Consider the following 57,347-nt stretch of genomic DNA (forward strand, 5'->3'; position numbering starts at 1 on the left):
TGAGCAGGCAGCCGCCGATCACCGCGGCGATGATGTAGAGGAACTCGTTGCCCACGCCCTCACCGGACTGCACGGTGTCGAAGGCGAAGAGGTTGTGCATGCCCAGGATCCAGGCGCAGAACCCGACCGCCATGAACAGGCCGATCTTGGTCGCCTTGACCGGCACGCCCACGGCGCGGGCCGCGTTCGCGTCCCCGCCCACGGCGAAGATCCAGTTCCCGACGCGGGTCCGCATCAGCACCCAGGTGGCGACCGCGACGAGCAGGAACCAGTAGAACACGGTGATCTTGACCTCGACGCCGCCGATGCTCACCGAGGAGGCGAACACGGCCCGGGCCGAGGCGAAGCCGTCCATGGACGAGATCGAGGGAGAGGACACCGAGCCGCCGATCAACCGGGTCAGGCCCAGGTTCAGGCCGGTCAGCATCAGGAAGGTCGCCAGGGTCACGATGAAGGACGGGAGTTTGGTCTTGATCAGGATCCAGCCATTGATGAAGCCGATGGACAGCGAGACCACCAGGGCCAGGCCGACACCGACCCAGACGTTCGTGGTGAAGTACCAGCTGAACAGCGACGCCGTCAGCGCCGAGGAGATCACGGCGACGCCGGTGGAGAGGTCGAACTCCCCGCCGATCATCAGCAGCGACACCCCGACGGCCATGATCCCGATCGTGGAGGAGCCGTACAGGATGGTCGCCAGCGCGTTGGGCTGGGTGAACGTCGGGGACACCAACGCGAAGAAAATGAACAGGACGATCGCGCCCACCAGGGCACCGACCTCGGGACGTCCCAGCAGTTTCTGGAACGGACTACGCTTTGCGACGCGCTCATCGGGCGCCGGCGACTTTGTCTTTGTCTGGGTGAGGGTCATGATAATTCTCCTAGCTGCCGGGCCGGCCTAAGCCGGCCCGGCCAGCGGGCTGTTAGCGGATACCCTGCTGGACGTACTTGAGCACGTCGGAAATGTTGGACTTGTCGACGATCGTCGGGCCGGTGAGGACAGGCTGCCCGCCACCGATCTTGAAACCACCAAGCTTGTTCTGCCAGATGGCGTCAATGGATGAGTAGCCCTGCAGCCACGGCTGCTGGTCCACCGTGAACAGGACCTTGCCATCGTTGATCGCCTGCGCCAGCGCGGGGTTCAGGTCGAAGCTGGCCACCTTGATCGGGCTGCCGGCATCTGCCACGGCTTTGATAATGGTCAAAGTGATGGGGGCGCCGAGCCCGATGATCACGTCAGCATCCTTGCTGGCCTGGAGCTTCGCCGTCGCAGTGGACTGCACTGCCGTCATATCGGCCCCGTTGACATAAAGGATCTCAGTGCCGGGCACCTTCGTCTTCACGCCGGCGCAGCGCTGTTCGAGTTGCACCTGTCCCTGCGACTGGATCACGCAGATCGGGTGCTTGTACCCGTCCCCCGCCAACTTGGTGCCCACGGCTTCGCCAGCCAAGGTCTCGTTGGAGCCGAAGTGGGTAAACGCCCCCATCTGCGCGGAGACGTCCCCACCGGCGTTGAAGCTCACAAGCGGGATACCCGCGTCAGTGGCCTTCTTCAGCACGTCCTTCATGGCGCCTGGGTTGGCGATGGTGACAGCGATGCCGTCAACCTTCTGGTCAATGGCCTGCTGCACCAGCTGTACCTGACGCCCCGCGTCGGCATCACTCGTATAAAGAACCTCGACATTATCCTTCGCAGCTGCCGCCTCCGCGCCCTTGCGGACAATGTCCCAGAACGTGTCGCCAACCTCGGCATGGGTAATGAGGGCGACCTTGAGCCGGGGCGTCGAGACGGCCTGGCCGCCACCGCCGGCACTTGCCGTGTCTGCGGGCTTGCCGCCGCTGCTTGAACATGCCGCCAGCGCCAGAAGCGGGACGACGGCGAGAGCCGTTACGCCCCGCCGCCAAGTGAACTTTGCCACGAGAAATCTCCTTTGATTCGCGCCATTTCGGCCTTCGGTACGCTTCTGCCCCCTGCCGCGGCAGGAAGGGAAAACGGAGGCCAACTGTTTGTGAACGACTGTGATCCACCTCTCACGGTGGAACGTTCCAACTCTAGATCGGGAATATTCCCAATGTCAATGGAACGTTCCATCGAAGTGTGGTTTCATTCTTACAACACACTGACCGCTTCCGACGGCAGTCCCGGATTTGCTTCAAAGGAGAACAATGACCGACACCCCTGCTCCGGAACTTGTAGCGTCCTGCTGGACCAGCGCGGGCGCCGTGGCGCCGCTGCAAAGCCCCGAGACCAGTCCCGTGCCCATCGCCGAGCGGCTTGAGGCCATCGCATCGACGGGATGGTCTGGTTTTGGGCTCGCCCACGACGACCTGGCCGCCGCACGCGCAACACTGGGCTTTCCGGCCTTGCGGAGCCTCATCGACGACGCCGGCCTCCGCCATGTGGAAGTTGAGCTCCTCACCGACTGGTGGGACGAGAGCCTCACCCACCTGTGGCGGCCGCAATTCGACCTTCTCCTGGAGGCCGCCGAGACACTCGGGGCAAGGTTCATAAAGGTCGGAACGACCATCGGCAAGCCGCTGGATGACCTCAACTTCCTGGTCGAGCCCCTCCGTCGCTTGACGGCTGAAGCCGCGCTTCGGGGGACGCGCATTGCTCTGGAGCCCATGCCATTTTCGATGGTCGGATCAGTGCCGGCCGCGGCGGACCTCATGCGAAAAGTCGATATGCCCGGCTGCGGCCTGGTCGTTGACTACTGGCACGTATTCCGTGCCGGAACGTCCCTGGACGAGTTGTCGGCCAGCCTCGACGCAGCCCAGATTTTCGGGGTGGAACTCAACGACGCGGATGCGGACATCAGGGGTTCCCTGTTCGAAGACACCCGCGACAATCGCCGCCTCTGCGGACAAGGCGACCAGGATGTCGCAGGGTTCATCAAGACACTGACATCCATTGGCTTCAACGGTCCCTGGGGCGTGGAAATCCTGTCCGAGGAACATCGGGCACTTCCCGTTCGGGAAGCACTGCGGGCGGCGCATGAAACGGCACTCGCGTGCTTCCCGGCGGATCCCGCGCCAGCCGCCGGAAGTCCTTCCGAGAATGATGCGACAGCAGGCTAACGGGAAATGCTTGGGAGTCCTGCTAGGAGGAATTCCAGTGAAAAACAAGCTGCACCTGCAACTGGATTGGCTGCCCGTGGCAGGAGAGACTGTCGAAATTCGGATCAAAGATAAGATCGTAAGAACAGGCAGGGTCGACGGCGTGACTCCTGACAATCAAATCCTGTGGATAGCTGCCGACGGCGCCGAACCCCGGGCAATGTTCGAACGCTCCCACAACTATTCCGTATGGATTGAATACAGGTGGGAAACGGCGTCCACGGGGCGTCACGAAGCTGACGACGGGAAATGAGCCGTTCGCAATCGGCTCGCTCACCGAGGCGGCCGAGTCCCTGGCTCCGCGAAAGGATAGGCGCATGATTGCAACGGATCTCGACCCGATTGAAGTCATCGCCCTCGACATCGCACGGGCCGACATATTCCAGCACGTGCTAGGATCCCCCACACGACCGCATATACGTCGCACTCACTCAGGAGGTTCGCGGTGCCGGACACCACCTGCCACATGTCGATCTCACTGGACGGCTTTGTCGCCGGGCCGGACCAGAGCCGCGAGGACCCCCTGGGCAAGCGGGGGCTCGAGCTGCACCGCTGGCACATCGGCGACCCGCGAGCCAACCATGCCGACAAAGTCGCGAACGAGTGGCTCATGCGCCCGCGGGGCGCGTATGTAATGGGTCGGAACATGTTCGGCCCGGTCCGCGGGGATTGGGATGAGGAATGGACCGGGTGGTGGGGAGCCGAACCGCCGTACCACGCGCCGGTCTTCGTGCTGACCCATCACGAACATGATCCGATCCAGATGGACGGCGGGACGACCTTCTACTTCGTCACCGAGGGCTTCGACGCGGCCTACTCCGCAGCGCGCCAGGCGGCAGGGGACAACGGCGTGGACATCGCCGGTGGGGCCTCGACAGTCCGACAGGCACTGATCGCGGGTGTAATCGACGAGCTCACCCTCGACATCGCACCGGTCCTGCTCGGTTCAGGCGAGCGGATCTTCGACGGGGTTGAATCCTTCGGCTTCGAACCCGCCGAGGTGCTTCACTCACCGCTGGCCACCCACATCCGCTATCGCCGAGTCAGCTAACCCCGCGCTGCCAGCCTCCTGCGCAGCCGGACGGTCATTCACCCGGCTCGGGGTGGCAAGTGTTGAAGGCGAGACGGCCGGCGAACCAGCCCAGCGCGGTGGCGGGGTGGACTCCGGGCCCGACAACCAGAGAGGTACGCCGTGGGGTGCGGGAAGAAAATGAGCAGGGGCCGCAAAATATGGCTCAGCGTGCTGGCAGTAGCGGTTGCCTTTGTCACCGTCTTCTTCCTTTGGGCATCGTGGAAGAGCGATCAGATCGTCGCTGAGCTCAAGTCGATTGCGGACCGCCTCCAACCAGAGCCGGGATGGGAGAACCTGGATACCCAGCCTCCGGTGGGTGCTGCACTGTGCATCCCGCTTGATGGACCTTGCTCCCAGTACGCATACCGTTGGGACACTCACCGGAAGTACCGGGAGGGTGACCTGGAGAACTACATCCAGCAAGTAGGTTTGATCCCACAGGAGTACAAGCCATGCATACGGGAGCGGAGGATCAATTCAGGCGGACTGGACTGTCGGGGCATTGGAGTCATCGACGGCTGGGACGTACGCGTTACGATCACTGACTACGGTCAGGACGACGACACCAACATTGTGCAGATCGTGGTCAACAAGTACGGCTACTGATCCTGGCAGTGGAGTTTCCATATGGGTTCAATCCCACCGTGACCGCCACGTAGCAAGGCCCCTGTTTTCCTTTGTTTGCAAGGCAAATCAGGGGCCTTTTGTTTTGCTCTCCTAGGGGCGTGCCCACAATTTCCTGAGAGCCGGCACACGATGACGGCTGTTTGGAACCTAACGAGCGCACCAGAAAGCCCTGGACCGATTACCGGGGCCGGAGCTGTTCCTGGGTGCTTAGGAGTCGGTGACGCGGCTTTCACAATTCTGCAAAACCCAGTTCTGAGCCCGCCAGATGACGTTGTAGAGGTTGTACGGCGCCACGTCGTAAGTGTCCCAGGTCTGGCCTACGCGGGCAGTCCAGTCGGGGATTTTGCCGCAACAAATACGGTGCCCAAAAATGGCGAACAGGCGCGAAGCAATGGCGTGCTGAATCATGGAATGCCTTTCCATTGTCGCCGGCCCCCGAACGGGGCTAGCGTCTGCACGCGCTCATAACGTGCATCCTAGCGCGGCCAGGCGTGAGAGCGCCCCCAACGCTTCAAGGTCTGCCAGCTGTTCCGCCGTCGTCGTGCGCAACAGTCCGGCAGCGGAAGCACTAGCATCGGCGGGATGCGGACGTTCAATGGCGAGGGGCTCCGGGAGGGGAAGTCACGGCGGCGGGGCTTTTCAGGGACGCGAGTATGCCTTGGATCATGCCTTTCAGGAATCGCTGTCCCTGGCTGCTGGGGTGTTCGTGGTCGGGCCCCAGGAGTGGAGAGTTGGGCCCGGCTATCCAATGCTCCGTGATCGGATCAACAAACTCTGCGCCTGCGTCGAGGGCAACTGTCCTCTCCTGGTCACGGATTACATCAACATCCGCCTTCACCGGCTCAAAGGCCGTGAGGGGGCCGATGACGATCCTGGCCGCGTGGGGGGCCAGGGTTTTGCTTGTCGAAAGGGCGTCCGCGACGGCGGCTTTCAGGGCCGCCGGATCCTGGCCTGCATCGTTGTCCGAGCCAAAGAACACAACGATGTCTGTCGAGGCATTGAGCGTGGCGGCGATCTGCGACCCGAACGTCTCCCCTCCCTCTCCGGCGACAAGGTAGCCCGCACCGTTTTTTGCCGCGTTGATGATGTCCACCGGCTGCTGCCCGGACTGCAGCGCCTGGCCCAGTTGGCGCGGCCATGCTTCCTCCGGGGAGGTGCCGAACCCCGTGCTGAGGGAATCGCCGATGACCACCACGCGTTCCGGCGTCGTCCTCCGAGGGGTCTGGAATGGGGCCGGGGCGGGAGTGCTCTGCCGCGGGCTCGCTTGGGCCAAGCGGTGGTCGGCAGCCGGGGCGCAGGCAGCGAGAGCGCAGAAGACAGCCGACGCACCGAGTGCGGTCGCCAAGGTCGACCGGCGGTGGCGGCTAAGGGTCACTTCGGCTCCCAGGTAGCGTCTCCGGCATGTCGCTTTGCCATGGTATCCAGAATAGACACGGGTCGATTCGGTAGCTACCGAACGGCAAGGAACCCCTGTCAGTCGCACTGACAGGGGTTCCCCCTATTTGCGGCCCCGGCTCCGGCGAGCGCAGGCACCGCTCAGACCCCTCCGTCGAGTTGCTCCATTTCCAGGCACGCGTCCTCGTAGGAGACCTCGCCGTTGCGGAATGCTTGTTCGAGTTCCTTGGCTCTGCGTCGCGTGTAGGCGGTGCTGACTGTTCCGGTGATGCCGGCCTCGAGGTAGTCGAGACGGGAGTGGGCGGGCCGCTGCTCCCCGGCAGTCAGGTGCCGGCGGATCGACGTGAGGAACCAAGCGCCAGGATGCAGTAAACGCTGTGCATAGGCTCTGGGGTCGACTAGGTACATGTTTCCATGGTTCAACTCCCACCTGAGAAGACCATGAGTATCGTCTGGGTGATCGGGGCTGGCGGTGCTTTCCCGGAACCCGTCGCCACCCAACAGGAGGCCCTGCTTCCCCTTTTTTACAAGGGAAGCGGGGCTGCCCTGCTACTTAGCCGCGCACGATCACGACATCTAGGGTCCGCGGGCCGTGGACGCCTTCGACGCGTTCGAGTTCGATGTCGCTCGTGGCGCTGGGCCCGCTGATCCACGTCTGCGGACGGGTGGCGTCGAGCCGGCGCAGGGCCTCGGGCAGGATGGTCGTGATGTCACCGGCGCGGACCAGGCAGATATGCCGGTCCGGAACGAGGCTGATGACGCGGCGGCCCTGATCCGGACTTGCGTCCAGGACGATGGTGCCGGTTTCGGCGACCGCCACGGCGCTGCCGGTGACGACGGCGTCCACCCCGTCCAATTCCTCGACGCTCAGCCGGTGCCCCGGGGCGTCGGTGACGCGGCGGCCCGAACCGCCGTCGTGCGCGTCCGCCTCCGCGAACAGGGCCTCCGCGAGGCCGTGCGGGACGGCGTAGCGGCCGGTGCCCTCGAGCAGCGCGGCGAGCCGCTGCGGCACCGCGGCGGCATCCTCAACGAAGACGTTCGCCTTGTAATCCAGGAGACGGTCCGTGAGCAGTTCGATGAGCGCGTCCTCGCCCAGTTCGGAAGAGCGCCGGTAGTCGCGGGGCACCTCCGGGACGGCCGGGGCGTCCCGGAGGGCCGAGCGGATCCGGTCGAGTATTTCTGTGCGCGCGTTCACGGGTTCTCCTTCGGGCCGGCGGGCTCGGCCCCCGGGACGTCAGTACCGGCAGCCGCAGGGCCAGCCGGTGCCTGGTGTTCCTTGTTCCACCATTGCCGGAAGGACTGCCCCGGCGGTGCGGGAATGTCCCTGCTCTGGGTCCAGCCGGCGGCGATGCCCGGCAGCTTGGTGATCTTCTTATCCGGGCCGGCGGCGATCCGGCCCAGGGGCAGCGCCTTCTCGACCAGACCGAGGTTCTTGCCGGAGTACAGCGCCCAGGAGGCGGCCTTCATGCCGAGGTCCATCTGGCTGGGCAGTTTCTTCTTGCCGCGTTTGCTGTCCACGTCCTCGCCGCGCAGGTGCACCAGGATGTCCGGGATGTTGATCTTCACCGGGCAGGCGTCGTAGCAGGCCCCGCACAGGGACGAGGCGTAGGGCAGGGAGTTGTTTTCCTCCGCCGTGATCCCGGTCAGCAGCGGGGACAGGATCGCGCCGATCGGTCCCGGGTAGGTGGATCCGTAGGCGTGCCCGCCGGTGCGTTCGTAGACGGGGCAGACGTTCATGCAGGCGCTGCAGCGGATGCAGTGCAGGGCGGAGCGGCCCATTTCGTCGGCCAGGGCGGCGCTGCGTCCGTTGTCCAGCAGGACGAGGTGGACGTTCTGCGGCCCGTCGTCGGGCGTGACGCCGGTCCACAGCGAGGTGTAGGGGTTCATCCGCTCGCCGGTGGAGGACCGCGGGAGCAGCTGCATGAACACTTCGAGGTCTTCCCAGGCCGGCAGCAGCTTCTCCACGCCCATGACGGTGATAAGGGTTTCCGGGAGTGTCAGGCACATGCGCCCGTTGCCTTCGGATTCAACGACGGCGAGCGTGCCGGAGTCCGCGAGGGCGAAGTTCGCGCCGGACACGGCCACCTTGGCGCTGAGGAATTTGCGCCGCAGGTGGGCCCGGGCGGCCGCGGCGAGGCGGGCCGGTTCGTTGGTCAGTTCCGGGTCAACACCCTCCATTTCGCGCAGGAAGATGTCCCGGACCTGGGTGCGGTTCTTGTGGATGGCCGGGACCAGGATGTGGCTGGGCTTGTCGTGGTCCAGCTGGACGATGAGCTCGGCGAGGTCGGTCTCGAACGCCGCGATCCCCTGTTCCTCAAGGTACTCGTTGAGGCCGATTTCCTGGGTGGCCATGGACTTGACCTTGACTACCTCGTCGGCGCCCTGCTCCCGGATGAGGGAGGCGACAATGCGGTTGGCTTCGCCGGCGTCGCGGGCCCAGTGGATGGTCCCGCCGCGGGCGGTGAAGTTCGCCTCGAATTGTTCGAGCAGCTCCGGCAGCCGGGCCATGACGGATTCCTTGACCGCCCGGCCGGCGTCGCGCAGCTCCTCCCAGTCGGGGAGTTCGGACACGACGGCCAGCCGCTTGTCCCGGATGGTCCGGGTGGCGTGGCCGAGGTTTGCCCGCAGCTGGGTGTTGCCGAGTTCGCGGTGCGCGGCTTTGGGGAAGGGCTCGTGTTCGTGCAGGTTGCCGATGCCGAAGACCGGCAGGGACGGCATCCCCAGGAATGTGCCGCTCATCGTGCGGTCCTTCCGGTGGTGAGGCGGACGTCGCCGGTGACGGCGGCGGGATCCTCGAAAGTGCTGGCCAGGATCTCGGCGAAGTGCATCGTGGTGACGCCGCTGCCCTGCCGGGACAGTCCACCGCCGATATGCATCAGGCACGACGCGTCACCCCCGGCGCAAAGGTCGGCGCCAGTGCCGCAAATGTTGGCGGTCTTGTCCGCGAGCATCGCCGAGGACACGTCCGCGTTCTTCATCGAGAAGGTGCCGCCGAAGCCGCAGCATTGCTCGGCCTCGGGCAGTTCGGCCAGCTCGATGCCGCCGACCGAGCGCAACAGGTCCAGCTGCCGGTCGCCGAGCCGGAGCAGCCGCATGCCGTGGCAGCTGGGGTGGTACGTGATCCGGTGCGGGAAGTAGGAGCCCAGCTGCGCCGCGGCGTCGGTGACGCCCAGGACATCCACCAGGAGCTGGGAGAGCTCGTAGGTTTTGTGTCCGACGGCGGCCGCCCGGGCTTCCAGCCCGGCGTCCCCGCAGCGGCGGGCGACCATGGGGTGCTGGTGCTTCACGGAGGCGGCGCAGGAGCCGGACGGCGCGACGGCGACGTCGTACTCATCCGCCTCGAAGGCCTTCACGTGGTTGGCGACGACCGGCAGCGCCTCCTTGAAGTAGCCGCTATTGACGTGCATCTGCCCGCAGCATGCCTGCCCGCCGGGGAAGATGACCTCATGGCCGAGGCGCTCCAGGATAGACACGGTGGCGCGCGCCGTGCTCGGGTACATGGCGTCCACGATGCACGTGGCAAACAATGCGATCCTCACAGGACACCTCCGCTGGTCATGGGGCTAGGGGCCGGACGGCGCGCCGGCACATATTCCGAGGGGTGCTGGGAGGCACGCACCACGGCGCGCAGCTCCCCCAACCCGCCACTGACCACGCCGGCGGCGCGGGCCTGGACCAGGACGTTGCCCAGCGCCGTGGCTTCCACGGGGCCGGCGATCACGCGCTTGCCGGTGGCGTCGGCGGTGAGCTGGCACAGGAGCCGGTTCTGGGAACCGCCGCCCACAACGTGCACGACGTCGGTGCTCACGTCCGCGAGCCGCTCGGCGTCGGCGATGGTCCGGGCGTAGCCGACGGCGAGGCTGTCCAGGATGCAGCGCACGATGTGCGCCGGATGCTCCGGGAGGACCGCGCCGGTGTTGCGGACCGCCGCCCGGATGCGTTCGGGCATGTTGTCGGGGGCGATGAAGTAGGGGTCGTCGGCGTTGATGAGCGGGCCGCCGACGGGCAGAGCTGCGGCGGCGTCGAGCAGTTCGGCCAGTTCCGGCCGGTAGCCCTCTCCTGCCCAGGTGCGTTGGCACTCGCTGAGCAGCCAGAGGCCGCCGACGTTGCGCAGGTAGCGGATGGTGCCGTCCACGCCGCGTTCGTTGGTGAAGTTCGCGGCCCGGCTGGCCTCGGTCAGGACCGGGTGGGACAGCTCGACGCCGACCAGGGACCACGTGCCCGAGGAGATGTAGGCGAATTTCTCCTCATCGCCTCCGGCGCCTGCGGGCACGGCGGCGACGGCCGAGGCGGTGTCGTGCGAGCCGACGGCCACCACTGCGGTGCTTTCGGGCAGGCCCAGACGGTCCGCGATGTCCTTTGTGAGGGTGCCGACCTTCTCGCCGGGCTGGATGAGCGGCGGGAACAGTCCGGCGGGCAGGCCCAGGGCGGACAGGAATTCCGTGGCCCACTCCCCCGCGACGGCGTCGAAGAGGCCGGTGGTGGAAGCGTTGGTGGCCTCGATGCGGCGCCGGCCCGTCAGCAGGAACCCGATGAGGTCCGGGATGAGCAGCGCCTGCAGCCCCTCCAGGTGAGTCTCCGTGGCGAGCTGGTAGATCGTGTTGAACGGCAGGAACTGCAGCCCCGTGGTGGCGTAGAGGCGGGCCGGGTCCAGGAGCTGGTGGCCCCGGGCGACGGCGGCACGGCGGCGGTCATCGCGGTAGCTGAAGGGCGCCGCGACGAGGTCGCCGGCGGCGTTGACCAGGCCGTAGTCCACGGCCCAGGTGTCGATCCCGATGCTGGCGATGCTCTCACCGCGGGCCGCGGCCGCCGTGGCGGCGGCCGCGAGCCCGGTGAGGACCTCGGCGAACAGGGCGTCGAATTCCCAGCGGAGACCGCCGTCGAGCTCCTTGACCCCGTTGGGGAAGCGGTGCACCGTCTCCAGTTCGGCCCTCGCCCCATCGGGACTGCCCGTGACCCGGCCCAGGATGACCCGGCCGGAGGAGGCGCCGATGTCGACGGCGGCGAAGACGCTGCCGGCGGAGACACTGCGGGCGGGCGCCGCACTGCTGTTCGTCACCACGAGTGCCGGGGCGGCGTTCGTCGCTGAGGGTTCCGTGCTCATCGCAGGAAGGCCGCGGCCACGCCGGCGTCGACGGGGATGTGGAGCCCGGTGGTGTGGGAGAGCTCGCTGCCGGTGAGTACGGAGGCGGCGTTGGCCACGTTTTCGGGCAGCACTTCGCGCTTGAGCAGGGTGCGCTGGGCGTAGTACTTGCCCAGCTCCTCTTCCTGCACCCCGTAGACGGCGGCGCGCTTGGCGCCCCAGCCGCCCGCGAAGATCCCGGAGCCGCGGACCACGCCGTCGGGGTTGATGCCGTTGACCCGGATCCCGTACTCGCCCAGTTCCGCAGCCAGGAGCCGGACCTGGTGGGCCTGGTCAGCCTTGGTGGCGGAGTAGGCGATGTTGTTCGGGCCGGCGAACACGGAGTTCTTGGAGGAGATGTAGATGATGTCCCCGCCCATTTCCTGGTCGATCATGACCTTCGCTGCGGCCTTAGCCACCAGGAACGAGCCCTTGGCCATGACGTTGTGCTGCAGGTCCCAGTCCTTCTCAGTGGTTTCCAGGAGCGGCTTGGAGATGGAGAGCCCGGCGTTGTTGACCACCAGGTCCAATCCGCCGAAGGCCAGGACGGCTTCCTGGATAGCTGCGGCGATCTGGGCTTCGTCGGTGACGTCGGCCTGGACGCCGATCGCGACGTCGGAGCCGCCCAGTTCAGCGGCCACAGCCCGGGCGTTGTCCAGGTTCAGATCCGCAATGACCACGCAGGCGCCGTCGGCGGCGAAGCGGGTGGCGATCGCCTTGCCAATGCCCGACGCCGCCCCGGTCACCAGGGCGATGCGGCCGACGTGGGATTTCGGCTTGGGCATCCGGGCCAGCTTGGCTTCTTCCAGGGCCCAGTATTCGATCCGGAATTTCTCGGATTCCTCGATCGGGGCGTAGCTGGAGACGGCCTCGGCGCCGCGCATGACGTTGATGGCGTTGAGGTAGAACTCCCCCGCCACCCGGGCGGTCTGCTTGTTCGCCCCGAAGGAGAACATGCCCACGCCGGGGACCAGCACGATCGCCGGGTCCGCGCCGCGCAGGGCGGGGCTGTCCGGGGTCGCATGGCGGTCGTAGTAGGCCTGGTAGTCCGCCCGGTAGGCGGTGTGGAGTTCCTTGAGCCGGGCCACGGAGTCCTCAATCGAGGCGTCCGCGGGCAGGTCCAGGACCAGGGGCTTGACCTTGGTGCGCAGGAAATGGTCCGGGCAGGAGGTGCCCAGGGCGCCGAGCCGCGGGTGCTCGGCGGCTTCGAGGAACTCCAGGACGGTGGGGGTGTCGCTGAAGTGCCCCAGCTGCGGCTTGTCGGTGGACGCGAGTCCGCGGATCACGGGGGCCAGGGCGGCAGCCTTGGCGCGGCGCTCGGTCTCCGGGAGGGCGGCGTAGCCGGGAAGCTTGGGCCCGAATGGTTCGTTTTTGCCGTGATCCTTGATGTACTGCTCGGCCTGCTCAATGATCCACAGCGAGTTGGCTTCGGCCTCTTCGCTGGTTGCGCCCCAGGCGGTGATGCCGTGGCCGCCGAGGATGGTGCCGACCGCGTGCGGGTTGGCGTCCTTGATCGCCGCGATGTCCAGGCCCAGCTGGAATCCGGGCCTGCGCCACGGCACCCAGGCCACCTTCTCGCCGAAGATCTCCTTGGTGAGGGCCTCGCCGTCGGTGGCCGTGGCAATGGCGATGCCGGAGTCCGGGTGCAGGTGGTCCACGTGCGCGGCGTCGACGAGGCCATGCATGGCGGTGTCGATCGACGGCGCGGCGCCGCCCTTGCCGTGCAGGCAGTAGTCGAACGCCGCCACCATTTCGTCTTCACGCTCGACGCCGGGGTACACGTTCTTGAGCGCCTGAAGCCGGTCCAGCCGCAGCACGGCAAGGCCTTCGGCCTTCAGCGTGCCCAGGTCCCCGCCGGAGCCCTTGACCCACAGGAGCTCGACGTCCTCGCCGGTCACGGGATCCTTCTCGGTGCCCTTTGCGGAGGTGTTGCCGCCGGCGAAGTTGGTGTTCCGCTTGTCCGCGCCGAGGCGGTTGGACCGGGAGATCAGCTCTTCAACAGTCTTGTTGTCAGTCATAACTCTTAGGCTCCCCATCCGGCTTGCTGGCCGCCGACGCGGTCCTCGTTGATTTTCTTCTGGTAGCCGCTGGCCTTGAAAGCGGCCATCGGGTCCGCGGGCAGGCCGCGGGACTCACGCCACTGCGCCAGCGCAGGACGGACATCGGTGTAGAAGGCATCGTTGAAGATGCCGTTGGCGGCCAGGACGTCTCCGCTGCGCTGAGCCTCGGCCAGGGCATCGGTATCGATCAGCAGGGCGCGGGCCGTCATTTCCTGGACGTTGAGCACCGAGCGGATCTGGCCCGGGATCTTTTCTTCCAGGTTGTGGCACTGGTCCAGCATCAAGGCCACGCCCGAATTCTCTCCTGCGGACTTGCCGAAGCCGCCGCCGCGGATGACCTCATGCATGATGCGGAACAGCTGGAAGGGATCGGCCGCGCCGACGATCAGGTCATCGTCCGCGTAGAAGCGGGAGTTGAAGTCGAAGGAGCCGAGCTTGCCCAGGCGCAGCAGCTGCATGACGATGAATTCGATGTTGGTGCCGGGAGCGTGGTGGCCGGTGTCGAGGCAGACGAAGGCCTTCTCGCCCAGGGCCAGGGTCTGGGCGTAGGAGGTGCCCCAGTCCGGGACGTCGGTGTGGTAAAAGGCCGGCTCGAAGAACTTGTACTCCAGCACCAGGCGCTGGTCCTCGCCCAGGCCGGCGTAGATTTCCTGCAGGGATTCGGCCAGGCGGTCCTGCCGGCCGCGCATGTCATCCTGGCCCGGGTAGTTGGTGCCGTCCGCGAGCCAGATCTTCAAATCCCGCGAACCCGTGGCGTGCATGATCTCCAGGCACTCAAGGTGGTGGTCGACGGCGCGGCGGCGGACCGCCGGGTTGGAAGAGGTCAGGGACCCGAACTTGTACTCATCGTCCTGGAAGGTGTTGGAGTTCACCGTGCCCAGGCCCACGCCCAGGTCCGCGGCATACTCCTTCAGGGCCGCATAGTCATCCACCTTGTCCCAGGGGATGTGCAGCGCGACCGTGGGTGCCAGGCCGGTGAGTTCGTGGACCTTCGCGGCGTCGGCCAGCTTCTCGTGGACGGTGCGCGGGGTGCCGGGGGTGCCGAACACCTTGAAGCGGGTGCCGGAGTTGCCGTAGGCCCAGGACGGGACCTCGATGGCGAGTTCCCCGAGGCGACCCAGGGCCGTTTCTATGGTGTTCATGATTGTTCCTTCTGCGGTTGGGGGTTGTCCTCAGCGGCGTTGGCCGCGGACAACTGGTCCTCAAGATTGAAAATTTCGGTGAGCTGGAGGAAGCCCTGGTCCGGCGCCTGTGCTTCGTCTTCGAACAGGGTTGCCATCTCGGCCTGCCAGCGTGCGTTCACCTCGGTGAGGGCCATGCGGGCGCGCACTGCGTCGAAGTCGTCGCACTCCACATACCCCACCAGCAGCCCGTCGTCGGCGAGGAACAGCGAGTAGTTGTTCCAGCCGGCCGCCTTGAGCTCCCGGAGCATCTCCGGCCAAACGGCGGCGTGACGGCGCCGGTATTCGGGTATCTGGCTGGGTTTGACCGAGGAGCGGAAGCACACCCTCATGAGGAATTCTCCTGATCTCGATTCTTGATCATGTAGTCGATTGAATCGATTCATTTCAACAATAGCATTGTGCGTGTTTGGTGAAGAAACTCCGGCGCTGATCATGACATCAGCGCCGGAGCGGGGTGCCTAGAAGTTGTACTGGTCCACGTTCGCGGCCGTGAAGACCGTGGGTTCGCCGAGCAGAACGGTCGAGTTGGGCCCGACCTTGAACTCACCCAGGGTGCCGGCCTTGAACGTCTGGCCTTCGGCGCCGGTGATCTGGCCGGAGGCGAGGGCCGCGCCGGCGTAGGCGGCGAGGTAGCCGAGCTTTTCGACATCCCACAGGGCGAACGACTTCATGGTGCCGTTCTTCAGGTACTCCTTGAGCTGGCTCGGGAAGCCGAGGCCCGTCAGCTGGACTTTGCCCTTGTACTCGGACCCGGAGAGGTACTGGGCGGCTGCGGCAATGCCGACAGTCGTGGGCGAGATGATGCCCTTGAGCGTCGGGTGGGCCTGCAGGAGCGCCTGGACTTCCTGCTGGGACTTCTGGGCGTTGTCATCGCCGTACGCGGTGGCGACGAGCTTGAGCTTGGCGTACTCGGGCTTCTCAAGTTCCTTCTTCATCAGCTCGATCCACGCGTTCTGGTTCGTGGCGTTGGCCGTGGCGGACAGAATGGCGATGTCCCCGCCGTCGGGACCGATGGCGTCGGAGATGAGCTTGATCTGGGTGGACGCGATGCCTTCAGCGGTGGCCTGGTTGATGTAGAGGTCGCGGCAGGAGGGGTCGGTGTCCGAGTCAAAGGTGACCACCTTCGCGCCGGCGCTGCGGGCCTCGTCCAGCGCCGAGCAGATGGCTTTGGGATCGTTGGCCGAGGTTGCGATGACGTTGGAGCCCTGCTGCGTGAGCGTGTTGATGTAGCTCACCTGGCTGGAGGCGCTGGCCTCCGAGGGGCCCACCTCGGAGAAGACGCCCTTGTACTCGTCCACCGCGGCCTTGCCGCCGCGGTCTGTGACCGTGAAGTAGGAGTTGTTCAGCTGCTTGGGCAGGAAGGCCACCTTCAGGCCTTCCTTGATCGGCGCATTCGGATCCGCTGCGGCGCTGGAAGATGCGGCCCCGCCGCCGGCGGTGCTGGAGGTGTTGGTGGTTCCACCGCAGGCGCTAAGCGCCAGCGCGACTCCCGTGGCGACGGCGATATAGGCCGGCGCGAGGCGACGCGATCCGGTCGTGGACATGAATTTCATAGTGGTGCCTTTCAACTGAACGTCGTTGTTGCTGTGGTGTGAACGGTGGTCAGGTCGTTGAAGCTTTGTGGGAGAGGGAACGGACCCAGGCGATGGCGTTAGGGGCGACGACGGCCAGGATCAGGAGGCCGCCGGTGAGCATGGACAGCGTGTCCTCGGGGACGCTCGCCAGCTGGAGCGCGTTGCGCAGGATAGCCAGAAGCCCGACTCCGGCGATGACGCCCGGAAGGGTGCCCTTGCCGCCAAAGATGGACACGCCGCCGAGCAGTACTGCCGCGATGACCGACAGTTCCAGGCCCGTGGCGTTATCACCGCGTGCGCTTCCGTATCGCAGGGTCCACCACACGCCGACCAGTGCCGCGACGGCGCCCGAGATGACGAAGAGCCAGAACTTGGTCCGCGCGACGCCGATTCCCGAGAAACGGGCGGCGTCCACGCTGTAGCCGATGGCGAACAGGGAGCGGCCGAAGCCGGTGAAGTGCAGGGCGACACCGAAGATGATGACCAGGAGGATGACCGGCAGAATCCAGACGGGGATGCCCGTGGTGCCGATCTTTGCCTGCAGGCCCGTGGTGATGGCCCGCGGGAAGCTGGTGACCGCCTGGTCCCCCAGGACAACGAAGGCAAGCCCGCGGTACAACGCCAAGGTACCGATGGTCACGGCCAGTGACGGCAGCCCGACCACGGAGACCAGGAAACCGTTCAGTGCCCCCGACACGGCGCCGAGGACAAGGCACAAGGGGACGATGGTTTCCATTGGCATCCCGGCGTTCCAGAGTGCTCCGAACACGCAACTGACGAAGCCTGCGATGCTGGCGACGGACAGGTCGATCTCGCCGGTGATAATGATCAGCGTCATCGGCAGCGCCAGGAGCAGGACCGGGATCACGTCGATGAGGAGGAACCCGACGTTGCGGGAGGTTGCGAAACCGCTCACGGTCAGGGAGGCGACGATGATGCTGGCCACGAGGGCCAGAATGATGGCGGTGTCCCAGCTGCGCAGGAAGCCGAAGCGGGGGGCGCGGCGGGTTTCTGCTGCCGGCGGTGCTGTATCAACCAGCATGTGAATCGTGTCCTCTCAGACGGCGCTCGGTGCGCAGGGCAAGGTATCGGTCCAGGACAATCGAGGCCAGGATCAGGACGCCGATCATGGCCCGCTGCCAGAACGGCGAGACGCCCAGGACCGGAAGGGCAGAGGTGATGGTGGTCAGGAGCACGGCGCCGAGGGCTGCCCCGTAGACCGTGCCGACACCGCCGGCGATGGCCACCCCGCCAACCACGGCCGCGGCCACGACGTTCAGTTCAAGGCCCTGGCCCGCCGTCGCGTCCAGGTTGCCGTACTTGGCTGCATAGATGACCCCGCCGAGTCCGGCGAGGGCGCCGGAGATTGCGAAGGCGGAGAAGACCTTCCGCCCGACCCGGATTCCGTACAGTCGGGCGGCCTGGACGTCTGATCCGATGGCGTAGAACTCGCGTCCGGAACGGAGGTTCTTCAGGTAGAGGCCGAAAGCCATGACGACCGCGAGCGCGATCAGGGCCAGGTAGGGGAATCCCAGCAGCGTGCCGGCACCGAGGGCCAGGAAGTCTGCCGGCAGGTCGGAGGGGCTGATCTGCTGGCCCTGGGCCCAGGCGAAGTCAACGCCGCGGAAGATGTACAAGGTTCCCAGGGTGACCACCAGGGCCGGCACCTTGGCCACCGCGATCAGTGCCCCGTTGATGGCCCCCAGCATGGCGCCGAGGGCGATGCCGATGACGAGCATGGCGATCACGGGAAGATCGGGCAGCGCTATGAAGATTTTTCCGGTCGCGAATGCTGTCAGTCCGAGCACTGAGCCGACCGACAAGTCCACGTTCTTCGTCACGATCACGATCGCCTGGCCGACGGCGAGGATCACCAGGATAGAGGAGTTCAGCAGCAGGTCTTTGATGCTCTGCGCGCTCAAGAATCGCGGGTTGGCCGCTACTGTGACGGCGATCAGGATGACCAGCGCGAGGAACACGCTGAATTCACGGGATCGGGTCAACGTCCCCAGCCAGGCCGTGGACGGCTGACGTTGCAGGGTTAGGGTGGTCACGCTGTTGTCTCCTTGGTTTTCGGGTCGACTCCCGTGGCGGCCGTCATGACCGATTCCTCCGTGGCGTCCTTACGGCTAAGTTCGGCGGTGATCCGTCCCTCGTGCATCACCAGTACGCGGTCTGACATGCCTAGGATCTCGGGCAGTTCCGAGGAGATCATGAGGACGGCAAGGCCCGTGCCCGCGAGCTCGGAGATGAGCCGGTGCACCTCGGACTTGGTGCCGACGTCGATTCCGCGGGTGGGTTCGTCGATGATCAGGATTCGCGGGCCGGTGGCCAGCCACTTGCCCAGGACGACCTTCTGCTGGTTGCCGCCTGAAAGAGTCGAGATCGGGGACATCGGGGACCCCGCCTTGATCTGCAGCTTCTTGGCCCATTCCTTTGTGGCCTGGGCCTCGGACTGATTGGTGAGGAGGCCGAAACGGCTCAGTTTCCGCCGGAGCGTCAGGGTGAGGTTCCGGCTCACGTTCAGCTCCATGACCAGGCCCTGCTTGCGCCGGTCCTCCGGCACGAACGCGAGCCCGGCGGCCATCGATGCCCGCGGGGACAAGGATTTGAGCGGCTCGTCGCGGACCAGGACTTCACCGGAGTCGTATTTGTCGATGCCGAAGACGGCCCGCGCCACCTCGGAACGCCCGGCGCCCACAAGGCCGCTGAGGCCGACGATTTCGCCGGCCCGCACGGTGAAGGAAATATCCGAGAACACGCCCTTGCGGCTGAGCCCCTTCACCTCGAGGGCGGTGGGCCCGATCGTCGTTTCCTGCTTCGGGAACAAGGACGCGACGTCGCGTCCGACCATCTGCCGGATCACGCCGTCGACGGTGAGTTCGGAGGCCGGGGCGGTGGCGACGTGCGCGCCGTCGCGCATCACGGTGATCCAGTCCGCCAGGGCAAAGACTTCCTCGAAGCGGTGGGAGATGAACATTACCGCGGCCCCCTGGGCCTGCAAGGTCCGGGTGACGGCGAAAAGCCGGTCAACTTCGACGCCGCTGAGCGCCGCCGTCGGTTCGTCCATGATCAGGACGCGCGCGTCGAGCGAAATGGCCTTGGCGATTTCGACCACCTGCTGGTCGGCAATCGAGAGACCCTGCGCGGCCCGGTCGGGATCGATCTTGACCCCCAGTTGCTCAAAAAGCTCCAGGGCCTGCTGACGCATCGCCTTCCGGTCGATCCTGCGCAGGGAGCGCAGCGGCTGCCGGCCCATGAAGATGTTCTCGGCGACAGTGAGATCCGGGAACATGGTCGGCTCCTGGTAGATGACGGCGATCCCTGCCTCGCGGGCATGGAGCGGATCGCGGAACGAGACCTCCTCGCCTTCCAGCAGAACCTGACCACGGTCCTGCTGGTGCAGTCCGGCGAGAGTCTTGACCAGAGTGGATTTGCCGGCGCCGTTTTCTCCGACCAGCGCGGTGACCTGACCCCGGTACAGGCTGAGGCTGGCGCCGCGCAGCGCGTGCACCGCGCCGAAGGACTTGTGGATATCCCGCAGTTCCAGAAGCGGAACATCTGCCGCCTCGGCCCTCCGGGTGCTCCGAACCGTGGCGTCCTGTGCTTCGGCCATGTCCGTTACTCCTTTGTAATGAATCGATTCATTTGTGAACCTACTCACACGTTAGGGCTTGTTTCCGCTGCGTGTCAACCAGCAAACATCCGGGCGGCCAATGTGAACGACGTAACATTGAAGGAGCGGATTGATTCGATTCAGTGATTGGGAGGTTCTTACGTGTCCAGCGGCCCGGGTGCAAAGCTGAAGGATGTCGCCGCGCTTGCGGGGGTTTCCGTCGGCACTGTTTCGAATGTCCTCAACCGGCCGGAGCAGGTCTCGGTCGACAAGAAGAGCCGCGTCCTGGCTGCCATCGACCAGCTGGGATTCGTGCGCAACGAATCGGCCCGGTCGCTGCGGTCCGGGTCCACCCGGAGCCTCGGCATGCTCGTACTGGACGTCCGGAACCCCTTCTTCACCGACGTGGCGCTGGGGGCCGAAAACGTCGCCGAAGACCACAAGCACTCCCTGATCCTGGCCAACAGCGCCGAGGACACGGGGCGGGAGTTGGCCTATCTGGACCTGTTCGAGCAGCAGCGCGTCCAGGGCGTCCTGATCACCCCGTTCGGCCAGGTTCTGGAGCGGCTCGAAACCATGCGTGCCCGGGGCATCCCCTCGGTGCTCGTTGACCGGCTCGCACGCACGGATCAGTTCTGCTCGGTTTCGGTGGACGACGTCGCCGGCGGCGCGACAGCCCTGACCCATCTCCTAAGCGTCGGTTCGGTGCGCCCGGCGTTCGTGGGCGGTCCCTTCACGCTGCAGCAGGTCGAGGACCGCTACCGCGGTGCCGCCGACGCGGCCGAAGCGGCTGGGGTATCGCTGCAATTGTTCGAAACGCCCGACCTGAAATTTGAGCGCGGGCGCCAGATCGGCGATCTCATCGGAAATCTTCAGCCCGACAAGCGGCCGGACGCCGTGTTTGCCGCCAACGACCAGCTGGCGCTCGGGCTCCTGCAGTCCTTCGCCGCCAACGGGCTCCGCGTGCCCGAGGACATCGCAATCGTGGGCTTCGACGACATCGACTTCGCGTCCCAATCGAGCATTCCGCTCAGCTCCATCAGCCAGCCGCGGCACCTGATCGGCGAGCGTGCCGCCCAGCTCCTTTTCGACGAAATCGACGACGAGAACGGTCACGTCCACAGCCAGGTGGTGTTCACGCCGGAACTCGTTGCCAGGCAGAGCACCCGGCGCCACACTCCGGCCATTACCCAGCATGGCTAAAGGGGACATCGTCGCCCCGAACGACGCACATCAGCCCGTTTGCGACGTACGCATGGAAGACAGCTAGCCGACGCTGGCCAATGCGTTTTCGTGCCGTTCCGCGGCTGCGTCAGATGCCCTGGGAATTCTAGCCAGCCAGAGGATCCCGATCAGGCATGAGGCCAGCGTCGTCAGGACAAGGAAGATGAACAGCGCCTGGGCCCCAGCCGCGATGATTTGCGGAGTGACGAGGGCAAAAGCCGCCGCTACGACGCGGGTAAAGGCGATGGTGATTCCTTGGGCGCTGCTGCGGTGCTTGGTGGGGAAAAGTTCCTGAGACCAGACCTTGAACATCGGTTCGCCCGCGATAGCGCCCCCGACGGAGTAGAGGACGCCCATGACAGCCAACGTCCATGTGCTCACGCCGAGTGTCGCGGGGATAATGAATGCTGCGATGGAAATGGAGGTTGCGACCGTGAATACGGGCATCCTCCAGCGCGTGTCAACGACCCTCATGGTGACAAGCATGCCGATGAAGCTGCAGCCGAAGCCGAGCAAACCGAAGGCGGAGGCTGTGGCGACGCTAGCCCCGGCGACGTTCGTGTAGAGGTATGTGCTGAACTGGCCATTGGTGTTTGCGGCCACGTTGGCGATCGCATAGAAGAGTCCCGTCGCGACGAGCGGACCCAGGTAGCGAGAGCCCACCAAATGCCGAAGGGAGCCGAGATCCACCTGTTCGGCAGAAGAATCAAGGCGCGCCTTCGTCCACTCCCGCGATTCAGGAAGGCCTGCCCGCAGCACTAGGACAATGAGTGCAACAACGAGCAGGTGGCCGTACATAATCCGTGCGCCGACCTCTCCCAGGTCACCGACAACAATTCCCAGGACCATGACTACCAGGACACCCGCCATCCACAGAACGTGGGAAAAGGTGACCATCTTGCCCTTCTTTCCGGGAGGGGCGCTCTCGGAAATCATGGCCATCGACACGGGAAGGTCCGCGCCGGCTGCGAAGCCCAGCAGAACAACTCCGGCGTACAACATGCCAGGGGCCGCCGCGACGACGAGGGAAAGTGCGCCGAGTGCAAAGACCCACATCGTCCATGTGAAGACCTTGCGCCGGCCAAACCGGTCACCCATCCGGCCACCCACCAGCGCGCCGGCTGCGATCATGACGGTCAACAGAGCGGAGAGTTGACCAATCTCCGCCGGCCCGAGATGGAACGTGCTTTGAAAAAGGACAAGTGCCGTGCCGGTCGTGACGATCGCCGCTGCGTCCAGGTAAGAGGCCATACCGGCGATGGTTGCCGTCCACCAGACTTGGCGGGACGAAAGGACCTCGGTTGAGCTAGTCATGGATTCTTCCTTGAATCTTCCAGTGGCGGGGGTGAAAAGGCAGAGACACCTACAGGCCTGAGCGATGGCGGACGCACGGCGTCAGTCCAGGTCCGGTCAGTCCGGGATGCAACGTGACGGTGAAGTCAGTACCCACAGAGTTGAAGCGCTTTAAATGTATCGATTCAACTGTAGAGACGACCCCGCACGGGAGTCAACAGCCTGCAGGTATTTGGCGCTAGTTAGCCAAACAGATGCGATGCGGGTGACGCTTGACACATCCACGACCGGGACTTCATACTCGAACTTGAAACGCTTCAATTCGGAGCACACTTCAAGGAGGAACTGTGGTTTCTGTACTGTCGCGGCCCAAGGCCCGCGCTATTGCCCCCGTCATCGCATCAGCGGGCGCGCTGGCTCTGCTGCTCAGCGGATGCGGCGCAGGCGGCGGATCATCCGCCCAGGGGTCGAAGGATTTCAGCTATCTGACCAACGTCGAGAACACCACCATCCGCGGCGAACTGGAGGCGCTGAGCAAGGATCAGTGCGCGGCAGAGAACAAGGCCGCACCCCTGAAGGTCGAGACCGTTCCCCAGACCAGCCTGGACCAGAAACTTCAACTGCTCGCCGGGCAGAACGCCCTGCCGGTCCAGTACGCGGCCGGCAACGCCCCCGCCCTGACGCAGGATCTGGACAAGTCCGGAAACGTCTTGGATTTCGAAAAGGCGCTCAAAGATTTGAACATTTCCGACGCCATCCTTCCGGGGGCGGCGGCCACCATCAAGTCCCTGTACGGCGGGAAGCTGAACGTTCTGCCCTACCAGTACAACGTGGAAGGCATCTGGTACAACAAGAAGCTCTTCGCCGACAACGGCATTACCGAGCCGAAGACCTGGGATGACTTCGTCGCCGCCGGTGAAAAGCTCAAGACCGCCGGCGTCACGCCGCTTGCCGCGTCCGGAAAGCAGGGGTGGCCGCTCACCCGCCTGGTCAGCGGATATCTGTTCAGCGACCTCGGTCCTGACGCCATGAAGAAGGTGGCCGACGGCCAGGCGAAACTTACTGACCCGGAATACGTCAAGGCAGCCCAGGCCGTTGCCGATCTCGGCGCCAAGGGCTACTTCGGCCAGGGTGTCGGCTCGATCGATTACGACACCGCGGCGTCGCAGTTCCTCAGCGGCAAGGCAGGCATGTTCTACATGGGCAGCTGGATTCTTTCGAACTTCGACGACAAGGCCCAGAACAAGATCGGCGAAGAGAACATCGGCTTCATGCCGTTCCCGAAAGTCAGTGGAGGCAAGGGCATCGATAACCAGTACGCCACCAACGTCGGCCTCCCCATGACGTTCAATGCAAAGACATACGACAGCAACGCCTCCGCATGGCTCAAGTGCATCGCCACCAACTACGGCAGCACGGCCCTCAAGGACAAGAACTCGATCTCCGGATTCAAACTGAACACCCCGGTGGACAACATCCCGCCGCTGGTCAAGTCCACCCAGGAAACGGTCAACAACACGAAGGAAAGCGTGCTGTGGTTCGAGGCGCTCTTCAGCACCAAGGCAACCACGACGAGCCAAACCAACGCGGCCGGCCTCGCGTCCGGCAGTATCACTCCGCAGAAGTTCATGGAACTCGTCCAGAACGATCTGAACTCGAAGTAGCCTGCACGGCCGGGGCCGGTGCACGCCGGCCCCGGCGGTCAGCCACTCAAATTCCGATGAAAGAAGCACCATGAACAACGTCCTGGGAGACAAAAAGGCCATCGCCGTCCTTCTCGGCCCGGCCTTACTGGTTTACACCGTCGCCATGCTGTTACCGGTATTCTGGTCCGCCGGCTACACCTTCCTTTCCGGCAACGCCATCACAGGCTTCACCTTCGCCGGACTCGCCAACTTCGAAAAGCTCTTCTCCGACCCCGCCGTCGGCGAGGCCCTCTGGTTCACGATCCGCTACGCCGTGGTCATCACCATCGGCCAGGTCCTGCTCGGATACATGTTGTCCCTGCTCTACGTCTTCGCCCTGAAGCGCGGATCCAGTCTGATCCGCACTCTGGTCTTCTTCCCGGTCGTGCTTCCCACGGTTGCGGTCGCTCTGCTGTTCCAGAAGATGTTCGAAATCGCCCCGCAAAACGGCCTGGTGAACTCAGCTCTGAACGCCGTGGGCATCGGCTCGATCGACTGGCTCGGCAACGGCAGCACAGCATTTTTGGTCATCGTCATCATGGACCTTTGGCGGTCCATGGGGTTCTACGCCGTCCTGCTCTACACCGGTCTGGTGGACATTCCCGATGACATCCTTGAATCGGCCCGCCTCGACGGCGCACGGGGGTTGCACCTGATCCGGCATATCATCCTGCCGTTGTCCCTGCCGGTTCTGCTCTCTTCGATCATCTTTAGCATCAACGGCACACTCAAGGTCTTCGACTCCATCGTGGCCCTGACCGACGGCGGGCCGGGCAGCGCGACAACTCCACTGACACTGCTCATGTTCCGCACCTCTTTTACCTACGGCGACTACGGCTACGGCAGCTCCATTGCGTTGCTGCTCACGATTCTGTGCCTGATTGTCACACTCTTCATTTTCCGCTCGTCCCGCCGCGACCTCACCAAGGACTGACCGACGATGACCGCAAATACCGCGGTGCCAACCCGCACCAGCCAAAAACCAACGGCCGCACCCCAACGGCCCCGCACGTCACCGGTCAAGTTCCTCAAACGCGTCCCGGTCCAGCTGTCGATTGCCATATTGCTCGTCGTCGAGATCTATCCGCTTATCTGGCTGTTCATGGGCTCCTTCAAGACCCAGGACGAGTTTCTCAACAGTCCGGTCTGGGCCATGCCGCAAAGTTTCAACTTCGACAACTACGTCGAGGCCTGGACGACCGGAAATATCGGCACGTACGTGGGGAACAGCCTCATCGCGACAATCCCGTCGCTGTTCCTGATCGTTCTGTTCGGCGTCGCCGCCGGGTTCGCTCTGGAGGTGCTCGTCTGGAAGGGCCGCGGCACGGTCCTTCTGGTCTTCCTGGCCGGAATCATGGTCCCCGGACAGATGATCCTGCTGCCGCTGTTTTCCGCATACTTCCAGGTGGGCCTGACCGGCACGCTCTGGCCGCTGATCATTACCTACACCGCAACCGGGCTGCCGCTGACCGTATTCATGATGGCCACCTATTTCCGCGCCGTGCCGCGGGAAGTTTTCGAAGCCGCTGCCCTGGACGGCGCCAGCATGATTCGGGCATTCTTCTCCATCGGCTTCCCCATGGTCCGCAACGCCGTGTTCACGGTTGCGCTGGTCCAGTTCTTCTTCATCTGGAATGACCTGCTCATCGCCCTGACGTTCACCAACAACGCGGACCTGAGCACCATCCAGGTCGGACTCCTGAACTTCACCGGAGAGTTCGGCGCCGTCCAGTACGGTCCCCTCTTCGCCGCCATCTGCATCAACGTTCTGGGAACCCTCGTGCTCTACCTCTTCCTCAACCAGCGCGTCATGAAGGGCCTCGCCGGCGGCGCCGTCAAAGGCTAGCTCACCACACCGACGCCACGCCCGCCCACTTCATCCGCCGCTAAACCTGAACTTCCCTCCCCACGATCACAGGAGATCCACACCATGCCACCGACCGTTATGCCCGTAGCCTTCGATCACCACCGCGAGGCCCTCGGCATTGGAGAAAGCCGCCCCCGCATCTCCTGGAAAACTTCGGGCGCACCGGGCTGGACCCAGACGGCATACCAGGTCGAAATCGCCCGGAACGGCGAAACTACCCTCAGCAGCCGTATCGCGTCGGAAGAGTCCGTCCTGGTGCCCTGGCCGGCCGCCCCCCTGCGCTCCGGGGAGGAAGTCTCCGTGCGGGTCCGCGTCTGGGGCCCACCGGAGGCCGGGGCAGCTGCCGGTGACGAGGAGCCCAGTGATTGGAGTGAGCCTGCCACTGTTGAGGCCGGTCTTCTGGAGCCAGAGGACTGGATCGCAACGGCCATCACTCCGGCGTGGGATGAAGACCCGGAATCGGACCGCCGGCCCCCGCTGCTCCGACGCGAGTTTTCTGTGCACTCCCCCATCGCCAAAGCCAGGCTCTATGTCACGGCCCACGGCCTGTTCGAAGTGGAAGTCAACGGCACGCGGGTGGGCACAGACATCCTCTCCCCCGGCTGGACCGTTTACGGTGAGAGGCTGCGCTACTACACCTACGACGTGACGGAACTGGTCCACGAAGGGGCCAACGCCGTCGGAAGCTGGCTGGCTGACGGCTGGTACCGCGGGCGTATCGGTTTCCACGACGGCTACCGCAACCTGTATGGCGACAAGGTGGCCCTGCTGGCACAGCTCCACATCACCCACGCGGACGGATCCGTCAGCGTGGTCGGGACCGACACGTCGTGGAAGGCCGGGTTTGGTCCCATCGGCTTCACCGGCCTCTATGAGGGCGAAAGCCATGACGCCCGGCAGCTGCCGGCCGGCTGGAGCCGGCCCGGGTTCGACGACGACGGCTGGAGCCCGGTGACAACCGTCCAACGTGATCCAGCCACGCTTGTTGCCCCGGATGGCCCTCCGGTCCGCTGCACCGAGGAAGTCCGCCCCGTCCGCGTATTCACCAGCCCGGCAGGCAAGACGCTCGTGGACTTTGGCCAGAATCTGGTGGGCCGGCTGCGGATCACCGTGCAGGGCAAGCCGGGCGACCAGGTCACCCTGCGCCATGCCGAAGTGCTGCAGGACGGGGAACTGTTCACGCGCCCGCTCCGCCGCGCCATATCCACCGATACGTACACGATTGCCGGCACGGAACCGGAGACCTGGGAGCCGCGCTTCACCATCCACGGCTTCCGCTACGCCGAAATCGACGGCTGGACCGGCGGCGACCTCAGCGAGAATATGGTGGCCCGCGTCTACCACACGGACATGGAACGTACCGGCTGGTTCGACAGCTCCAACCCGGACCTGAACCGCCTTCACGAAAACGTCCGCTGGAGCATGCGCGGCAACTTCGTGGACATCCCCACCGACTGCCCCCAACGCGACGAACGGCTCGGCTGGACCGGAGACATCCAGGTCTTCGCCCCCACGGCTTCGTTTCTTTACGACTGCTCCGGAATGCTGACCTCCTGGCTCAAAGACGTCGCCGTCGAACAGCTCCCCGACGGAACCATTCCCTGGTACGTCCCGGTCATCCCCGGCGGCGATGAGTGGACCCCCATCCGGCCCGGCGCCGTCTGGGGTGACGTGGCAGTCCTGACCCCCTGGACCATCTACCAGCGCTTCGGGGACACCCAGGTCCTTCGTGACCAGTACGACAGCGCCAAAGCGTGGGTGGACCTCATGGACGCCAAAGCGGGCGGCAGCCACTTGTGGAACACCGGCTTCCAGCTTGGCGACTGGCTTGACCCCACGGCCCCGCCCCACGACCCCACTGCAGCCAAAACGGACCCCTACCTGGTGGCCACGGCCTACTTCGCCTGGTCGGCCACCCACCTGGGGAGGATCGCCAGCGTCCTGGGCAAAGCATCGGACGAGCTGCACTACACCGAGCTCGGGCGGGCTGTCGCCAAGGCCTTCGCGGACGAATACGTCTACCCCAGCGGGGCCGTTGCCGGGGACGCGCAGACGGCCTACGCACTGGCCATCGTTTTCGATCTCTTCCCGAGTGAAGAGCAGAAACAGCTGGCCGGGCGGCGCTTGGCCGAGCTGGTGGCCGACGGCGGAAACAGGATTGCGACCGGATTCGCGGGCACGCCGGTCATCTCCGATGCGCTGACCGACGTGGGCGCGCTGGATACGGCTTACGATCTGCTCCTGGAGAAGGAATGCCCCTCCTGGCTCTACGCCGTCGAACAGGGCGGCACCACCATCTGGGAACGTTGGGATGCCATGCAGCCGGATGGCACCGTCAACCCGGGAAACATGACTTCCTTCAACCACTACGCGCTGGGCGCCGTGGCGGACTGGATGCACCGCGTGGTGGCCGGAATGTCCCCGCTGGAACCGGGATACCGCAGGATCCTCTTCAGGCCCCGGCCCGGCGGGCAGCTCACCCATGCTTCAGCGCGGCACGAAACACCGTACGGGACAGCCAGTATCTCCTGGACCCTGGATACCGGTGGATTGAACGTGCAGGTGGAGGTCCCGACCGGTTGCACAGCCCGTGTGGAGCTCCCCGGCCGGGCGCCGTTTGAGGTGGGCTCGGGAGCGTTCAGCTACGCCGTGGAGACGGTAGCGTAGGTCTCACGGCGGCGCCGGGGCGGACACCCGCCCCAGCGCCGTTCGGGGTTAAGCACCAACGGTTTGATCGTCGTTTGGGTTCAGCGGCCCAAGGTGCTGGCCCGGGCAAAAAGTGTGGGCTCCAGCATCAGGTTGCGGTGTACGTGCTCCCCGGGCTGGTTAACTTCCTCCAGGAGGAGCTTGGTGGCCACCCGGCCCATCTCGTGCCCCGGCTGGCCAATGGTGGACATCGGGATGGCGCCCTCGGTAGCGAACTGGTTGTTGTCGTACCCGATCACCGCGATATCCTGCGGCACCCGCAGCCCGTACGTTCCCGTGAGTTCATGAATGATGCCCGCGGCCAACTGGTCCGACGGCGCAATGATGCCGTCGGGCATCCTGCTGCGGCCCCGGCTGGCCAGATCCCCCGCAATTCGGCGCCCCTCCGGGCTGTTGAGGCTCCGGCCAAAAATCACCTCGAGAGAGACAGCCCCCCTGGTCTCCGAGGCGGCGCGCATGGCGCCCTTACGGCGGTCGTTGACAGCGTGCAGGCTATCTGGGCCGCCGGCGAACACCAGCCGCCGGCGGCCCAGATCAATGAGGTGCCGGGCCGCGAGATAACCGCCATGTTCCTCATCGACCAGCACGCTGCAGCAGTCCGTGCGGCCTCCGGCATAGTTGACCAGGACGATGTGGCGGCCATGGCGGCGCACCCGGTCCATGCCGTCCAACCCTGCATCCAGCGGAGCAAGGATGATCCCGGCGACGCGGGCCTCATCAAAAATGTCGAGATACCCATCCTGCTTCTGCAGGTCGACGTCGCTGTTCGCCAGCAGCAGCGAATAGCCGTCGTCGTGCGCGGCACTTTCCGCGCCGCGGGCAATGTCCACGAAGAGGGAGTTGCCAACGTCCGTCAGGACCAGACCAATCGTCCGACTGCTTCCAGCCGCCAGGGAACGCGCCGCAGAGTTACGGACAAAGCCCAGCTCATCAATCGCGGCCTGGACCCGCAACCGGGTCCTTTCCGCCACGATTTCGGGCTTGTTCAGGACATTGGACACAGTGCCCAGCGAGACCCGTGCCACGCGCGCCACGTCATTCATGCTCGGGGCAGAATCTACCCCTGCATCCGCGGTGCTTTCTCTCGGCACGTTCCCGCTGCTTCCTCTATAAGAACTGATCCTTCATTTTTTCATACCTTCGGGCCAACGCCTGACCGCCATGAGCGCGGCCGCTGTGGGTTGGCAACTCTGTCAGGGACACCGCCCACCCCATTGACCGGACGCACCCTTCTGGGTACGGTCACGTGCATCGATCCGCCCCGGCCGCTGCATCGCCTACGGCTGGCGAACATTTCGGGAGGCCCCCATGGGCAGCACAGACTATGAGTTCCGGACTGTCTGGCGGGTGGCTGGCACGCCGGAGGAGGTCGCGGCCGTCCTCGGCGACGCCACAGCGTTGCCACGCTGGTGGCCGTCCGTCTATGTCAGCGTCGAGCCAGTGGCCGCCGGTCCGGAACCCGGACCCGGCGTTCCCCGCCCCGTGCGCCTCCATACGAAGGGCTGGCTGCCTTACACGCTGCGGTGGACGCTCACGGTCACGGAGCCCGTCACCAGCCGCGGCTTCGCCCTCACCGCCGCCGGCGACCTCAACGGCACCGGCCGCTGGACCTTTGAGCCGGACGGCCCGGAAACGGTCATCACCTACGACTGGCGCGTCAGCGCCGCCAAGCCGCTGCTGCGGCGGCTGAGCTGGCTGCTCAAACCGGGTTTCGCCGCCAATCACCGCTGGGCGATGGCCCGCGGCGAGGAGAGCCTGGCCCTGGAGCTGCGCCGGCGCCGGGCCGCAGCGGGGATCGCCACCGGCGCAACGCACCCTGTTCCACCGCCGCCGCGGCCCACCTTCGCCTGGCTGCGGTGGCGGGGCTGAACCGGCCAGCAGCCAGCGCCGGCGCGCACCACCCTGATCCGCACGGGGACGGAGGGGTGCAGGTTGCACGGATACCTGTTGGGCGGCGTGCTCTGTACTGGCAACTTTTGGCTCACGGGCGGGTTTTAAAGGATTCCACCTTGGTGGGGTCGCGTTCAATGACCGGTTCCAGGATGTCATCGATTTTGGCCAGCAGTGCCGGGTCAAGTTTTACCCCGGCTGCGGTGACGGTGTCGATGAGCTGATCGGGGCGGGAAGCACCGACGATGGCTGCCGAGACGTTGGGGTTTTGCAGTACCCAGGCGACGGCGAGTGCGGCCATGGACAGGCCAGCGTCCGCGGCGAGCGGTTTGAGCTGCTGGACCCGGGTGAGGATGTTGTCGGTCAGGTAGCGGTTGTCGGACTTGAGTTCGCCATCATCGCCTGTGAAGCGGGATGCTGCCGGGGCAGCCTGGCCGGGGACGTATTTTCCGGTCAGGATGCCTTGGGCCATGGGTGACCAGCAAATCTGTCCCAGGCCCAGCTCCTCGCAGGTGGGGACGATTTCCTTTTCGATGACCCGCCAGAGCAGGGAGTACTGGGGCTGGTTGGAGATGAGGTGAATGCCCAGTTCCCGGGCGAGGGCGGCGCCGGCGCGGATTTCGTCCACGGTCCATTCGGAGACGCCGATGTAGTGGGCCTTTCCGGCCCGGACGATGTCGGCGAAGGCCTGCATGGTTTCTTCTAGCGGGGTGCCGTAGTCGTAGCGATGGGCCTGGTAGAGGTCCACGTAGTCGGTGCCCAGACGGGTCAGGGAGCCGTTGATGGATTCCATGATGTGTTTGCGGGACAGCCCGCGGTCGTTCCGGCCCTCGCCGGTGGGGAAGTAGACCTTGGTGAAGATCTCGACGCTTTCGCGCCGCACACCGACTAACGCCTCACCCAGCGTGTGCTCCGCGCGGGTGCCCGCGTAGGTGTCGGCGGTGTCGAAGGTGGTAATGCCCAGATCTAGGGCCTGCCGGACGCAGGCCGTGGCCGAGTCCTGGTCGATCTGCTCACCGTGGGTGACCCAGTTTCCATAGGCGAGTTCGCTGATGTACATGCCGGAGGAACCAAGTTTGCGGTATTCCATGCTCGTCGTGCCTTTCGGAGTCAGATCCTGCCGGCGGCTGCCGGGCCGGTGGCAGCGCGGGAGGATTCTGAAATGTCAAAAAATGGGGCTTGCTGCCCGGGCTAGGATGCGGGCTGCAGATGGGTCCGGAGTTCCTGTAGCGTCGGCGGATTTGCGCCCGGGCGCCGCACGGTGATGGCGGCAGCCATGGATGCTGTGCGTCCCAGCTGCTCCAGAACAGCGGGCGCGAGGCCGTCGGTCCCGCGGGTGAGGAGTCCCAGGATCAGGGCTGCCATGTACGAGTCGCCGGCGCCGATCGTGTCGGCGACCCCGGATTCTACTGATGGGATGTTCAGCCGCGTCGCAGCGGTGGCGAGCAGTGAACCCTGCGAGCCTTTGGTGATGACTGCCAGGCCGGCGCCCAGCCCGAGGAGGTGCGCGGCTGTGTCATCCAAGTCCTTCCGGGGGTAGAGCCATTGGGCGTCCTCATCGCTGAGTTTGACGACGTCGGTCAGGTGAACCAGGTCTTCGAAGATGGATTTGGCTTCGGCGTGGCTGCCGAGCAGCGCGGGCCTGATATTGGGGTCATAGGTGATCGTGCATTCGTGGCGGCACAGTTGCAGGAGTGCTTTGACCGCGTCCGCACCCGGCGCAAGGAAAGTGGCGATGGAACCGGTGTGAAGGACCTTCGGGACATAGGCGGGAGCGACCGGCTCCAGGGCCCAGGAAATGTCGAAGTCGTAGCTGGCGGACCCGTCCGTGGCGAGCGTTGCTGTCGCCGAGGCGGTTCGGCCCAGGGAGTATGAGCCGGGCAGGAGCGTCACGCCGGCACTGTGCAGGTGCCGTTCGATGGCGGCGCCGCGTTCGTCGTCGCCTATAGCCGTCAGCAGCCCGGTGTCGACGCCGAGCCGACCGAGCCCGTAAGCGACATTGGCGGGTGACCCGCCAGGGTATTCGCTTGTTCCCTCGGGCGAGGTGACGACGTCGATGAGCGCTTCGCCGACAACGACGACGTCCAGGAGCTGCCGGGACGGGCCGGCGGACTCGAGATGGTACATGTCATGTCTTTCTTCAGGTGGGGTGCTGCCGGGTTCGCGGCGAAGGAGGCGGCGCTCGTGCTGCCGGCCGTGTTCAGGCCGCGGCGGCCGTTGCCGCTTCGAGGGCGGGCTCGGGGCCGTTATGCGTATTGGGTGACAATCAGGTTATTTATGGTCGCTGTGCCCCCGACGGCGTAGAGCGAGACCTCGGTGCTGGTGGCGGCCGGGAAGATCAATTCGGTCAGGGTGACCTGGCCTCCCTGGGCGAAGACCTCGACGGAGCATCGGTCCACGTAGATGGTGAGTTCATAGGAACCGTCCGTCGCCCGGATCGGGGCGGTGTCGAGGGATGCGAAGGATTCGTGGAAGTCTGTTTGCCCGGATTCCCTGCGGTCGACGACGATGAGAGCTTCCGTGGGACGAATGCCGATGCGGGTTCCCTGCGCTCCATCGCCGCGGACAACCAGCCCGAATTCCTCGGCTGTTCCGGGTGTAACGGTGAGCTCGATGCGTTGGACGCTTCCGGCCGCGCCGTCCAAGACGTGCTGGCCGGGAGATATTTCAGCTGCCGCGAGGCTGAACGACGGCGTAGCCTCAAGGAACGAGGCGAGATCTCCCGCGGCCTGCTGCACCAGCCGCCAGCTCCCATCAACGCTCTGCAGGGACACTTCCCGGGCCAGGGACATGGGACTGCGCCACGGCGAGGTGGGGATCTCGTTGGCGTATTGCCAGTTGTTCATCCAGCCGATCATGAGCCGCCGGCCGTCGGGAACGTTGCTGAAGGAAACGGCGGCGTAGTAGTCGCGCCCCCAGTCGAGCCACTGGTACTCGCCGAGTCTGTCCGGGTCCTGCAGTCCTTCGGTGACCGTGGTGGCTGAGGTGAACGTGGTCCCGTCGAAGTCTCCGACGAAGTATTGCCCGGCGGAACCGTTGTTGGGGCCGCCGGGATTGAGGTTCACGGTCAGGACCCATTTGGGATTTTCCGGGTCACCGTCGACAGGCAGCGGGAAGAGGTCCGGGCATTCCCACACGCCGCCGGTTGCGTTGGCGGGGCCGAAGCTGCTTAACAGCTCCCAGTCCTTGAGATCGTGGGATTTGTAGAAGACGACTTCGAAGTCCGTAGCTTCCACGGCCACCATGACCCAGTGACTCCCGGCGTCGGACTCGTAGCGGAAGACCTTGGGGTCGCGGAAGTCGGCGGACCCCCGGTTCAGTACGGGATTGCCGGGGTGCTTGGTCCAGGTGTAGCCGCCGTCCAGGCTGTAGGCCAGGGACTGAGCCTGGATGCCGTGGTGTGCGGAGGCCGCCTTGTAGGCGCTGGTGTAAACGGCGACCAGCGGAGCCGTTGATCCAGTGCCGAATCCGCTGGAATTGTCACGGTCGAAGACGATGCTGCCGGAGAAGATGTCTTCTGTCTCGTCGCAGGCGATGGCGACAGGATGCTCGGTCCAGGTCAGCAGGTCCGTGGACGTGGCGTGACCCCAGGACATGTTTCCCCAGACGTTGTCCAGCGGATTGTTCTGGTAGTAGAGGTGGTAGACGCCCTCATGGTGGATCAGGCCGTTGGGATCGTTGAGCCAGGTATTCCGGGCTGCGTAGTGCAGGGCGGGCCGGAAAGTGTCGGCCGTCGTGGCGGTCACGGCAGTCATGAGGTTCGGATCTCGATTCTGTGCTGGTGCATGCGGGTTCGCGGGCGGCGGGGCAGGCCGGCGCGTGGTGTCCGGCCTGCCCCGTGGTCTCGGTGGCTAGGAGTTCTTCTTGTAGCGGTCGTAGGCCTGCTGGTAGACCTCGATCATCTTGTCGACACCGATGTTCTTGAGCTGGGTGACGTAGCCGTCCCACTCCTGCTCGATGCCTCCGGAGACGATCCACTTGGCCATGTTCTGCTTGACCAGGGAGGTGGTGTCGGTTTCAATGCTGCTGATCTGCTGGAGTTCGTCGGTGGACAGTGCCACCGGGGGGTAGCCGTCGTTGCCGGCGAAGGGCTTGTAGTTTTCGTTGACCGTCTTCTGGCGTTCCGCGGCGCGCGGTTCGGGAGCGACGACGGACTTGAAGCTCTCCGCCGTGTTGGCCTTCGGTCCGCCCGGGGCGACCTTCTGGCGGCGTTCACCTTCGCTGGTTCCGGCCGGCGCGGGGATCTGTACCAGCAGCCCGTTGGCATCCTTTTGCAGGGTTTCACCGATCGGTCCCCAGTTAGCCTGGGCGGACTGGATGGGGTCGTAGAGGTTATCGGCCCAGCGCATGGTCGCGGCGGGGTACTTGTCGGCCCGGGTGATGGCGAAGGCGCCGCGGGCGATTTCCTGGTTGTTGGACTGGCTGGCGATGCGCTTGCCGTCCACGCCCTGGAGCACGGGCACAAGGGCGTAGTCATTGGCGCGGTCTGCGCCGACCATCTCCGGAACTTCCCACCAGGCGAACGAGCCGAGGTTTTCCGTGGCGGCCTTGCCCTTGGCGAGGTAGGCCTTGTCGTCCTGGGAGAAGGATTCCGGATCGATCAGACCTTCTTGATACCACTGGTGCAGGGTCTGGATGGCTTTTTTGTAGCCGTCCTGCGTGGGGGTGAAGATGACCTTGTTGTCCTGCACGATGCGGTGATCCATGTTGTCCGGCACCCCGCCCAGGGCCGCGATCAGGTCAACGATGTCTCCGCACCAGGAGCCGGGCATGAAGCTCAGCGGGATGGTTTTGCCGGTCCCGGACGCGTCCTGGGTTTTGAACGCCAGAAGGGCGTCGTGGAATTCAGCGATGGTCTTGGGCATGGGGATGTTGAGCTTTTTCAGCCAGGCGGTATTGATGGCGATTTCGTTGGGGAACTGGACCAGGCCGAGCTCCTCAACGGACGGCAGGGAGTAGATGTGCCCGTCGGAGGAGGTGATGGCCGCCTTGATGTCCGGACGGGCTGCGAGCAGCTTGGCGAGATTGGGAGCGTTCTTCTCAATCAGGTTCTCCAGCGGGATCAGCGTGCCGCTGGCGGAGTACGTGGCGATCTCGGCATCCGTCAGGCCGGTGTTGAAGAACGCGTCGGGAAGGTCCCCGCTGGCCAGGATGAGGTTCTTCTTTTCCTGGAAGACCGTATCGGGCAGGTTCTGCCAGTCGATATGGATGTTGGTGTCCTTTTCCCAGTTCTTCACCACGGTCATGGTGTTGTAGTCCGGTGCCAGGGCCGTCTTGGTTCCCGAGAACTTCAGGGTCAGCTGCTTGCTGACGATCGGGAAGCCTGTTGCCTGGAACCCGAAGTCAGCGGAGGCGTCTTTGACCTCCGGAGAGCCGGACTGGCCGCCGGAACAGGCGGTGAACGTCATCGTTCCGGCCAGGAGGGCGCCAAGGACGGCATATTTGCGGCTGATTGCCATGGTCATTCCTATTCTGAGGTGTGGTTTTGCCGGCCCGTGGCGAGTGCCCCGGGGACGGGTGGTGCGCGGGGAAGGGTCCCTATTTCACGGCGCCGATCATGGCGCCCTTGGTGAAGTGCTTCTGCATGAATGGCAGGGCAATCATCAGCGGCAGGCTCGAGACGACGATCATGGCGTACTTGGTGAGCTCCGCGATCCTTTGCGCTGCCGCATAGGACTGGATGTCTCCCCCGGTGGTGCCGGTGGATGAAACATCGGATTGGATGAGGATGTTGCGCAGGACGAGCTGCAGCGGGTATTTGGAGTCATCGTTCAGGAAGATCAGGGCGTCGAAGAACGAGTTCCACTGGGCCACGACGTGGATCATGACCATGAGCATGATCAGGGGTTTGGACAGGGGCAGCACCATCTTGAAGAAGAACTTGAAGTCGGTGGCCCCATCCATCTGGGCGGCTTCACGCAGTTCGTTGGGGATGGTGTGTTCGAAGAAGGAGCGGGCGATAATCAGGTTCCAGACACCGACCGCGCCTGGGAGAACGACGGCCCAGACGGTGTTGAGCATGCCCAGGTCCCGGACGACCAGGTACTTGGTGATGAGTCCGCCGTCGAAGAACATGGTGATGACGAACAGGAGCATCAGGATTTTCCGGCCCGGCATGTCCTTGCGGGACAGCGCGTAGGCGCCGCAGAGGATCGTGGTGACACTGATAGCGGTGCCTAGGACGGTGTAGATGACGGTGTTCCCCAGGCCGTTCCAGATCCGGCTATCCGCGAAAATCCGCTGGTAGCCCTCAAGTGTCACGCCGGAGGGGAACAGCCAGACCTTGCCTTCGTAGATCGCGTTCGGATCGCTGACGGACGCAATGACAATGAAGTAGAGGGGGTAGACCACAGCCAGGATGGACAGCAGCAGGATGGCTGTGGCTGCGATGTTGAAGGCGCGGTCACCGTACCTGTCCCGCAACGTCGGCCTGGGCCGGGCCGGGCTGACGTTTCTGTTCGGGGTGTCGATGTTGACGGGGCTGGTTTTCAAAGACATCTCGGCATCACCACAGGGTCGCTTGGTTGGCCCGGCGCGCCACCGTATTGAAGAAGAGCAGCAGCGCCAGGTTGAGGACGGAGTTGAACAGGCCGATGGCGGCCGAATAGCTGAACTGCGCCTGCTGCAGACCCGCGTGGTAGACGTAGGTCTGGATGATCTCCGAGCTCGAGAGGTTCAGCGGCGTCTGCATCAGCAGCGCCTTCTCGAAACCGACATTCAGCAGGTTGCCGATGGCAAGGATGAACAGGATCGTTACCACCGGCATGATGCCCGGCAGATCGATATGCCGGATTCGCTGGAGCTTCGAGGCGCCGTCGACCTTCGCCGCGTCATGCAGCGCCGGATCAATGGCCGCCAGGGCCGCCAGATACACGATCATGGAGAACCCGGCGTTCTGCCAGACATCCGAGATGACGTAGATGGGACGGAACCACTCCGCCGAACCCATAAAGAAGATCGGCTCCCCGCCGGCCAGCTGGATCGCGTTGTTCACCAGCCCCGACCGCGGCGACAGGACCACGAACATGATGCCCACCACCACGACGGTGGAAATGAATGCAGGCGAATAGAGCACCGTCTGGGTGAACTTCTTGAACCTCTCGCTCTGGAGCTGATTGACCAGCAACGCCAGGATGATCGGGATCGGGAAGGCCACCAGCAGGCCCAGAACGGCAATCCACAGCGTGTTTCCGAGGACCTGGCCGAACTGGTACGAGTTCACGAACCTGATGAAGTGCGTCAGGCCCACCCACGGACTGTCGGTAAAACCCTCAGCAGGGTTGTAGTTCTTGAACGCGATCTGCACCCCGTACATCGGCCAGTACTTGAAGACCAGGATGTACACGAGGGCCGGAGCTAGTAATACGTATAACTGCCAGGCCCGGGAGATCCTTTTCAGGCGAAGCGAAAAAGAAATCCTTCGTTGCGGCAGCGGTGCCGCGGACGGACGCCCGCGTCGGGCCGGGATGGTTCGGCTCATGGCATCTCCTTAGGATGTGTCACTGAATTCCGTTCAATCAAAGGGCACTCCATCAGCTCGACCCCGCCATGGGGTTCCGCATCCTGGAGAATCAGTTCAACCGCACGCCTGCCCATGGCGACGAACGGCAGTTCAAAGGTGGTCAGGCCCGGACGAAGGTGCGGCGCCACGGTCGTCTGGTTGTCGAAACCCACAATCGAGACGTCCCCGGGGATCGACAGACGCAGGTCCGCGACCGCCTGATATGCGCCCCAGGCCGTCCGGTCGTTCGCACAGAAAATTGCGGTTGGCGGCTTGGCGGCCGTCATCAACTCCACCGCGTACCGGTAGCCGTCTTCCTCGCCGCCTCCTCCGAAGCGGACCAGCTCCGGATCCACATCCAGGCCCGCCTCCTCAAGGGCCACCGTGTAGCCCTCGTAACGGCCGACGGCGGCGGGAAGTCTGCTTTCGAGGGTTTCGATATTGATCAGCCCTATCCGGCGGTGCCCTGCATCGAGCAGCCGGCGCGTGGCGGCATAGCCACCCTTCACCTCGTCCGGGGCGACGCTCGGGAGGCGTCCGGCACGGTCCTGGGAGTTCAGGACCACCGACCGCACACCCGCCAGGGCTTCCGGGACGTCCAGGCGCCGGTGGTACATGGCAGCGTAGACGACTCCCGCGACCTTGTAGGAGAGCATGGTGTCCAAGGATGCTGCTTCAAGGTCCTTGTCTCCGCCGGTGTTCATTGTGAGCAGGAGGAGCCCGTGTTCCCATGCCCGCTCCTGCGCTCCCTCGATGATGGCGCCGGCAAAGGGAGTTGTGGCTACGGAATCGCCGATAAAACCGATCATGCCGGCCACGCCGTCGCGGAGAACCTTGGCGTGGGCGTTGGTGCGGTATCCCAGCCGGTCCACGGCGTCACGTACCCGCCTGCGGGTCTCTTCGGAAAAGCGCGAGCCAGAGGCCGAATTCAGAACCAAGGAGACGGTGGCCTGAGAGACACCGGCGGCGGCGGCGACATCATGCATCGTCGGTCCGGACTTTGGCCGCGATCCAGCCATGGGCACCTCCTCGGGCCAAGTAATTCGATCGGTTATTCGTATAACTCGTTGTGAACTGTATCGTGCATCACATCGGCCGTCAACATGGCCAATGAGGCGCCCGCCCATGTTCTCGATGTTGACGCCTGAGCATCCTCGAGTGCGACAGATTATTCCATTCCAGCTCGACGAGATCGTACTTGGTGCGAGCTTCTGCGGATTGGCCGCCTCAGCAGGCCCTGCATCGGACCCCTGCACTGGACTCCTGCACAACGAGACGGAGGTGTCTCATTCAGTTGACCATTGAGCCGACAAGCCATTCCACGGTTAGCTGGATCACATCAACGTTTCCCCGTGACCTTTCAGGAATCCTCATGACTTTGCAGAAGAACCGGCCCTCCGGCGGCCCCGTCCACTGGGACGACGTCGAGATCGGCGACGCCGTCCACCTCCGCCGGGGCGGCCGCATTGAGTACGCCGGACGCGTCGACAACCGCACCGCCGACGGCGCCGTCGTGTGGGTACTCTCCGACGGCGGACGCCGGCAGCTGTTCCATGTTGCCGACGGCTTCGAACTGATCGTTGCAGACCCCGAAGGAGCCCGTCATGCTGACAACTGAACGCCCCGCAACTCTGGTGCGCCAGCCGACCACCCTGTCCGGCACCGCAGCCGGGACGGACACCTGGGCTTCCGGCGCCGCCTCCTGCCCCGATGACTGCCACTACTGCTCGGGCCCCGAGACCGACTAGCCGCAGCGGCTTCCCTCCCCCGTACACTCCCGCACCTCCCCGGCGCCGGCCGCCCGGGCCCCTGAGCTCCCGCGCGCCGGTAGAATCTGGTAGGAAACCGCGAACCGCGACCCGCGATCAGCGACCCGTCAGGAGGCCTCCGTGCGACTACACCACGCCTGGGTTCCTTTCCATTCCCTCCGGGCTGCCCTCTTCGCCACCACCGCGGTGACGCTGGCAGCCTGTGCCCACGTCGTCTCCGGCGGCCAACTGCCCGGTTCCGGCATCCTGGTTGCCATCCTGGCCCTGACCGGACTGGCCTGCACGGTTGCCACCCGGCTCCATCTTGGGTTCCCGGCCGCGGCCGCCCTCCTGAGCGCCGGGCAGGTGGTCCTGCACGAGGCCTTCACCGCGTTCGGCGGATCCGTTGCGGGGACGCCGGCCGGCGAGCCAACCCACCACGGCCCGGCCGTCATCCCCGCTGGGACCCTCACCCATCTTCAGTCCCATGAGCTGGACTCCCCGCTGGCCCTGTTCATGCTGAGCGGCCACGCGCTGGCCACTCTTGCCTGTGCGCTGCTCCTGGCCAAGGGCGAAGACGCCCTGTGGGCCCTCGCCGCCTGGCTCCGGCCGCTAGTCCAGCTCCCGTCACCGGTGACGCCCGACGTCGGCCCCGCACCGATGCCGGCCGGCTGGCCGGCGGACTGTGCCCCGCTCCCCTGGCGGAACCTCCGGCCCGATAGCCGCCGGGGCCCGCCCGCCGCCGTCGTGCTTCCCTGACATCCCTCCGGCCGCGGCCGGAGCTGTCCCGCTCTGCTGTGCCCTTAACCGGCCTATTCCGATCCGGCCTGCGCTGCCGTGCGCTGCCCTGCGCTGATCGAATCCGCCCGTTCTGGGCCGTCTGTGCTGCCCCGTCCTGTCCTGGGCTGGGCTGATCCGCACAGCCATGAGCGGTACGAGCCGCCGCGTCCACCCCCACTTTCGCGCTGCCCCGAGCGCAGCGCGTCCGCCTGAAAGGCACCCTTACCTTGAAAACCACACTGCACGCCTCTGCCCTCCGCCGCACCCTCTCCGTCACGGCCGTGGCCGGCGGAACGGCGGCGCTGATGCTCGCCGGGCTTACGGCCGCGTCCGCGCACGTCGAAGCCACCCCGGACAAGACCGCCGCGAACTCGTACGCCCTGCTGACCTTCGGGATTCCGCACGGCTGCGATACGTCCGGGACCACCAAAATGACCATCACCCTGCCCGCCGAACTCAACGACGCCCAGCCCACGGTAAACCCGAACTGGACGGTGCAAAAGGTTACGGAGCAGCTGCCCGCGCCCAAGAAACTGGACAACGGGACGTCCATCACCAAGCGGACCAGCCAGATCGTCTACACGGCCAAGTCCCCGCTGGACCCGGAGCTGCGGGACACCCTGGTGCTCTCCGTGAAGCTGCCCGATACTCCGGGGAAGACCCTCTACTTCCCCACCCTGCAGACCTGCGAGCAGGGTCAGACCGACTGGTCGCAGAGCCCGCAGGAAGGCCAGGACGAGGAATCCCTCAAAACCCCGTCACCGTCAGTGACGGTCACCGACGCCGTCGCAGGCGCGGACGGCCATTCGGCCCACACTGCCAGCGTTGAGGCCGCCCCGGCAGCAACCCAGATGGCGTCCGTGGACGACGGCGGCGCGCAGGCCCGGAGCTGGGGCGCCCTGGCCGCCGGGCTCGGCGGCCTAGTGCTCGGCGGGGCAGCATTCATCCGAAGCCGCACCAAGAACGGCGGCAGCTCCGTGACCCAGAAGTAACGCGCAGCGCGGTTGACCTCGGTTGATGCCCGGAAATCACAATCCGGGCATCAATCGGGGCTCCGTCGCCGTGGCGTCGTTGACTAAGGCATCGGCGGGCATAAAGGTGGAGCCATGAGGTCTCAGCGAATGAATCATGCACTGCTTGTGACAACGGCTGCCGTCGCGGCCCTCCTGCTTAGCGGCTGCGGGGGCAGCGCGGCGCAGACCCAGTCGGCGACGTCACCGGCTACCGCGTCGGCCAGCCCGGCCAGCCTGCCCGCAGCCTCCGGTGCCGCAACGGACACCTCTGCCGCCCCGGCATCGCAGGCGGCCCAGTCCGGCCCCGCGCTGTGCAAGGCCGCGGGCCTGACGGCCACCACCGACTCTACCGGCGGCGGCGCGGCGGGCAGCGTCTACATGAAACTGATCGTGACCAACTCCGGCACCGAGCCGTGCCTGCTCAAGGGCTACGCGGGCGTCTCCCTCACGGCAGGGGCCGACGGCGAGCCGATCGGCGCCGCCGCCACCCGCGACGACTCCACGCCGGTCACCGATGTCCAGCTTGCCCCGGGCCAGGCCGGCGTCGCCACCCTGCGCTATACCCAGGCCGCCAACTACGGGGACTGCACCCGGACGCCCGCGGCAGGATTCCGGGTCTACCCGCCCGAGGACACCGCTTCCCTGTTCCTCCCGCAGCCGCTTGATGCCTGCAGCAACACCGAGATCAACCTGCTGACCATCGGGGCCTTTCAGCCGAAGTAGCCCCAGACGCCCCAGGACATTGCCCGGCCAATAGTGTCGGCCGGGTAGGGCATGATGGAGGAATGAAGGGGCAGGAGCTCGCCGGCGGCACACTTGCGGCCGACGCCATGGACCGGTTCAGCCGGCCGACCCGGGACTGGTTCCTGGGCGCCTTTTCCGGGCCCACCCCGGCCCAGAACGGCGCCTGGAATGCCATCTCCTCCGGCTCGCATGCCCTCGTTGTCGCTCCCACCGGCTCCGGCAAGACGCTCGCTGCGTTCCTCTGGGCGCTGGACCGGCTAATCACCTCCGCCCCGGCCGAGCCCGAAGCCCTGCCCGGCCTGGACACGACGGCCAAGGGCAGCCGCCGGAAAACGGTCCCGCGGAAGACCCGCGTACTGTACATTTCCCCGCTCAAGGCCCTCGGCGTCGACGTCGAACGCAACCTCCGCGCGCCGCTGATCGGCATCACGCAGACCGCCAAACGCCTGGACCTCCCCGCCCCGCTCATCACCGTGGGCGTCCGGTCCGGGGATACGACGGCGGCCGACCGCCGCTCGTTGCTCAGCCACCCGCCGGACATCCTCATCACCACCCCGGAGTCCCTCTTCTTGATGCTGACGTCCAAGGCGAGGGAAACCCTCAGCGAGGTGGACACGATCATCATCGACGAGGTCCACGCCGTCGCCGGCACCAAGCGCGGAGCACATCTGGCTGTGTCGCTGGAACGGCTCGACGCGCTGCTGCCCAAGCCCGCGCAGCGGATCGGGCTGTCGGCCACCGTGGAACCCAAAGAGCTGGTGGCGCAGTTCCTCGCCGGGTCGGCACCGGTGGAAATTGTGGCTCCTCCGTCGCGGAAGAACTGGGACCTGACCGTTTCTGTCCCGGTTGAGGACATGTCCGATCTCCAGGGCGCCGCGGGGGCTTTCGATTCCGGTCCTGCCTCCGGTCTCCAGCCACAGGCGTCCATCTGGCCGCATGTGGAGGAAAAGATCGTGGACCTGGTGCTGGCCAACCAGTCCACCATCGTGTTCGCGAACTCCCGCCGCCTCGCCGAACGGCTCACCGCCCGGCTCAACGAGATCTACGCCGAACGCCAGCTCATGGCAGCTGGCGGCGGCTGGACCGAGTTTGGCGCAGACGCGCCGGACTTCGAAGCAGGACCGAATGCTGTGCCGATCGCCGTGCAGCCCGGCGGCGCCTCGGCGCTGCCCACCTCCACCGCCACGCCGGCGCACATGATGGCCCAGGCCGGCAGCACCGCGGGCGCCGATCCCGTGCTGGCCCGCGCCCACCACGGCTCCGTGTCCAAGGATCAGCGGGCCCTGATCGAGGACGATCTCAAATCCGGGCGGCTGCGCTGCGTCGTGGCCACGTCCTCCCTGGAACTGGGCATCGACATGGGTGCTGTGGACCTCGTGGTGCAGGTCGAGTCGCCGCCTTCAGTGGCCAGCGGCCTGCAGCGGGTGGGGCGCGCCGGCCACCAGGTGGGCGAAATCTCCCAGGGCGTCCTGTTCCCCAAGCACCGGGCCGACCTCGTCCACACGGCCATCACCGTGGAACGGATGCTCGACGGCAAGATCGAGCGGCTCAGCGTGCCGGCCAATCCGCTGGACATCCTTGCGCAGCAGACGGTCGCCGCCGCCGCGCTGGGCGCCATCGACGTCGAGGAATGGTTCGCCACGGTCCGGCGGTCGGCGCCCTTCGCCTCGCTCCCCCGGTCCGCGTTCGAGGCCACCTTGGACCTGCTCGCCGGACGCTACCCCTCGGACGAATTCGCGGAACTGCGGCCGCGGGTCATCTGGGACCGGAACGCAGGGACCATCGAGGGCCGTCCCGGGGCGCAGCGGCTCGCCGTCACCTCCGGCGGAACCATCCCGGACCGCGGACTGTTCGGCGTCTACATCATCGGCACCGAGGTCGAGGGCACCGGGGGTTCCGCCGGCGGTGCCAGTGCGGACGGCAGGGCAGCCAGCCCTGCCACGGCGGCGGCCAAGGGCGGGCGCCGGGTGGGCGAACTCGACGAGGAAATGGTCTATGAATCGCGGGTGGGCGATATCTTCGCCCTTGGCGCCACCAGCTGGAAGATCGAGGACATCACGCACGACCGCGTCCTGGTCTCGCCGGCGTTCGGCCAGCCGGGCAAGCTGCCGTTCTGGAAGGGCGATTCGCTGGGCCGGCCCGTGGACCTGGGTCGCGCCCTCGGCGCGTTCATGCGCGAACTCTCAGCGTCCGACGTCGGACCAGCCACCGAGCGATGCAAGGCCAGCGGGCTGGACGACTACGCGGCGAACAACCTGATCCAGTACCTCGCCGAACAACGGCTCGCCACCGAGGTGGTCCCCAGTGATACCACCCTCGTGGTGGAACGCTTCCACGACGAGCTCGGGGACTGGCGCGTGGTGCTGCACAGCCCCTTCGGCCTGCCGGTGCATGCGCCGTGGGCCCTGGCCGTGGGCCAGCGCCTGCACCAGCGCTACGGGATGGACGGCTCGGCGATGGCCGCCGACGACGGCATCGTGCTGCGTGTGCCCATGATGGAAGACGAGCCGCCGGGTGCGGAGCTGTTCCTCTTCGATCCCGATGAGCTGGAACAGATCGTGACGGCGGAGGTCGGCGGCAGTGCCCTCTTCGCCTCCCGCTTCCGCGAGTGCGCCGCCCGCGCCCTGCTCCTGCCGCGGCAGAACCCCGGCAAACGGCAGCCCCTGTGGCAGCAGCGGCAGCGCTCCGCGCAGTTGCTCGATGTGGCGCGGAAGTACCCGACGTTCCCGATCGTCCTGGAGACGGTGCGCGAGTGCCTGCAGGATGTCTACGACCTTCCGGCGCTCAAGGACATCGCCGCCTCGGTGGAACGCCGCGAGCTCAGGATCGTCCAGACCACCACCCAACAGCCCTCACCGTTCGCGAAGTCCTTGCTCTTCGGTTACGTGGCCCAGTTCCTCTACGAAGGGGATTCCCCGCTGGCGGAGCGCCGGGCCGCGGCCCTGGCGCTCGATTCCACCCTGCTCAATGAGCTCTTGGGCCGGGTGGAGCTGCGCGAACTCCTCGACGCGAAGGTCATCGACGCCACGGAACGTGAGCTGCAGCGGCTCGCTCCGGACCGCCGGGCGCGCGGGCTGGAGGGCGTCGCGGACCTCCTGCGTCTCCTGGGCCCGCTCAATCCGGACGAGGTTGCCGCCCGCCTGGAATCGGTGGCGGCACCTACCGCGGGCATCGAACCCGCCGGAACCTTGGCGGTGGCGAGCGCCGAGGCTGCCCCGGCGCGGGAGGGTGCTCCGGCGCCTGCCGGGACTACTGTGGCGGGCGACGCCGTCACCGCCGCCGCCGGGGTCGACGTCGCCTCGGCCCACGTCGCCGCGGCCCACCTGACCGCGCTGCAGCGGGCCAACCGGGCGATCAAGGTCAACATCGCCGGCGTCGAACGCTTTGCGGCGGTCGAAGACGCCGCCCGGCTCCGCGATGCCCTCGGCGTGCCGCTGCCCATGGGCGTGCCGCTGGCGTTCATCGAACCGGTCGCGGACCCGCTCGGCGACCTCGTCTCGCGCTACGCCCGCACGCACGGGCCGTTCACCGCCGCCGAGGCCGCGGCGCGGCTGGGACTCGGCGTCGCCGTCGTCGGCACCGCGCTGAAGCGGCTCGCCGCGGACGGCCGCGTGGTGGAAGGCGAGTTCCGCCCGCACGCACCGGCGCCCGCAGTCACGGCGGACACTACGGCAGCCAGCATCGCACCCGGCACCGCGGAATCCGAGGACGCGGCGGCCACTGCCCCGTCTGCCGTTCTGCCCGCTGTTCTGCCGCTGGCAGGTATCAGCGAATGGTGCGACGCGGAGGTCCTCCGCAAGCTGCGCCGCCGTTCGCTCGCCGCGCTCCGGGCCGAAGTGGAGCCCGTGGACGCCACGGCGTACGGCCGGTTCCTTCCCGCCTGGCAAAACGTGCGAACACCCGGCGGCCGCGGGCAGTCCGCGCTGCGCGGCCTGGACGGCATCATCACGGCCGTCGACCAGCTCTCCGGCGTGCCCATTCCGGCTTCCGCCTGGGAGCCGCTGGTGCTGGCCAGCCGCGTCTCCAATTACCAGCCGGCCATGCTGGATGAACTCATGGCCGCCGGCGAAGTCCTCTGGTCCGGGGCCGGCTCGCTGCCCGGCAACGACGGCTGGATCAGCCTCCACCTCGCCGATTCGGCCGAACTGACGCTGAATCCCGCCGTCGATTTCGAACCCGGCGATGCTCAACGGCGGCTCCTGGAGCACCTGCAGACCAACGGCGGCGGCTATTTCTTCCGGCAGCTGACCGACGTTGCCGGCGGCATGGACACCGTTCTGAGCGACCAGGACGTGGTGGCCGCGCTGTGGGATCTCGCCTGGGCGGGCCGGATCACGGGCGACACCTTTGCCCCCGTCCGGGCCCTCATCGCCGGCGGGCACACCGCGCACCGGCAGGTGGGGCGCGCCCCGCGGGCCCGCGCGCCGCGGCTCAGCCGGCTCGGGCGTGCGCACGGCACCGGCCTGCTCGGATCGCCGGGACTCACCGGCGGCAGGTACGGCTCGGTGACCGGCACCGCGCCCGCGCCCCCGCTCGCCGCCGGACGCTGGTCCGCCCTGCCATCCCCGGAACTCGATGCCACTATCCACGCCCGGGCCACCGCGGAACTCCTTCTGGACCGCTACGGCGTGGTCACCCGCGGCTCCGTCATGGCAGAAAACATCCTCGGCGGCTTTGGCCTCATGTACAAGGTGCTGGCACGGCTCGAGGAGGCCGGCCGGTGCCGCCGCGGCTACTTCATCGAGCACCTCGGCGCCGCGCAGTTCGCCGTGCCGGCCACGGTGGACCGGCTGCGGTCCTACGTCGAGGACGCCCAGCTGCACAAGGCCGAACCGGTTGCGCTCGCCCTCGCCGCCACCGACCCCGCCAACCCGTACGGCGCCGCGCTGCCGTGGCCTGCGCTTAACGTCGACGCCGGCACAGGCCACCGCCCCGGCCGGAAAGCCGGCGCCCTTGTGGTCCTGGTCGACGGCGCCTTGGCCCTCTACGTCGAACGCGGCGGCAAAACCCTGCTCGCCTTCAGCGACGACACCGAGGTCCTGGCCGCGGCGGGCACGGCCCTGGTGGGAGTGGTGACCCGCGGCGCAGTGGACAAGCTGATCATGGAGAAAGTCAACGGCCACGGCATCCTCGACACCCCGGTGGCCGCCGCCCTCGCCCAGGCCGGGGCCTACTCCACCCCGAAGGGACTGAGGATCCGTGCCTGAGGGCGATTCCGTCTTCCGCGCCGCGGCGCAGCTGCATGCCGCCCTGGCCGGCAAGGAACTGGTTTCGTCCGACTTCCGCGTCCCCCGATTCGCCACCCTGAAGCTCGGCGGCTGGACCGTGGACGAGGTGGTGCCCCGCGGCAAGCACCTGCTGATGCGGGTGCAGGGGCCGACGCCGAAGGACCGGCTCACCATCCACTCGCACCTGAAGATGGAGGGCAGCTGGCAGGTCTACCCCTCCGGAGGGCGCTGGCGGAAGCCCGGCTTCACGGCCCGGTGCGTGCTGCGCACCGCCACAACCGACGCCGTCGGGTTCTCCCTCGGCATTCTTGAGGTGGTCCGCACCGACCAGGAAGACTCGATCGTAGGGCACCTGGGCCCGGATCTGCTGGGCCCGGACTGGGACGCGGCCGAGGCCGAACGCCGGCTGCGCGCGGCCCCCGATGTCCCCATCGGGGTCGCCCTGCTGGACCAGAGCAAGCTGGCAGGGATCGGGAACATCTACCGGTGCGAGGCCTGCTTCCTCTCGGGCGTCCATCCGGCGGCGCCCGTGTCCGCGGTGCCGGATCTCGCCGCCATGATCACGGAGGCCCGGGTCCTGCTGTCGGCCAATCTCGGCCCGGGCCGCCGGACGACCGTGCTGAATGTGCGGGGCGTCCCGGTGGGCCGCACGGCCGGACGCCCCGGCTACTGGGTTTACCGGCGCGAGCACCAGCCGTGCCTCAAATGCGGCTCCCCGATCCGCCGCGGAGTCCTTGGCAAGGACACCGGCACAGGCACCTTCACGGAGGAACGGGACATCTACTATTGCCCCGCATGCCAGCCGCTGCCGGCCCCCGCAACGGGACCGGCGTAGCCCCCGGGCGTAGGGACCCCTGCGTAGGGACCCCTGCGTAGGGACCCCTGCGCGGCGTGGTCGGACTCGTGACGCGGAATAGCGTCTGCGCGGCGCTCTTTACCTGAGGACACCTGGATTCCCGCGTCGAGGGGAAATCTGCGCGTCGGCAGGGATTTCCCCCGTCGTCAAGATGCGGGTACCGGATGGACCGCTCAGGATTCGGAGGTCAGGAAGCCGCGGTCAAGAAGTCGCTCTCAAGAAGCCGCGACGGCGGGGTCGGCCGCCGCCACCGGGATCTCGGGCCGCTTCACTTCCGGCACGGTGAACCGCGGCAGCAACAACTGCACCAGCGGGCCGATCGCCAGCGCGTACAGCACCGTGCCCACACCAACAGAACCGCCCAGCAGCCAGCCGGCCCCGAGGACCACCACTTCGATCCCGGTGCGGGAGGCCCGCACCGACCAGCCCGTGCGCCGGGCGAGTCCCGTCATGAGTCCGTCCCGGGCCCCGGGTCCGAGGCGGGCGCCGATGTAGCAGGCAGAGGCGATGCCATTGAGCACGATGGCCCCCGCGAGCATTCCGATCTGGCCGCCAAGGTGCGAGAACTTCGGGATGAGGGCCAGTCCGACGTCCGCGAACACACCCACCAGCACGGCGTTGCACAGAGTGCCGACGCCGGGCCACTGCCGGAGCGGAATCCAAAAGAGCAGGACGAGGAAGCTGACGATCACCACCACCGTGCCGATGCTCAGTCCGGTCTTGACAGCGAGTCCCTGGTGGAAGACGTCCCAGGGATCCAGTCCCAGGCCGGCCCGGATGAACATTGCGAGCGAAACGCCGTACATGGCGAGGCCGATCAGGAGCTGGAGGAGTCTGCGGGTCAACATGGACTCCATCCTCCACGAAAACTGGCCTTGTAATCCATAGCCAGTTTGAAATACTGGCTACATGCCGATTTCTCTGACGCCCGGATCACTGGCCCGCCAGCTGGGCGAGTGGAACGTTGGTGCTGCACCCGCCTACCGCGAGCTGGCCGACGTCGTCCGCCTGCTCATCCTCGACGGGCGCATTGCCCTGGATGTCGCCCTGCCGAGCGAGCGCTCCCTGGCCGTAAGCCTTGGAATCAGCCGCACGACGGTAACTGCGGCGTACGCTCAGCTGCGCGAGCAGGGCTTCCTCAGCAGCGGTCAGGGCAGCCGGAGCCGCAGCTGCATCCCGAGCCAGGGGCCTGGGCACGCCGGGGGCCGCGACAGTGCACTAAGGCTGAGCGGTGCCCCCGGGCTGGCCGTACCGGACGGGATCCTGGACCTGGCCTACGCCTCCCTCCCGGCCAGCGGCGAAGTGGTGCACCGGGCCTTTGCCGCGGCGCTGACGGAGCTGCCGGCGCTGTTGCCGGGCTTCGGCTATGACGCCCTGGGCGTGGGCCCGCTCCGCGAAGCCATCGCCGCCCGGTACACCGCGGCGGGGGTGCCCACGACGGCCGGGCAGATCCTGGTCACCTCGGGCGCACAGCATGCCCTGAACATTGTGCTCCGCACCCTGGCCGGCCGGCCGGGCACCAAGGTGCTCGTGGAACATCCCAGCTACCCGAACGCCCTGGACGCGATCCGGGCCGCGGGGTGCCGGCCGGTCCCCGTGGCCATGCCCGCCCCAGGGCCGACGGGCACGGGCCGCACCGGCACAGGCCACACCGGCACGGCGGGCAACGGCGCAGGTCACCACGGAATTGGCAACCACGGCGTTCCTCACCACGGCGCTGGCGGCTGGGACTTCGAGGCCATGGAATCAGCGCTACTGCAGCAACGGCCCGCGATGGCCTATGTGGTGCCGGACTTCCACAACCCCACAGGGCGGCTGATGCCCGACGCCCAGCGGCGCCGCCTCGTGAAGGCAGCCGCCGCGTCGGGCACCGTGCTGGTGGTGGACGAGACCTTGCGGGAGCTGAATCTCGACGGCGCACACTCCACTCCCGTGGCCGCGTTCAGCCCCGCGGTGGTCTCCCTAGGTTCGCTCAGCAAGTCGCACTGGGCAGGCCTGCGCACCGGCTGGATCCGCGCCAGCGAGCCCCTCATCCAGCGTTTCGCCGCCGCCCGCACCACCCTGGACCTCGGCGGACCCGTCGTGGAGCAGCTCGCGGCGGCGCATCTGGTCAACGCCATCGCCGAGCCGCTCCCGGCCCGGCTCGCCGCGCTGCGCGAGAACCGGGACACCCTACTGGAACTGGTGCGCGAGCACCTGCCGGGCTGGGAGCCGGAACGGCCCGACGGCGGACTGTCCCTCTGGTGCCGTCTCCCGGTGCCGATCAGCACCGCCCTCGCGGTGGTGGCTCCCGACGTCGGAATCCGGCTCGCCGCCGGACCCCGTTTCGGCGTCGGCGGCGCGTTCGAGCAATACCTGCGGCTGCCGTTCACCCTGCCCCCGGACCAACTGAAAACGGCGGTCCTGGCCTTACGGGCCGCGCAGGACCGGCTCGAGGCATCGCCGCAACTGCGAAGAGAGCTCGCCGGCCGCCGGGACCTGACGGGACCGCCAGCTGTCGCCATCGCCTGAGCGCAGCCGTGGCGGGGAACGACACCCGGCGACGCCCACACTTTCCTGCGCCGCGCAAACGACCCGGAGACGCCCACACTCTCCTGCGCTGCGCAAATGCCTTGTCGACGCCCGATTCCGGGTGTCGACAAGGCATTTGCGCGTCGCCGGCCGGGATGCGCGTCACCAGGTGGAATGCGCCTCGCCACGCGGGATGCGTGTCGCGGCCCTACGCGTACACCTTCGCCAGGAACCCGGCCCAGGCCTTCTCCGTCGCCGCGGAGTCCCCGGCGCCGCTGAAGTCGTGCACGGTCATGCCCACCGGCGCCCCGAAGGCGTTGCGCCCGAAGAAGCGGTACATCGTATCGGCGGTCCGCAGCCCAAGGAAGTTCTCGTTGGCGAAGTCCACTTCGCCGGTGAGCGGGCCAACGCCGTCGAGCTCCAGCTGGACCGTGTCCCCCTGGGCCGCAGCGCCAACGCCAAGGGCCTTCTTGAGCCGGTCGAAGCCGTCCGGGGTCTGCGATGCGTCCGGCGCCTGGATGTCCGTGAAGACCACGGGCTTGCCGTCGAAGTACTTCAGGTACTGACCCAAAGTGTGCAGATAAAACGCGGTGTGCTTGCTGGCGCCGTCGTACTGCTCATCCCAGTTGTCCGCGAAAATGCCACTGTGCACGTAGTGCAGCCGGGCGCGGCCGCCGTCGAGCGGTTCCAGGACGTGCTCGAGCTGGTTGAACCAGCCATCCGGACCGTCCATCCGGGACACGAGGTGTGCCGGGTACTCATCCACGGTCCGGACCGCCGGCCACTGGTCCGTGGGGAACATCCAGGCCGGGGTGTCCTTGGTGACGGCCTCCCACACCCGCTCCGGGGTGCCGGGGAGTTCGGTGTCGTAGACAATCTCAAATTCACGCTTGTCAGTCATTGTCCTGCTCCTTAGCTTGCGGGTCTGTAGTTTGTCCGTCTGTGGCGTGTGAATCGGCGGGCGCCGGTTTGGCTGCCGGCGCTTTGAGGGCCGGGTGGAGCGCGACGACGAGCCGGTGCCTGCGTCCCGCCGCCGGAGAACCCGCTGCGGGTCCCGGTCCGGCGTCGTGGTACTTGTCCACGAGTCGGGTCACGGCGACGCCGAGCTCCTCGGCGAAGGCCGCCCGGTCCGCCGCCGAGCGGAAAGTGATCTCGCCGTCGATCGCGAAGGTGGCAAGTTTCTGTTTGGCCGCGGCCGCACCGGCGATCAGCTGGCCCATCTCCTGGACCATGCGTGCGGCAAGCGCCAGCAGCCAGAAGGCCGAGAAACGGTCCGAGAACCGGTGCGGGTCCGGCGCCACGGAAGCCAGCGCCGCCGGCGAAATCAGGTACGACGCCGCCGTCGCCTGCAGGATGCGTTCGGTGACGTTGCCTCGCCGCCGCTCCTCGACGAGCTCGACGAGCCCGTGCCGTTCGAGGGCTTTGAGGTGGTAGTTCACCTTCTGCCGCGGCAGACCCACCTTCGCGGCGAGCTGCGTTGCCGATCCGGGCTCGGCCAGCTCGCGCAGGATCCGGGTCCGGATCGGGTCCAGGGAGGCCTCCGCAGCGGCCGGATCCTCGATCACTTCGATATCCAACATGCTTCAAGTCTGCTCGCCGACAATTTTATTTGTCAAGAACTTTTTTCTGGTCGGCGGGCCGGCGGACGGCAGGCCCGGTTTCGCCAGTTCGCCGGAGACGTACCAGTTCGCCGTAAGCTTCCGGCGAATTCGCACCCGTCCGGCGAACTGGGCGCAGAGGCGGGGCAGGGGCGGGCGGGCCGCGCGCGGGACGGTGGGCAAGAGGCGCACACGTAGAATAGACCCGTGATGCAATCCCCCCTCCCCGTGCGCGACGGCGTCAATGCAACGCGCCTGCGCCTGCCGGACGAGGGGCCCTGGGAGACTGCGCTGGATTACATGATGCACCGCTGGGGGCACATCGATCCGCAGGGCATCGAGGACCGGTTCGACGCCGGCGAGATCGTTGGCGAGGCCGGGGTGGCGCTGGACCGCGCCACGCCGCTGCAGGACCACACCTTCATCTGGTACTACCGCACCCTGCCGCCGGAGACGCGGATCCCCGTGGAGCTAACCATCCTGCACCAGGACGATCATCTGCTGGTCGTGGACAAGCCGCACTTCCTGCCCACCACCCCCGGCGGGACGTACATCCAGGAGTCAGCCCTGGTCCGGCTCCGGAACCAGCTCGGCCTGCCGGACCTCATCCCGATGCACCGCCTGGACCGTATGACGGCCGGCATCCTGTTGCTCTCCACGAACCCCGAGACCCGGGGCAAGTACCAAGTGTTGTTCGAAAAGCGCCAAGTCCAGAAGGAATACGAGTGCGTGTCCGCCGCCGAACCGGCCCCGGGCCACCCCGCGGTCGACTTCCCCGTGGTGGTGCGCAACCGGATGACCAAGTCCCGCAGCTACCTGCTCGCCGAGGTCATTGACGGCGAACCCAACGCGGAAACCCGGATCGAGCGGCTGCGGACATTTGACGCCACCGGCGCAACGGACGCCAACGCGCATGTTTCACGCGAGACCGACGGCGGCCCACTAGGCAGTAACGACGGCGGCCCCGGACGCCGGGCGCTGTACCGGTTGGAGCCGCACTCGGGGAAAACCCATCAGCTCCGCGTGCACATGGCCTCCCTCGGGCTGGGGATCGTCAACGATGCGTTCTACCCGGAACTGCTGGACAAAGCCCCGGACGATTACACCAAGCCGCTACAGCTCCTGGCCCGCGGAATCCGTTTCATCGACCCCATCTCGGGGATCCCGGTGGAGTACCGCAGCGGCCTGAACCTGAGCGAAGCCCGATAGCAGGCTGGAAGTGCGGTACCTTGTGCCCATGGACTTCGGAAATGCGGACAGCTGGGGCGCCGCGATCTATTTCTGGATCTTCCCCTTCGTGATCGGCGATGCCATCTTTCCGCCCATCCCCTCAGAAATGCTCGTCATCACCGGCGGCGCGCTCTCCGCGGAGGGCCACGTCAACGGCTTCCTCGTAGTGCTCTTCGCCGCCGTGTCCTCCTGGCTGGGGGATCTGCTGGTGTTCCAACTGTTCAAGCGGCGGCTCAGCCACGTGCTTGACCGCTGGAAATGGGGCCTGCAGTTCCACGCGGCTGTGCACTCGGCGATTGCGAAGGCAGGCCGGTCCTCCACGTATGGCGCGATCATCGGCCTCCGTTTCATCCCCGGCGGACGGCTCGCCACGACGGCTGCGGCAGGCATCGCGAACGTTTCGACGCGCGGGTTCAGCCTCTGCGCGGCCCTCGGCGGCCTGCTCTGGGCCAGCTGGTCCGTGGCGCTGGGCTATTTCACAGGTTCGGCCACCCGGCTCCCCTTCTGGGCGAGCTCCCTGATCGGTGTGGGCGTCGGGCTGCTGATCGGCGCGATCGTGGGCGTGATCGTGACGCGGCGGCGGGGCAGCCGGTCCCCCGTCGCGCCCGCCCCCGGCGACCCGGACGAGGAACTCGACTTCTAGACGCCGAACTTTCTAGACTGGCGCCCAGCGGCCTCGGCTGCGCCGCAGCACCGTCAGCGCACCGGTAAGCGCAACGCGTTCGACGGCGTCGCGCATCATGGCGGCCGATTCGAGCGCCTGGCTGTTCTCGGTGCTGTACGCGGTGGCGTCGACCAGGAAGCGCAGATTCAGCTGCGGCACGCCGCCGGCGAGATCAAGCTGGTGGGATTCGACGTGGTGCCGCGTCCCGAGCGCCTCGACAGCCGCGGCCATGACCGCTTCCGGGTGGTTGCCCGGCTTGAGTCCGGTGATCTTCAGTCTGGTCTGGAACGACGGCATGAAACAACCCTATCCGCCCTCCGATCCTCCCGCAGATCCTGAGGGAGGATCGAAACCGGGGGGCCGGTTAGCCCGTGTTGCGTAGCCCGGCGGCGACGCCGTTGACGGTGATCAGCATGGCGCGCTGGAGTCGCTCGTCGATCTCGGCGCCGGAGATGCTCGCCCCGGCCTCGGCCCGGACGCGGCGCAGGAGTTCCACCTGCAGGTAGCTGATCGGATCGAGGTACTGGTCCCGGATCTCCAGTGAGCGCTTGAGGGTGGGCTGGGCGTCGAGGATCACGTGCTCGCCGGTGAGGTTCTGAATTTCCGCCACGGTCAGCTCATACTCTGCCCGGATGGTGTGGAACAGGTGGTGCAGTTCCTCCGGCACCAGGGTGGAGACGTAGTAGCCGGCAATGTCCATGTCCGTCTTGGCCAGGGTCATCTCAACATTGGAAAGCACGGAGCGGAAGAAGTGCCAGCCCTCGATCATCTCCTTGAGCTGGGCTGAGTTTCCGGCCTCACGCGCGGCTTTGAGGCCGGATCCGACGCCGAACCAGCCCGGGACGATCTGCCGTGACTGCGTCCAGCCGAAGACCCACGGAATGGCCCGCAGGCCCTCAAGGCCGGCGCCGGAATCGGGCCGCTTGGACGGGCGGGATCCGATGTTCAGGGACCCCAGCTGCTCCACCGGGGTGGAGGCCATGAAGTAGGCGGGCAGGTCGGGGTCGTCAATCAGCGTGCGGTAGCGGGCAAACGCGGCGTCGGAGACGGTTTCCATGACGTGGCCGTAGCGCACGCGCTGGTCCTCGGAGGTCCGCGGCGCACGGTGCAGCGCCGAGCCCTGCATCACCGCGGCGAGGGAGAGTTCCAGGTTTTCGCGGGCCAGTTCAGGCAGGGAGTACTTGTCCGAGATGACCTCGCCCTGCTCGGTGAACTTGATCTCCCCTTCGAGCACGCCGTTGGGCTGGGCCATGATGGCGTCGTAGGTCGGCCCGCCGCCGCGGCCCACGGAGCCGCCCCGGCCGTGGAAGAGGCGCACCCGGACGCCGTGCTTCGCCGCCACGTCCCGGAGCTTGCGCTGGGTCTTGTAGATTTCCCACTGGCTCGTCATGACGCCGGATTCCTTGTTGGAGTCCGAATAGCCGAGCATGATTTCCTGCACATCGCCGCGCAGCCGGACCAGCTCGCGGTAGGACGAATCAGAGAGCAGCCGGTCCACGATCTCGGCCGAGGCACGCAGCTCCTCCACGGTCTCCAGCAGCGGGGCGAAGCCGATCTTGGCATAGGGCGCCTCGCCGAAGAGGCTGACCAGGCCGGCCTCGCGGGCCAGCACGGCCGCGGCCAAGACGTCGTCCGCGCCGCGGGTCATGGAGATGATGTAGGTCTCGATCACGTCGGGGCCGTAGGTGCGCAGGGCGCGCCGGATCTCCCGGAAGACGTCGTACGTGCCGTCGGCGACGCCGTCGAGCTTGATCGGGTGGCCCGAGAGCGGGCGCCGGGACGCGAGTTCGGAGCCCAGGACCTCAAGCCGCTCGGCGCGGCTGAGCTCCGCGTACCGGACACCCGGGCCGCCGAGGCGGTCCATCAGCTGCCCGACGGCGTCATGGTGGTGGTCGGCGTGCTCGCGGATGTCGAGGGTGGCCAGGTGCAGGCCGAAGGAGGCGATGGCGCGGCGGACCCGGGACAGGGCGCCGTCGGCGGCAAGCGCGCCGTGGTGGTTCCGCAGCGAGCGTTCCAGCAGGCCGAGTTCGGTGAGGAGCTCCGCGGTGGCGACGTAGTCGCGGCCGGGCTCGTGCGCGGATCCGGCGGCGACCCGACGGCCGGTGTTGATCAGCTTGGCCTTGATGCAGGTCAGCTTCAGCCGGTACGGCTCCTGCGCGTTGAGCTCGAGGACACGGCGGTCCAGGCCGGGCAGGTTCTTGAGGTCGACGTCGATCGAGTCCAGGAGTTCCTGGTCCGCCCCTGCCAGCGCGGTCGAGTTGGACAGGATGGAGATCAGCCCGTCGATCAGGCCGATGCTGATCCGCACGGCGTGCTGGTTCTGGATCTGGAGGATCTCGCGGGTGACCGCGGCGGTGACGTTGGGGTTGCCGTCGCGGTCGCCGCCGATCCAGGAGCCGAAGCGGATCGGCGCCTTCTGCGTCGGCAGCGTGACGCCGTGCTCGGCGAGCAGCTCGGACAGGTCCGAGAGCATTTCCGGCATGGCGTCGCTGAGGATGCCGGTGAGGTAGTAGATGGCATTCCGGGCTTCATCGACGGGGGTCGGCCGGACCTGGCGGAGTTCGTCGGTCTGCCACATCTGGTCGATCACTTCGGACAGGTGGCGGTCCTGGCGGCGACGCGCGGACGTGCCCTCCGCCGTCGATTCGGCAAGGATGTCCGAGAGCCGGCGGATCTTGTCCAGCACCGAGCGGCGGGAGGCCTCGGTGGGGTGCGCTGTGAAGATGGGGCGGACGTCTAGTTCGTTGACGACCTCCTGCAGCACGGAACTGCCGGCCTGGTCCGCGATCTCCTCGACGGCCTTGGCGAGCCAGCCGTCCTTTTCCTGCCGGGTGCGCAGCCCGCGGACCCGGTGGACCTGCTCGGCGGCGTTCGCCAGGTGGAAGTAGAACGCGAAGGCGCGGACCAGGTCGGTGGCCTGCTCGAGCGGCAGGGAGCCGAGCAGTTCGCGGACCTGGGCGACGACGTCGTACGAGCTCCACGGCCCGGTGGCGTCCGCCCCGCCCCGGGCGGCTTCCTTGGATTCCTTGGTCAGCAGGCGCA

General features: G+C 66.4%; 50 protein-coding genes (1 of these 50 running past the window's edge). 20 read left to right on the forward strand and 30 right to left on the reverse strand.

The window, feature by feature from the left end:
* Window positions 1–871 (reverse strand): ABC transporter permease (locus C9424_RS11925; RefSeq protein ID WP_133247517.1); only part of this gene is annotated, 871 nt, incomplete at its 3' end.
* A 52-nt stretch (window positions 872–923) separates the two neighbouring features.
* Window positions 924–1,919, reverse strand: a complete 996-nt coding sequence (locus C9424_RS11930) for a substrate-binding domain-containing protein (protein ID WP_116767049.1) — start codon at window positions 1,917–1,919, stop codon at window positions 924–926.
* Between the two features lie 247 nt (window positions 1,920–2,166).
* On the opposite strand from C9424_RS11930, the gene C9424_RS11935 reads away from it, so the two are divergent.
* The 4 genes from C9424_RS11935 (at window position 2,167) to C9424_RS11950 (ending at window position 4,795) form a co-directional block, all read left to right on the forward strand.
* Complete coding sequence (locus tag C9424_RS11935; RefSeq protein ID WP_116767050.1) at window positions 2,167–3,078, forward strand: sugar phosphate isomerase/epimerase family protein; 912 nt, start codon at window positions 2,167–2,169, stop codon at window positions 3,076–3,078.
* A 37-nt stretch (window positions 3,079–3,115) separates the two neighbouring features.
* A complete protein-coding gene (locus tag C9424_RS11940; protein WP_116767051.1) occupies window positions 3,116–3,370 on the forward strand; it encodes a hypothetical protein in 255 nt (84 codons plus the stop codon).
* 213 nt (window positions 3,371–3,583) lie between these two features.
* Window positions 3,584–4,168, forward strand: a complete 585-nt coding sequence (locus C9424_RS11945; protein ID WP_202615844.1) for a dihydrofolate reductase family protein — start codon at window positions 3,584–3,586, stop codon at window positions 4,166–4,168.
* 189 nt (window positions 4,169–4,357) lie between these two features.
* The gene (locus C9424_RS11950; protein WP_133247518.1) at window positions 4,358–4,795 is read left to right on the forward strand and encodes a hypothetical protein; all 438 of its coding nucleotides are present in this window, start codon (window positions 4,358–4,360) and stop codon (window positions 4,793–4,795) included.
* A 228-nt stretch (window positions 4,796–5,023) separates the two neighbouring features.
* Here C9424_RS11950 and C9424_RS11955 read toward each other — a convergent pair whose 3' ends face one another.
* From C9424_RS11955 to C9424_RS12020, 14 genes are all read right to left on the reverse strand, one after another.
* Window positions 5,024–5,224 (reverse strand): hypothetical protein, encoded by a 201-nt coding sequence (locus tag C9424_RS11955; protein ID WP_237563422.1) that lies wholly within the window; start codon window positions 5,222–5,224, stop codon window positions 5,024–5,026.
* 184 nt (window positions 5,225–5,408) lie between these two features.
* Window positions 5,409–6,191, reverse strand: coding sequence for an SGNH/GDSL hydrolase family protein (locus C9424_RS11960; protein ID WP_161958226.1), 783 nt, complete (start codon window positions 6,189–6,191; stop codon window positions 5,409–5,411).
* A gap of 161 nt (window positions 6,192–6,352) precedes the next feature.
* Window positions 6,353–6,619, reverse strand: coding sequence for a hypothetical protein (locus C9424_RS11965; protein WP_116767055.1), 267 nt, complete (start codon window positions 6,617–6,619; stop codon window positions 6,353–6,355).
* A gap of 145 nt (window positions 6,620–6,764) precedes the next feature.
* A complete protein-coding gene (locus C9424_RS11970; RefSeq protein ID WP_116767056.1) occupies window positions 6,765–7,406 on the reverse strand; it encodes a LutC/YkgG family protein in 642 nt (213 codons plus the stop codon).
* Window positions 7,403–8,950, reverse strand: coding sequence for a LutB/LldF family L-lactate oxidation iron-sulfur protein (locus tag C9424_RS11975; protein ID WP_116767057.1), 1,548 nt, complete (start codon window positions 8,948–8,950; stop codon window positions 7,403–7,405). The genes C9424_RS11970 and C9424_RS11975 overlap by 4 nt, the downstream gene beginning before the upstream one ends.
* On the reverse strand, window positions 8,947–9,750 hold the full coding sequence (locus C9424_RS11980; RefSeq protein ID WP_116767058.1) for a (Fe-S)-binding protein: 804 nt from the start codon (window positions 9,748–9,750) through the stop codon (window positions 8,947–8,949). The genes C9424_RS11975 and C9424_RS11980 overlap by 4 nt, the downstream gene beginning before the upstream one ends.
* Entirely contained in the window at window positions 9,747–11,315 is a 1,569-nt protein-coding gene (locus tag C9424_RS11985) for a rhamnulokinase (protein WP_116767059.1), read from the reverse strand. Before C9424_RS11985 ends, C9424_RS11980 begins: the two co-directional genes overlap by 4 nt.
* Window positions 11,312–13,351, reverse strand: coding sequence for a bifunctional aldolase/short-chain dehydrogenase (locus C9424_RS11990; protein ID WP_116767060.1), 2,040 nt, complete (start codon window positions 13,349–13,351; stop codon window positions 11,312–11,314). Before C9424_RS11990 ends, C9424_RS11985 begins: the two co-directional genes overlap by 4 nt.
* 5 nt (window positions 13,352–13,356) lie before the next feature.
* Entirely contained in the window at window positions 13,357–14,535 is a 1,179-nt protein-coding gene (gene rhaI, locus C9424_RS11995; protein ID WP_116767061.1) for an L-rhamnose isomerase, read from the reverse strand.
* Window positions 14,532–14,906, reverse strand: a complete 375-nt coding sequence (locus C9424_RS12000) for an L-rhamnose mutarotase (RefSeq protein WP_116767062.1) — start codon at window positions 14,904–14,906, stop codon at window positions 14,532–14,534. Before C9424_RS12000 ends, rhaI begins: the two co-directional genes overlap by 4 nt.
* A 129-nt stretch (window positions 14,907–15,035) precedes the next feature.
* Complete coding sequence (rhaS, locus tag C9424_RS12005; RefSeq protein WP_116767168.1) at window positions 15,036–16,121, reverse strand: rhamnose ABC transporter substrate-binding protein; 1,086 nt, start codon at window positions 16,119–16,121, stop codon at window positions 15,036–15,038.
* Between the two features lie 58 nt (window positions 16,122–16,179).
* On the reverse strand, window positions 16,180–17,193 hold the full coding sequence (locus C9424_RS12010) for an ABC transporter permease (protein WP_116767063.1): 1,014 nt from the start codon (window positions 17,191–17,193) through the stop codon (window positions 16,180–16,182).
* Window positions 17,183–18,205 (reverse strand): ABC transporter permease, encoded by a 1,023-nt coding sequence (locus C9424_RS12015; RefSeq protein WP_116767064.1) that lies wholly within the window; start codon window positions 18,203–18,205, stop codon window positions 17,183–17,185. Before C9424_RS12015 ends, C9424_RS12010 begins: the two co-directional genes overlap by 11 nt.
* Window positions 18,202–19,767: a sugar ABC transporter ATP-binding protein gene (locus C9424_RS12020; protein WP_116767065.1), complete on the reverse strand. Its 1,566-nt coding sequence runs from the start codon at window positions 19,765–19,767 to the stop codon at window positions 18,202–18,204. The genes C9424_RS12015 and C9424_RS12020 overlap by 4 nt, the downstream gene beginning before the upstream one ends.
* A 147-nt stretch (window positions 19,768–19,914) precedes the next feature.
* On the opposite strand from C9424_RS12020, the gene C9424_RS12025 reads away from it, so the two are divergent.
* Window positions 19,915–20,970: a LacI family DNA-binding transcriptional regulator gene (locus C9424_RS12025; RefSeq protein ID WP_237563423.1), complete on the forward strand. Its 1,056-nt coding sequence runs from the start codon at window positions 19,915–19,917 to the stop codon at window positions 20,968–20,970.
* A 63-nt stretch (window positions 20,971–21,033) separates the two neighbouring features.
* Here C9424_RS12025 and C9424_RS12030 read toward each other — a convergent pair whose 3' ends face one another.
* Entirely contained in the window at window positions 21,034–22,305 is a 1,272-nt protein-coding gene (locus C9424_RS12030) for an MFS transporter (protein WP_116767067.1), read from the reverse strand.
* Between the two features lie 326 nt (window positions 22,306–22,631).
* Between C9424_RS12030 and C9424_RS12035 the strand changes: the two genes are divergently transcribed.
* The 4 genes from C9424_RS12035 to C9424_RS12050 all read left to right on the forward strand — a co-directional run bounded on the left by C9424_RS12035 (window position 22,632) and on the right by C9424_RS12050 (window position 28,503).
* Window positions 22,632–23,948, forward strand: a complete 1,317-nt coding sequence (locus tag C9424_RS12035) for an ABC transporter substrate-binding protein (RefSeq protein ID WP_237563424.1) — start codon at window positions 22,632–22,634, stop codon at window positions 23,946–23,948.
* A gap of 70 nt (window positions 23,949–24,018) precedes the next feature.
* Window positions 24,019–24,903, forward strand: a complete 885-nt coding sequence (locus C9424_RS12040; RefSeq protein ID WP_116767068.1) for a carbohydrate ABC transporter permease — start codon at window positions 24,019–24,021, stop codon at window positions 24,901–24,903.
* A 6-nt stretch (window positions 24,904–24,909) separates the two neighbouring features.
* Window positions 24,910–25,815, forward strand: coding sequence for a carbohydrate ABC transporter permease (locus tag C9424_RS12045; protein ID WP_116767069.1), 906 nt, complete (start codon window positions 24,910–24,912; stop codon window positions 25,813–25,815).
* Window positions 25,816–25,899: 84 nt separating this feature from the next.
* Complete coding sequence (locus C9424_RS12050; protein ID WP_116767070.1) at window positions 25,900–28,503, forward strand: alpha-L-rhamnosidase; 2,604 nt, start codon at window positions 25,900–25,902, stop codon at window positions 28,501–28,503.
* Window positions 28,504–28,583: 80 nt separating this feature from the next.
* On the opposite strand, the gene C9424_RS12055 is transcribed toward C9424_RS12050, so the two are convergent.
* The gene (locus tag C9424_RS12055) at window positions 28,584–29,585 is read right to left on the reverse strand and encodes a LacI family DNA-binding transcriptional regulator (RefSeq protein ID WP_116767071.1); all 1,002 of its coding nucleotides are present in this window, start codon (window positions 29,583–29,585) and stop codon (window positions 28,584–28,586) included.
* Window positions 29,586–29,850: 265 nt separating this feature from the next.
* Here C9424_RS12055 and C9424_RS12060 point away from each other — a divergent pair, with 265 nt between their 5' ends.
* On the forward strand, window positions 29,851–30,411 hold the full coding sequence (locus C9424_RS12060; RefSeq protein WP_116767072.1) for an SRPBCC family protein: 561 nt from the start codon (window positions 29,851–29,853) through the stop codon (window positions 30,409–30,411).
* Window positions 30,412–30,523: 112 nt separating this feature from the next.
* Here C9424_RS12060 and C9424_RS12065 read toward each other — a convergent pair whose 3' ends face one another.
* The 7 genes from C9424_RS12065 to C9424_RS12095 all read right to left on the reverse strand — a co-directional run bounded on the left by C9424_RS12065 (window position 30,524) and on the right by C9424_RS12095 (window position 38,952).
* The gene (locus tag C9424_RS12065) at window positions 30,524–31,522 is read right to left on the reverse strand and encodes an aldo/keto reductase family protein (RefSeq protein ID WP_116767073.1); all 999 of its coding nucleotides are present in this window, start codon (window positions 31,520–31,522) and stop codon (window positions 30,524–30,526) included.
* 101 nt (window positions 31,523–31,623) lie between these two features.
* On the reverse strand, window positions 31,624–32,559 hold the full coding sequence (locus C9424_RS12070) for a carbohydrate kinase family protein (protein ID WP_116767074.1): 936 nt from the start codon (window positions 32,557–32,559) through the stop codon (window positions 31,624–31,626).
* Window positions 32,560–32,678: 119 nt separating this feature from the next.
* Complete coding sequence (locus C9424_RS12075) at window positions 32,679–34,187, reverse strand: glycoside hydrolase family 32 protein (RefSeq protein WP_116767075.1); 1,509 nt, start codon at window positions 34,185–34,187, stop codon at window positions 32,679–32,681.
* Window positions 34,188–34,283: 96 nt separating this feature from the next.
* The gene (locus C9424_RS12080; RefSeq protein WP_116767076.1) at window positions 34,284–35,891 is read right to left on the reverse strand and encodes an ABC transporter substrate-binding protein; all 1,608 of its coding nucleotides are present in this window, start codon (window positions 35,889–35,891) and stop codon (window positions 34,284–34,286) included.
* A 79-nt stretch (window positions 35,892–35,970) separates the two neighbouring features.
* On the reverse strand, window positions 35,971–36,930 hold the full coding sequence (locus C9424_RS12085; RefSeq protein ID WP_116767077.1) for a carbohydrate ABC transporter permease: 960 nt from the start codon (window positions 36,928–36,930) through the stop codon (window positions 35,971–35,973).
* Window positions 36,931–36,937: 7 nt separating this feature from the next.
* The gene (locus C9424_RS12090; protein WP_116767078.1) at window positions 36,938–37,912 is read right to left on the reverse strand and encodes an ABC transporter permease; all 975 of its coding nucleotides are present in this window, start codon (window positions 37,910–37,912) and stop codon (window positions 36,938–36,940) included.
* Window positions 37,909–38,952 (reverse strand): LacI family DNA-binding transcriptional regulator, encoded by a 1,044-nt coding sequence (locus tag C9424_RS12095; protein ID WP_237563425.1) that lies wholly within the window; start codon window positions 38,950–38,952, stop codon window positions 37,909–37,911. The genes C9424_RS12090 and C9424_RS12095 overlap by 4 nt, the downstream gene beginning before the upstream one ends.
* 353 nt (window positions 38,953–39,305) lie before the next feature.
* On the opposite strand from C9424_RS12095, the gene C9424_RS12100 reads away from it, so the two are divergent.
* The 7 genes from C9424_RS12100 (at window position 39,306) to C9424_RS12125 (ending at window position 48,281) form a co-directional block, all read left to right on the forward strand.
* The gene (locus tag C9424_RS12100; RefSeq protein ID WP_116767080.1) at window positions 39,306–39,551 is read left to right on the forward strand and encodes a hypothetical protein; all 246 of its coding nucleotides are present in this window, start codon (window positions 39,306–39,308) and stop codon (window positions 39,549–39,551) included.
* Window positions 39,538–39,681, forward strand: a complete 144-nt coding sequence (locus tag C9424_RS21440; RefSeq protein WP_161958227.1) for a hypothetical protein — start codon at window positions 39,538–39,540, stop codon at window positions 39,679–39,681. Before C9424_RS12100 ends, C9424_RS21440 begins: the two co-directional genes overlap by 14 nt.
* Before the next feature lie 141 nt (window positions 39,682–39,822).
* On the forward strand, window positions 39,823–40,440 hold the full coding sequence (locus C9424_RS12105; protein ID WP_116767081.1) for a hypothetical protein: 618 nt from the start codon (window positions 39,823–39,825) through the stop codon (window positions 40,438–40,440).
* Between the two features lie 260 nt (window positions 40,441–40,700).
* Entirely contained in the window at window positions 40,701–41,453 is a 753-nt protein-coding gene (locus tag C9424_RS12110) for a YcnI family copper-binding membrane protein (protein ID WP_442862032.1), read from the forward strand.
* A 114-nt stretch (window positions 41,454–41,567) separates the two neighbouring features.
* Complete coding sequence (locus C9424_RS12115; protein ID WP_202615846.1) at window positions 41,568–42,197, forward strand: DUF4232 domain-containing protein; 630 nt, start codon at window positions 41,568–41,570, stop codon at window positions 42,195–42,197.
* 62 nt (window positions 42,198–42,259) lie between these two features.
* Window positions 42,260–47,425 carry an Lhr family ATP-dependent helicase gene (locus tag C9424_RS12120; RefSeq protein WP_116767083.1) on the forward strand — a complete coding sequence of 1,722 codons (5,166 nt, stop codon included), beginning with the start codon at window positions 42,260–42,262 and terminating at the stop codon, window positions 47,423–47,425.
* Window positions 47,418–48,281 (forward strand): DNA-formamidopyrimidine glycosylase family protein, encoded by an 864-nt coding sequence (locus tag C9424_RS12125; RefSeq protein ID WP_116767084.1) that lies wholly within the window; start codon window positions 47,418–47,420, stop codon window positions 48,279–48,281. The genes C9424_RS12120 and C9424_RS12125 overlap by 8 nt, the downstream gene beginning before the upstream one ends.
* Before the next feature lie 236 nt (window positions 48,282–48,517).
* On the opposite strand, the gene yczE is transcribed toward C9424_RS12125, so the two are convergent.
* Window positions 48,518–49,150, reverse strand: a complete 633-nt coding sequence (gene yczE, locus C9424_RS12130) for a membrane protein YczE (protein ID WP_116767171.1) — start codon at window positions 49,148–49,150, stop codon at window positions 48,518–48,520.
* A gap of 61 nt (window positions 49,151–49,211) precedes the next feature.
* Between yczE and C9424_RS12135 the strand changes: the two genes are divergently transcribed.
* Window positions 49,212–50,813: an aminotransferase-like domain-containing protein gene (locus C9424_RS12135; protein WP_116767085.1), complete on the forward strand. Its 1,602-nt coding sequence runs from the start codon at window positions 49,212–49,214 to the stop codon at window positions 50,811–50,813.
* Window positions 50,814–51,021: 208 nt separating this feature from the next.
* On the opposite strand, the gene C9424_RS12140 is transcribed toward C9424_RS12135, so the two are convergent.
* Together C9424_RS12140 and C9424_RS12145 are read right to left on the reverse strand one after the other, a co-directional pair.
* Entirely contained in the window at window positions 51,022–51,714 is a 693-nt protein-coding gene (locus C9424_RS12140; RefSeq protein ID WP_116767086.1) for an SRPBCC family protein, read from the reverse strand.
* The gene (locus tag C9424_RS12145; protein WP_116767087.1) at window positions 51,707–52,393 is read right to left on the reverse strand and encodes a winged helix-turn-helix domain-containing protein; all 687 of its coding nucleotides are present in this window, start codon (window positions 52,391–52,393) and stop codon (window positions 51,707–51,709) included. The genes C9424_RS12140 and C9424_RS12145 overlap by 8 nt, the downstream gene beginning before the upstream one ends.
* A gap of 228 nt (window positions 52,394–52,621) precedes the next feature.
* Here C9424_RS12145 and C9424_RS12150 point away from each other — a divergent pair, with 228 nt between their 5' ends.
* Both C9424_RS12150 and C9424_RS12155 read left to right on the forward strand, forming a co-directional pair.
* Complete coding sequence (locus C9424_RS12150; protein ID WP_116767088.1) at window positions 52,622–53,620, forward strand: RluA family pseudouridine synthase; 999 nt, start codon at window positions 52,622–52,624, stop codon at window positions 53,618–53,620.
* Between the two features lie 28 nt (window positions 53,621–53,648).
* Complete coding sequence (locus C9424_RS12155; RefSeq protein ID WP_116767089.1) at window positions 53,649–54,284, forward strand: DedA family protein; 636 nt, start codon at window positions 53,649–53,651, stop codon at window positions 54,282–54,284.
* A 12-nt stretch (window positions 54,285–54,296) separates the two neighbouring features.
* On the opposite strand, the gene C9424_RS12160 is transcribed toward C9424_RS12155, so the two are convergent.
* Window positions 54,297–54,602: a hypothetical protein gene (locus C9424_RS12160; RefSeq protein ID WP_116767090.1), complete on the reverse strand. Its 306-nt coding sequence runs from the start codon at window positions 54,600–54,602 to the stop codon at window positions 54,297–54,299.
* Window positions 54,603–54,669: 67 nt separating this feature from the next.
* Window positions 54,670–57,347: the 3' portion of a phosphoenolpyruvate carboxylase gene (ppc, locus tag C9424_RS12165; RefSeq protein ID WP_116767091.1), read on the reverse strand. The gene runs 136 nt beyond the window's last position; 2,678 of the gene's 2,814 nt are visible here — the last part of the coding sequence; its start codon lies beyond the right edge, outside the window; its stop codon occupies window positions 54,670–54,672.

Source organism: Arthrobacter sp. H-02-3 (assembly GCF_003097355.1).
Taxonomy (GTDB): domain Bacteria; phylum Actinomycetota; class Actinomycetes; order Actinomycetales; family Micrococcaceae; genus Arthrobacter; species Arthrobacter humicola.

Excerpts from the sequence above, each read along its gene's own strand:
- C9424_RS12140 (WP_116767086.1), bottom strand. The coding sequence starts at position 51,714 with ATGACTGACAAGCGTGAATTTGAGATTGTCTACGACACCGAACTCCCC.
- C9424_RS12045 (WP_116767069.1), top strand. The coding sequence starts at position 24,910 with ATGACCGCAAATACCGCGGTGCCAACCCGCACCAGCCAAAAACCAACG.
- C9424_RS12090 (WP_116767078.1), bottom strand. The coding sequence starts at position 37,912 with ATGAGCCGAACCATCCCGGCCCGACGCGGGCGTCCGTCCGCGGCACCG.
- C9424_RS12030 (WP_116767067.1), bottom strand. The coding sequence starts at position 22,305 with ATGACTAGCTCAACCGAGGTCCTTTCGTCCCGCCAAGTCTGGTGGACG.
- C9424_RS11990 (WP_116767060.1), bottom strand. The coding sequence starts at position 13,351 with ATGACTGACAACAAGACTGTTGAAGAGCTGATCTCCCGGTCCAACCGC.
- C9424_RS11975 (WP_116767057.1), bottom strand. The coding sequence starts at position 8,950 with ATGAGCGGCACATTCCTGGGGATGCCGTCCCTGCCGGTCTTCGGCATC.
- C9424_RS11935 (WP_116767050.1), top strand. The coding sequence starts at position 2,167 with ATGACCGACACCCCTGCTCCGGAACTTGTAGCGTCCTGCTGGACCAGC.
- C9424_RS12135 (WP_116767085.1), top strand. The coding sequence starts at position 49,212 with ATGCCGATTTCTCTGACGCCCGGATCACTGGCCCGCCAGCTGGGCGAG.
- C9424_RS12040 (WP_116767068.1), top strand. The coding sequence starts at position 24,019 with ATGAACAACGTCCTGGGAGACAAAAAGGCCATCGCCGTCCTTCTCGGC.
- C9424_RS12065 (WP_116767073.1), bottom strand. The coding sequence starts at position 31,522 with ATGGAATACCGCAAACTTGGTTCCTCCGGCATGTACATCAGCGAACTC.
- C9424_RS12095 (WP_237563425.1), bottom strand. The coding sequence starts at position 38,952 with ATGGCTGGATCGCGGCCAAAGTCCGGACCGACGATGCATGATGTCGCC.
- yczE (WP_116767171.1), bottom strand. The coding sequence starts at position 49,150 with ATGTTGACCCGCAGACTCCTCCAGCTCCTGATCGGCCTCGCCATGTAC.
- C9424_RS12050 (WP_116767070.1), top strand. The coding sequence starts at position 25,900 with ATGCCACCGACCGTTATGCCCGTAGCCTTCGATCACCACCGCGAGGCC.
- rhaS (WP_116767168.1), bottom strand. The coding sequence starts at position 16,121 with ATGTCCACGACCGGATCGCGTCGCCTCGCGCCGGCCTATATCGCCGTC.
- C9424_RS12085 (WP_116767077.1), bottom strand. The coding sequence starts at position 36,930 with ATGTCTTTGAAAACCAGCCCCGTCAACATCGACACCCCGAACAGAAAC.
- C9424_RS12160 (WP_116767090.1), bottom strand. The coding sequence starts at position 54,602 with ATGCCGTCGTTCCAGACCAGACTGAAGATCACCGGACTCAAGCCGGGC.
- C9424_RS12000 (WP_116767062.1), bottom strand. The coding sequence starts at position 14,906 with ATGAGGGTGTGCTTCCGCTCCTCGGTCAAACCCAGCCAGATACCCGAA.
- C9424_RS12145 (WP_116767087.1), bottom strand. The coding sequence starts at position 52,393 with ATGTTGGATATCGAAGTGATCGAGGATCCGGCCGCTGCGGAGGCCTCC.
- C9424_RS12060 (WP_116767072.1), top strand. The coding sequence starts at position 29,851 with ATGGGCAGCACAGACTATGAGTTCCGGACTGTCTGGCGGGTGGCTGGC.
- C9424_RS12100 (WP_116767080.1), top strand. The coding sequence starts at position 39,306 with ATGACTTTGCAGAAGAACCGGCCCTCCGGCGGCCCCGTCCACTGGGAC.
- C9424_RS12020 (WP_116767065.1), bottom strand. The coding sequence starts at position 19,767 with ATGGCCGAAGCACAGGACGCCACGGTTCGGAGCACCCGGAGGGCCGAG.
- rhaI (WP_116767061.1), bottom strand. The coding sequence starts at position 14,535 with ATGAACACCATAGAAACGGCCCTGGGTCGCCTCGGGGAACTCGCCATC.
- C9424_RS12150 (WP_116767088.1), top strand. The coding sequence starts at position 52,622 with ATGCAATCCCCCCTCCCCGTGCGCGACGGCGTCAATGCAACGCGCCTG.
- C9424_RS11985 (WP_116767059.1), bottom strand. The coding sequence starts at position 11,315 with ATGAGCACGGAACCCTCAGCGACGAACGCCGCCCCGGCACTCGTGGTG.
- C9424_RS12055 (WP_116767071.1), bottom strand. The coding sequence starts at position 29,585 with ATGAATGACGTGGCGCGCGTGGCACGGGTCTCGCTGGGCACTGTGTCC.
- C9424_RS12155 (WP_116767089.1), top strand. The coding sequence starts at position 53,649 with ATGGACTTCGGAAATGCGGACAGCTGGGGCGCCGCGATCTATTTCTGG.
- C9424_RS11965 (WP_116767055.1), bottom strand. The coding sequence starts at position 6,619 with ATGTACCTAGTCGACCCCAGAGCCTATGCACAGCGTTTACTGCATCCT.
- C9424_RS12075 (WP_116767075.1), bottom strand. The coding sequence starts at position 34,187 with ATGACTGCCGTGACCGCCACGACGGCCGACACTTTCCGGCCCGCCCTG.
- C9424_RS11955 (WP_237563422.1), bottom strand. The coding sequence starts at position 5,224 with ATGATTCAGCACGCCATTGCTTCGCGCCTGTTCGCCATTTTTGGGCAC.
- C9424_RS12080 (WP_116767076.1), bottom strand. The coding sequence starts at position 35,891 with ATGGCAATCAGCCGCAAATATGCCGTCCTTGGCGCCCTCCTGGCCGGA.
- C9424_RS12070 (WP_116767074.1), bottom strand. The coding sequence starts at position 32,559 with ATGTACCATCTCGAGTCCGCCGGCCCGTCCCGGCAGCTCCTGGACGTC.
- C9424_RS12115 (WP_202615846.1), top strand. The coding sequence starts at position 41,568 with ATGAGGTCTCAGCGAATGAATCATGCACTGCTTGTGACAACGGCTGCC.
- C9424_RS12010 (WP_116767063.1), bottom strand. The coding sequence starts at position 17,193 with ATGCTGGTTGATACAGCACCGCCGGCAGCAGAAACCCGCCGCGCCCCC.
- C9424_RS21440 (WP_161958227.1), top strand. The coding sequence starts at position 39,538 with ATGCTGACAACTGAACGCCCCGCAACTCTGGTGCGCCAGCCGACCACC.
- C9424_RS11945 (WP_202615844.1), top strand. The coding sequence starts at position 3,584 with ATGTCGATCTCACTGGACGGCTTTGTCGCCGGGCCGGACCAGAGCCGC.
- C9424_RS12120 (WP_116767083.1), top strand. The coding sequence starts at position 42,260 with ATGAAGGGGCAGGAGCTCGCCGGCGGCACACTTGCGGCCGACGCCATG.